53 protein-coding genes (2 of these 53 cut by a window edge) are annotated in these 57,101 nt (G+C 59.5%); 31 read left to right on the plus strand and 22 right to left on the minus strand.

Going from position 1 to position 57,101, the window contains the following annotated elements:
• Positions 1-72: the start of a 3-keto-5-aminohexanoate cleavage protein gene (locus AAEO81_RS02560; protein WP_166595694.1), read on the minus strand. 816 nt of this gene lie to the left of the window's left edge; only the first 72 of its 888 coding nucleotides appear in the window; the start codon lies at positions 70-72; its stop codon lies off the left edge, out of view.
• 220 nt (positions 73-292) lie between these two features.
• On the opposite strand from AAEO81_RS02560, the gene AAEO81_RS02565 reads away from it, so the two are divergent.
• Together AAEO81_RS02565 and AAEO81_RS02570 are read left to right on the plus strand one after the other, a co-directional pair.
• The gene (locus tag AAEO81_RS02565) at positions 293-1,252 is read left to right on the plus strand and encodes a GlxA family transcriptional regulator (protein WP_166595693.1); all 960 of its coding nucleotides are present in this window, start codon (positions 293-295) and stop codon (positions 1,250-1,252) included.
• A 67-nt stretch (positions 1,253-1,319) separates the two neighbouring features.
• Positions 1,320-2,489 carry a hypothetical protein gene (locus tag AAEO81_RS02570; protein ID WP_341961435.1) on the plus strand — a complete coding sequence of 390 codons (1,170 nt, stop codon included), beginning with the start codon at positions 1,320-1,322 and terminating at the stop codon, positions 2,487-2,489.
• A gap of 128 nt (positions 2,490-2,617) precedes the next feature.
• Here AAEO81_RS02570 and AAEO81_RS02575 read toward each other — a convergent pair whose 3' ends face one another.
• Positions 2,618-3,040 (minus strand): DUF3010 family protein, encoded by a 423-nt coding sequence (locus tag AAEO81_RS02575; protein WP_341961437.1) that lies wholly within the window; start codon positions 3,038-3,040, stop codon positions 2,618-2,620.
• A 48-nt stretch (positions 3,041-3,088) separates the two neighbouring features.
• Complete coding sequence (locus AAEO81_RS02580; RefSeq protein ID WP_341961439.1) at positions 3,089-3,493, minus strand: lysozyme inhibitor LprI family protein; 405 nt, start codon at positions 3,491-3,493, stop codon at positions 3,089-3,091.
• A 228-nt stretch (positions 3,494-3,721) separates the two neighbouring features.
• Between AAEO81_RS02580 and AAEO81_RS02585 the strand changes: the two genes are divergently transcribed.
• The 6 genes from AAEO81_RS02585 to AAEO81_RS02610 all read left to right on the plus strand — a co-directional run bounded on the left by AAEO81_RS02585 (position 3,722) and on the right by AAEO81_RS02610 (position 11,590).
• Entirely contained in the window at positions 3,722-4,699 is a 978-nt protein-coding gene (locus AAEO81_RS02585; protein WP_166595690.1) for a dipeptidase, read from the plus strand.
• Positions 4,700-4,774: 75 nt separating this feature from the next.
• Positions 4,775-5,305, plus strand: a complete 531-nt coding sequence (locus AAEO81_RS02590; RefSeq protein WP_341961441.1) for a DUF5943 domain-containing protein — start codon at positions 4,775-4,777, stop codon at positions 5,303-5,305.
• Positions 5,306-5,457: 152 nt separating this feature from the next.
• Entirely contained in the window at positions 5,458-7,518 is a 2,061-nt protein-coding gene (gene dgcA / locus AAEO81_RS02595) for a dimethylglycine demethylation protein DgcA (protein WP_166595688.1), read from the plus strand.
• A gap of 112 nt (positions 7,519-7,630) precedes the next feature.
• The gene (gene dgcB, locus AAEO81_RS02600) at positions 7,631-9,577 is read left to right on the plus strand and encodes a dimethylglycine demethylation protein DgcB (protein WP_341961442.1); all 1,947 of its coding nucleotides are present in this window, start codon (positions 7,631-7,633) and stop codon (positions 9,575-9,577) included.
• Positions 9,577-10,797 carry an electron transfer flavoprotein subunit alpha/FixB family protein gene (locus AAEO81_RS02605; protein WP_341961444.1) on the plus strand — a complete coding sequence of 407 codons (1,221 nt, stop codon included), beginning with the start codon at positions 9,577-9,579 and terminating at the stop codon, positions 10,795-10,797. The genes dgcB and AAEO81_RS02605 overlap by 1 nt, the downstream gene beginning before the upstream one ends.
• Positions 10,787-11,590, plus strand: a complete 804-nt coding sequence (locus AAEO81_RS02610) for an electron transfer flavoprotein subunit beta (protein ID WP_341961445.1) — start codon at positions 10,787-10,789, stop codon at positions 11,588-11,590. The genes AAEO81_RS02605 and AAEO81_RS02610 overlap by 11 nt, the downstream gene beginning before the upstream one ends.
• A 48-nt stretch (positions 11,591-11,638) precedes the next feature.
• Here the strand turns inward: AAEO81_RS02610 and AAEO81_RS02615 are convergent, their stop codons facing one another.
• The 3 genes from AAEO81_RS02615 to gbcA form a co-directional block, all read right to left on the minus strand.
• Positions 11,639-12,157 (minus strand): hypothetical protein, encoded by a 519-nt coding sequence (locus tag AAEO81_RS02615; RefSeq protein WP_341961447.1) that lies wholly within the window; start codon positions 12,155-12,157, stop codon positions 11,639-11,641.
• Positions 12,154-12,348 carry a hypothetical protein gene (locus tag AAEO81_RS02620; protein WP_341961448.1) on the minus strand — a complete coding sequence of 65 codons (195 nt, stop codon included), beginning with the start codon at positions 12,346-12,348 and terminating at the stop codon, positions 12,154-12,156. The genes AAEO81_RS02615 and AAEO81_RS02620 overlap by 4 nt, the downstream gene beginning before the upstream one ends.
• Positions 12,349-13,239: 891 nt before the next feature.
• Entirely contained in the window at positions 13,240-14,538 is a 1,299-nt protein-coding gene (gbcA, locus tag AAEO81_RS02625) for a glycine-betaine demethylase subunit GbcA (protein ID WP_166595684.1), read from the minus strand.
• Positions 14,539-14,868: 330 nt separating this feature from the next.
• Here gbcA and gbcB point away from each other — a divergent pair, with 330 nt between their 5' ends.
• Complete coding sequence (gene gbcB, locus AAEO81_RS02630; protein WP_166595683.1) at positions 14,869-15,969, plus strand: glycine-betaine demethylase subunit GbcB; 1,101 nt, start codon at positions 14,869-14,871, stop codon at positions 15,967-15,969.
• 70 nt (positions 15,970-16,039) lie between these two features.
• Here gbcB and AAEO81_RS02635 read toward each other — a convergent pair whose 3' ends face one another.
• The 3 genes from AAEO81_RS02635 to AAEO81_RS02645 all read right to left on the minus strand — a co-directional run bounded on the left by AAEO81_RS02635 (position 16,040) and on the right by AAEO81_RS02645 (position 20,716).
• Complete coding sequence (locus AAEO81_RS02635; protein ID WP_341961449.1) at positions 16,040-17,038, minus strand: Abi family protein; 999 nt, start codon at positions 17,036-17,038, stop codon at positions 16,040-16,042.
• Between the two features lie 210 nt (positions 17,039-17,248).
• On the minus strand, positions 17,249-18,874 hold the full coding sequence (locus AAEO81_RS02640; protein WP_341961450.1) for a methyl-accepting chemotaxis protein: 1,626 nt from the start codon (positions 18,872-18,874) through the stop codon (positions 17,249-17,251).
• Between the two features lie 216 nt (positions 18,875-19,090).
• A complete protein-coding gene (locus AAEO81_RS02645) occupies positions 19,091-20,716 on the minus strand; it encodes a methyl-accepting chemotaxis protein (RefSeq protein ID WP_341961451.1) in 1,626 nt (541 codons plus the stop codon).
• Positions 20,717-21,037: 321 nt separating this feature from the next.
• Here AAEO81_RS02645 and AAEO81_RS02650 point away from each other — a divergent pair, with 321 nt between their 5' ends.
• Positions 21,038-21,271 carry a hypothetical protein gene (locus AAEO81_RS02650; RefSeq protein ID WP_341961452.1) on the plus strand — a complete coding sequence of 78 codons (234 nt, stop codon included), beginning with the start codon at positions 21,038-21,040 and terminating at the stop codon, positions 21,269-21,271.
• The gene (locus AAEO81_RS02655) at positions 21,268-21,570 is read left to right on the plus strand and encodes a cell division protein ZapA (RefSeq protein WP_341961453.1); all 303 of its coding nucleotides are present in this window, start codon (positions 21,268-21,270) and stop codon (positions 21,568-21,570) included. Before AAEO81_RS02650 ends, AAEO81_RS02655 begins: the two co-directional genes overlap by 4 nt.
• 162 nt (positions 21,571-21,732) lie before the next feature.
• On the opposite strand, the gene AAEO81_RS02660 is transcribed toward AAEO81_RS02655, so the two are convergent.
• Positions 21,733-22,773 carry a low specificity L-threonine aldolase gene (locus tag AAEO81_RS02660; RefSeq protein ID WP_341961455.1) on the minus strand — a complete coding sequence of 347 codons (1,041 nt, stop codon included), beginning with the start codon at positions 22,771-22,773 and terminating at the stop codon, positions 21,733-21,735.
• Positions 22,774-22,872: 99 nt separating this feature from the next.
• Here AAEO81_RS02660 and AAEO81_RS02665 point away from each other — a divergent pair, with 99 nt between their 5' ends.
• From AAEO81_RS02665 to AAEO81_RS02725, 13 genes are all read left to right on the plus strand, one after another.
• Entirely contained in the window at positions 22,873-23,616 is a 744-nt protein-coding gene (locus AAEO81_RS02665) for a TraX family protein (RefSeq protein WP_341961456.1), read from the plus strand.
• Between the two features lie 266 nt (positions 23,617-23,882).
• Positions 23,883-25,100 (plus strand): alanine transaminase, encoded by a 1,218-nt coding sequence (gene alaC / locus AAEO81_RS02670; protein ID WP_341961458.1) that lies wholly within the window; start codon positions 23,883-23,885, stop codon positions 25,098-25,100.
• Positions 25,101-25,501: 401 nt separating this feature from the next.
• Positions 25,502-26,755, plus strand: coding sequence for a serine hydroxymethyltransferase (locus AAEO81_RS02675; RefSeq protein WP_166595675.1), 1,254 nt, complete (start codon positions 25,502-25,504; stop codon positions 26,753-26,755).
• Positions 26,756-26,770: 15 nt separating this feature from the next.
• Positions 26,771-28,021: a sarcosine oxidase subunit beta family protein gene (locus AAEO81_RS02680; protein WP_062385335.1), complete on the plus strand. Its 1,251-nt coding sequence runs from the start codon at positions 26,771-26,773 to the stop codon at positions 28,019-28,021.
• A 14-nt stretch (positions 28,022-28,035) separates the two neighbouring features.
• Complete coding sequence (locus tag AAEO81_RS02685; RefSeq protein ID WP_166595674.1) at positions 28,036-28,350, plus strand: sarcosine oxidase subunit delta; 315 nt, start codon at positions 28,036-28,038, stop codon at positions 28,348-28,350.
• Complete coding sequence (locus AAEO81_RS02690) at positions 28,347-31,367, plus strand: sarcosine oxidase subunit alpha (RefSeq protein ID WP_341961460.1); 3,021 nt, start codon at positions 28,347-28,349, stop codon at positions 31,365-31,367. The genes AAEO81_RS02685 and AAEO81_RS02690 overlap by 4 nt, the downstream gene beginning before the upstream one ends.
• A gap of 156 nt (positions 31,368-31,523) precedes the next feature.
• On the plus strand, positions 31,524-32,156 hold the full coding sequence (gene soxG / locus AAEO81_RS02695) for a sarcosine oxidase subunit gamma family protein (protein WP_341961461.1): 633 nt from the start codon (positions 31,524-31,526) through the stop codon (positions 32,154-32,156).
• Positions 32,157-32,341: 185 nt separating this feature from the next.
• A complete protein-coding gene (gene purU / locus AAEO81_RS02700; RefSeq protein WP_166595671.1) occupies positions 32,342-33,199 on the plus strand; it encodes a formyltetrahydrofolate deformylase in 858 nt (285 codons plus the stop codon).
• 232 nt (positions 33,200-33,431) lie between these two features.
• Entirely contained in the window at positions 33,432-34,631 is a 1,200-nt protein-coding gene (gene fdhA / locus AAEO81_RS02705; protein ID WP_166595670.1) for a formaldehyde dehydrogenase, glutathione-independent, read from the plus strand.
• 148 nt (positions 34,632-34,779) lie between these two features.
• Positions 34,780-35,205 (plus strand): DUF350 domain-containing protein, encoded by a 426-nt coding sequence (locus AAEO81_RS02710; protein ID WP_178115728.1) that lies wholly within the window; start codon positions 34,780-34,782, stop codon positions 35,203-35,205.
• Positions 35,206-35,214: 9 nt separating this feature from the next.
• Entirely contained in the window at positions 35,215-35,883 is a 669-nt protein-coding gene (locus tag AAEO81_RS02715) for a DUF1190 domain-containing protein (RefSeq protein ID WP_341961462.1), read from the plus strand.
• 11 nt (positions 35,884-35,894) lie between these two features.
• Positions 35,895-37,049, plus strand: coding sequence for a glutathionylspermidine synthase family protein (locus AAEO81_RS02720; RefSeq protein WP_341961464.1), 1,155 nt, complete (start codon positions 35,895-35,897; stop codon positions 37,047-37,049).
• 186 nt (positions 37,050-37,235) lie between these two features.
• Positions 37,236-37,892 carry a DUF1190 domain-containing protein gene (locus AAEO81_RS02725; RefSeq protein WP_341961465.1) on the plus strand — a complete coding sequence of 219 codons (657 nt, stop codon included), beginning with the start codon at positions 37,236-37,238 and terminating at the stop codon, positions 37,890-37,892.
• A gap of 7 nt (positions 37,893-37,899) precedes the next feature.
• Here the strand turns inward: AAEO81_RS02725 and AAEO81_RS02730 are convergent, their stop codons facing one another.
• Both AAEO81_RS02730 and AAEO81_RS02735 read right to left on the minus strand, forming a co-directional pair.
• Positions 37,900-38,574: an anti-sigma factor gene (locus tag AAEO81_RS02730; protein ID WP_341961467.1), complete on the minus strand. Its 675-nt coding sequence runs from the start codon at positions 38,572-38,574 to the stop codon at positions 37,900-37,902.
• Entirely contained in the window at positions 38,571-39,209 is a 639-nt protein-coding gene (locus tag AAEO81_RS02735; protein WP_341961468.1) for a sigma-70 family RNA polymerase sigma factor, read from the minus strand. The genes AAEO81_RS02730 and AAEO81_RS02735 overlap by 4 nt, the downstream gene beginning before the upstream one ends.
• A gap of 243 nt (positions 39,210-39,452) precedes the next feature.
• On the opposite strand from AAEO81_RS02735, the gene AAEO81_RS02740 reads away from it, so the two are divergent.
• Entirely contained in the window at positions 39,453-40,001 is a 549-nt protein-coding gene (locus AAEO81_RS02740) for a DUF2780 domain-containing protein (RefSeq protein WP_341964448.1), read from the plus strand.
• Positions 40,002-40,224: 223 nt separating this feature from the next.
• Here the strand turns inward: AAEO81_RS02740 and AAEO81_RS02745 are convergent, their stop codons facing one another.
• Positions 40,225-41,118 carry an acyltransferase gene (locus AAEO81_RS02745; RefSeq protein ID WP_341961469.1) on the minus strand — a complete coding sequence of 298 codons (894 nt, stop codon included), beginning with the start codon at positions 41,116-41,118 and terminating at the stop codon, positions 40,225-40,227.
• 194 nt (positions 41,119-41,312) lie between these two features.
• On the opposite strand from AAEO81_RS02745, the gene AAEO81_RS02750 reads away from it, so the two are divergent.
• The 4 genes from AAEO81_RS02750 to creD all read left to right on the plus strand — a co-directional run bounded on the left by AAEO81_RS02750 (position 41,313) and on the right by creD (position 45,449).
• Positions 41,313-41,813 carry an ATP-dependent zinc protease gene (locus AAEO81_RS02750; protein ID WP_166595662.1) on the plus strand — a complete coding sequence of 167 codons (501 nt, stop codon included), beginning with the start codon at positions 41,313-41,315 and terminating at the stop codon, positions 41,811-41,813.
• Between the two features lie 76 nt (positions 41,814-41,889).
• The gene (gene creB, locus AAEO81_RS02755) at positions 41,890-42,573 is read left to right on the plus strand and encodes a two-component system response regulator CreB (RefSeq protein WP_341961472.1); all 684 of its coding nucleotides are present in this window, start codon (positions 41,890-41,892) and stop codon (positions 42,571-42,573) included.
• Positions 42,573-43,988 carry a two-component system sensor histidine kinase CreC gene (gene creC / locus AAEO81_RS02760; RefSeq protein ID WP_341961473.1) on the plus strand — a complete coding sequence of 472 codons (1,416 nt, stop codon included), beginning with the start codon at positions 42,573-42,575 and terminating at the stop codon, positions 43,986-43,988. The genes creB and creC overlap by 1 nt, the downstream gene beginning before the upstream one ends.
• A gap of 87 nt (positions 43,989-44,075) precedes the next feature.
• Positions 44,076-45,449, plus strand: a complete 1,374-nt coding sequence (gene creD, locus AAEO81_RS02765) for a cell envelope integrity protein CreD (RefSeq protein ID WP_341961475.1) — start codon at positions 44,076-44,078, stop codon at positions 45,447-45,449.
• 196 nt (positions 45,450-45,645) lie between these two features.
• Here creD and AAEO81_RS02770 read toward each other — a convergent pair whose 3' ends face one another.
• The 8 genes from AAEO81_RS02770 to AAEO81_RS02805 all read right to left on the minus strand — a co-directional run bounded on the left by AAEO81_RS02770 (position 45,646) and on the right by AAEO81_RS02805 (position 54,940).
• The gene (locus AAEO81_RS02770; RefSeq protein WP_341964449.1) at positions 45,646-46,260 is read right to left on the minus strand and encodes a glutathione S-transferase family protein; all 615 of its coding nucleotides are present in this window, start codon (positions 46,258-46,260) and stop codon (positions 45,646-45,648) included.
• 98 nt (positions 46,261-46,358) lie between these two features.
• A complete protein-coding gene (locus tag AAEO81_RS02775) occupies positions 46,359-46,550 on the minus strand; it encodes a hypothetical protein (protein WP_341961477.1) in 192 nt (63 codons plus the stop codon).
• The gene (locus tag AAEO81_RS02780; protein ID WP_341961479.1) at positions 46,547-47,680 is read right to left on the minus strand and encodes a PepSY-associated TM helix domain-containing protein; all 1,134 of its coding nucleotides are present in this window, start codon (positions 47,678-47,680) and stop codon (positions 46,547-46,549) included. Before AAEO81_RS02780 ends, AAEO81_RS02775 begins: the two co-directional genes overlap by 4 nt.
• An 83-nt stretch (positions 47,681-47,763) precedes the next feature.
• The gene (locus tag AAEO81_RS02785) at positions 47,764-50,199 is read right to left on the minus strand and encodes a TonB-dependent siderophore receptor (protein WP_341961480.1); all 2,436 of its coding nucleotides are present in this window, start codon (positions 50,197-50,199) and stop codon (positions 47,764-47,766) included.
• A 153-nt stretch (positions 50,200-50,352) separates the two neighbouring features.
• Complete coding sequence (locus AAEO81_RS02790; protein ID WP_341964450.1) at positions 50,353-51,336, minus strand: FecR family protein; 984 nt, start codon at positions 51,334-51,336, stop codon at positions 50,353-50,355.
• Positions 51,337-51,338: 2 nt separating this feature from the next.
• Positions 51,339-51,857, minus strand: a complete 519-nt coding sequence (locus AAEO81_RS02795) for an RNA polymerase sigma factor (protein WP_341961481.1) — start codon at positions 51,855-51,857, stop codon at positions 51,339-51,341.
• Positions 51,858-52,275: 418 nt separating this feature from the next.
• A complete protein-coding gene (locus AAEO81_RS02800) occupies positions 52,276-52,995 on the minus strand; it encodes a 3'-5' exonuclease (RefSeq protein WP_341961483.1) in 720 nt (239 codons plus the stop codon).
• Positions 52,996-53,005: 10 nt separating this feature from the next.
• On the minus strand, positions 53,006-54,940 hold the full coding sequence (locus tag AAEO81_RS02805) for a putative nucleotidyltransferase substrate binding domain-containing protein (protein WP_341961485.1): 1,935 nt from the start codon (positions 54,938-54,940) through the stop codon (positions 53,006-53,008).
• Between the two features lie 225 nt (positions 54,941-55,165).
• On the opposite strand from AAEO81_RS02805, the gene AAEO81_RS02810 reads away from it, so the two are divergent.
• Entirely contained in the window at positions 55,166-55,612 is a 447-nt protein-coding gene (locus tag AAEO81_RS02810) for a response regulator (protein WP_166595652.1), read from the plus strand.
• A gap of 343 nt (positions 55,613-55,955) precedes the next feature.
• Entirely contained in the window at positions 55,956-56,927 is a 972-nt protein-coding gene (locus AAEO81_RS02815; protein WP_341958838.1) for an IS110 family transposase, read from the plus strand.
• Between the two features lie 105 nt (positions 56,928-57,032).
• On the opposite strand, the gene AAEO81_RS02820 is transcribed toward AAEO81_RS02815, so the two are convergent.
• Positions 57,033-57,101, minus strand: the 3' end of a protein-coding gene (locus AAEO81_RS02820; RefSeq protein WP_341961486.1) for a malate synthase G. The gene runs 2,109 nt beyond the window's last position; the window shows 69 of its 2,178 coding nt (coding positions 2,110-2,178); its start codon lies beyond the right edge, outside the window; the stop codon is at positions 57,033-57,035.

Consider the following 57,101-nt stretch of genomic DNA (forward strand, 5'->3'; position numbering starts at 1 on the left):
GACCAGATGGCTTTTCCCGGTCGTGTCGCCAGCACCGGTAAGTGCGCAGGTGATGATGACGTCGTGATTCATGAGTGAGGTTCCTTGCAGGCCAGGGTCGTGTGAGGCGCAGGCTTTTTAGCACCTGCTTTTGAGGTGCAAAGCTACGCAGCCCAAGGCCCCTCAAAACGCACAGCGGCGACAAGCTCTTGCACGGGAGCGACCTGTGTTATTGCCTCGGTGTCTGAACAGGCGTATCTCATACCGGCTATAGAGGCTTTGCCCGACAAAATCCCCAAGGAACGCGCCAACGATGTCCCAGGATTTCTATTTTCTGCTCATGCCCGGTTTCTCCATGATGGGCTTCGTCTCGGCACTGGAGCCTCTGCGCGTGGCCAACCGGTTTGGGGGCGAGTTGTATCGGTGGCATGTGCTGAGCGCCGACGGTGGGCCGGTGATTGCCAGCAACGGCATGTCGGTGAACGCCGACGCTGCGCTGGAGCCGCTGAAAAAGGGCGCGACGTTGTGCGTCATGGCCAGCGTAGACCCGCTGAAGTGTTACACCTCGACGTTGGAGCATTGGCTGCGACGCCTTGATCTGGAAGGCGTGACGTTGGGAGCCATCGACACCGGCAGTTTCGTACTGGCCGAAGCGGACCTGTTGGACGGCTACCGTTTGACCCTGCACTGGGAAGCGCTCGACGCCTTCAAGGAAACCTATCCGAAGGTGCAAGCGACCCAGGAACTCTTCGAAATCGACCGCCGCCGCATCAGCTCGGCAGGCGGTACGGCCTCCATCGACCTGATGCTCGACCTTATCGGCCAGGCCCACGGTCCGGATCTGGCGATCAAGGTGTCAGAACAGTTCGTGCTGGGCCGCATCCGCCAGCGCAAAGACCACCAACGCATGCAGATCGCCACGCGTTACGGCATCAACAATAAGAAGCTGGTGCAGGTGATTGGCGTGATGGAACAGCACACCGAGCCGCCATTGAGCACGCTGGAATTGGCCGAAGGCATTCAGGTGACACGCCGCCAACTGGAGCGGCTGTTTCGTCTGCATCTGAATGACACGCCAAGCAACTTTTACCTCGGCCTGCGCCTTGAGAAGGCCCGACAGTTGCTGCGGCAGAGCGACATGAGCGTGCTGGAGGTCAGCATTGCCTGCGGGTTTGAATCGCCGTCGTACTTCACCCGCAGTTACAAGGCGCGGTACGTGGTATGTCCAAGGGAGGATCGTGGGCGGGTGGCGCGGGAGCCCAAGGTCGTTTGACTCTGAATTATGGTCAATTATACTGACGACCATAAATTATGGTTGTAGCAATAATTGGGTATAAATTATGACAAAGCGCACCGGCTTTGTATTCAGACGCGACATCCTTGCCCTCTCCATTGCGCAGGGCCTGATCGGCGAAGGCTTGCACGATTATTCCTCAGGGCTGTTTTTGGCGGCTCCCCGTCGCACGGGTAAAAGCACATTTCTGCGCGAAGATCTGGTGCCTCAATGCCTGAAGCAGGATTGGGAGCCGGTCTACGTGGATCTGTGGGCGGATCGGGAGAAGGACCCTGCGGATCTCATCAGTGCAGCCATCGCCGCAGCGTTGGTCCCCTACGAGAAAGGCATACGTAAGCTCGCCAAATCAGCTGGCATCGAAAAGCTCAATTTCCTGCGCACGCTGTCTTGGGACTTCACCAAGCCGCAGTTGCCTGTTGGCGCAACGCTCACGCAGGCATTGGAGCTACTGCACAGTGCTGCACAGAAAATGATCGTGCTGATCATCGACGAGGCACAGCACGCGTTGACCAGCGAGGCAGGCGTCAATGCCATGTTTGCATTGAAAGCTGCACGCGATGAACTCAACCAAGGGGTCGAGCGCGGTATTGGCGGATTGCGGCTGGTCCTCACGGGTTCCAATCGGGACAAGCTGGCGCATCTGGTGTTGAACAAGAATCAGCCGTTCTATGGGTCGAGCGTCACGCCGTTTCCTCTGTTGGGCAAAGACTTCACCAAGGCCTACACCGCCCACCTGAACAGCCATCTCGCGCAAACCAACCAATTCTCGGCAGTTGATATCGACGCAGCGTTCGATTTGGTAGGACGTCGGCCTGAAATGCTGCGCACGATCATCGGTAATGTTGCGCTGGAGCTTGGAGAAGCGGAAAACCTTGGCGAACTGCTGCGCAACAGCGCCGAATCGCTGCGCGCTGGCGTCTGGGAAGAGTTTGAGAGCGCCTATAACGCGCTGACGCCTCCGCAACGCGGTGTGTTGGAAGTCATGGCTGATCGCACGCATGACAACCAACCGTTTGCGCCGTTTGCCGATGCGACGGTATTGGCAGTTGGTAAAGCGTTGGAGAGTCTCGGCAGTGACGTCGTGCCTGGAACGCAAACCATTCAGGCCGCCATCGAGTCCTTGCGTGAAAAGGAGCTGGTCTGGAAATCGAGCCGGGGCGCCTATGCGTTGGAAGACAAGGCGTTTGGCGAGTGGTTAAGACAGCGCAGAGCGTAGCTGGATTCATCAGGACCTGAGGGACCGATTCATTCGCGATGGCCGGTACCGCCGGTAGAGAGGTGGCGGCTGATCAATTGATTCGCGAATGAATTCGCTCCCACAGGGTAGAACGTTGACTCCAACTGTTACTTCAAGCCTTTCATCAACGCCGAACACGCCGCCTTGTACGCCTCATGCTGATACTTGTTCAGCGTCGCAGGCAGTTCGAAGTTGTGCTTTTTCATCTGGGCGTTGATGGTCTGGGGCGACAACAGCACGACGTCGCAGTCATCCAGCAGCTGAAAAATCGTTTCGATCTTGAACGTGGTCGGGCCACCTGCGAATTCGCCTTTTTTGCTGCGCTTTTTGATGGCGATGTGGGTGATGGCGTTTTCGTGAACGAAGGTCGAGATTTGGCGCCCGAACGCTTTGACGTTGGCGGCTTCGTCATCGTCTTCCAGGGCGATCTTTTTGGTTGCCAGTGGCAGATGTTCAGGCGCGCCGGAGGCGCGAGTGGCGACAGCGAAAATGGCTTCGCTGCCTTTGATTTCTACGCCGCAGATATTCATGTGCTGACCTTGAGCCTGTAAAAGGCGTCAGGGTAGCGCATTCGAACGTCATTCAGACTGGGCGATGCTTTCCAGATACTCAGACCGCTCGTCGCTCGTGCGCGCCAGGCAGTCGTTCTGGCCGATGTTGAATTCCTTGCTGCCGGGTTTGGCAGGGAAGACTTCCACGGCGCAGTCGGCGTCGCGCAGTTTTTTCCAGGCATCCTGGGCGGTTTTCAGCTTGGCGATGAATTCGTTGGCCTGTGCTTTGTTCGCACCGAACTGGGTGTTCACGCGCTCTTGCAGGTTGTCGAAGTTCTCGTCCAGCAGCTTCACCGCGGTGTCGCGGCTGTACACGGAACATTCCAGGGTCTGTTTGTCCTCGTCCACGCCGTCGCAAGGGGTGGCGTCCGGATTTGCCGCTGCATGTGCGCCTGTCGCGAATAGAGCCAGAGCCAGAAAAATCGTCTTCATTGGGGTTTCCCGATTCAGTGATGTCGGGAATTCTCGCCCAACCGGGCGGCAAAGAACAGTTATCAAACGCAGGCGGCAGACGCATGCGGTCGCCCTTTGTCGTTTCTTGACGCTTTCGGCAATTCCCCTGTCGTTTTTGCACCCGGCTCGTCCGACCCTCAGGCATATGCTGGCCCCAAAGCGCCGGCAGACGTTTCGGCGCGTGATTAACCTAGAGGGGACAGCCTGATGAGCCCAGCCGAATTGCACGCAGACAGCATCGTTATTGACGGTCTGATCATTGCCAAATGGAACCGTGAGCTGTTTGAAGACATGCGCAAAGGCGGCCTGACCATGGCCAACTGCACAGTGTCGGTGTGGGAAGGCTTCAAGCAGACTGTCGACAGCATCGCTGCCAGCCAGAAGCTGATCCGCGAGAACAGCGACCTGGTGATCCAGGTGCGCAACACTGCTGATATCCGCAAGGCCAAAGAGCTGGGCAAGACCGGCATCCTGTTCGGCTTCCAGAACGCCCACGCGTTCGAAGACCAGATCGGCTACGTCGAGATCTTCAAGCAACTGGGCGTGGGCATCGTGCAGATGTGCTACAACACCCAGAACCTCGTCGGCACCGGCTGCTACGAGCGCGACGGCGGCCTGTCGGGCTTCGGGCGTGAAATCGTCGCGGAAATGAACCGCGTCGGCATCATGTGCGACCTGTCCCACGTCGGCTCCAAGACCTCCGAAGAAGTCATCCTCGAATCGAAGAAGCCAGTGACCTATTCCCACTGCCTGCCTTCGGGTCTGAAAGAACACCCTCGCAACAAATCCGACGCTGAACTGAAGTTCATCGCTGACCACGGCGGTTTTGTCGGCGTGACCATGTTCGCGCCGTTCCTGGCCAAGGGCATCGATTCGACCATCGACGACTACGCCGAAGCCATCGAATACGTGATGAACATCGTTGGCGAAGACGCCATCGGTATCGGCACCGACTTCACCCAGGGTCACGGCCAGGAATTCTTCGAATACCTGACCCACGACAAGGGCTACGCCCGCCGCCTGACCAACTTCGGCAAGATCATCAACCCGCTGGGTATCCGTACCGTCGGCGAGTTCCCGAACCTGACCGAAACCCTGCTCAAACGCGGCCATTCGGAGCGCGTTGTACGCAAGATCATGGGCGAGAACTGGGTTCGCATCTTGGGCGATGTCTGGGGCGAGTAACCCTTTCTACTGAATTTCTCCCCCTCCCGTCCGCGGAGGGGGCATCCAAACAAAATTTTCTGGAGTTAAGTTTCCATGGCCAAGATCGCCCCGCAATTGCCAATCGAAGTCGACAGCGAGACCGGTGTCTGGACCTCCGACGCCCTGCCAATGCTGTACGTGCCGCGTCACTTCTTCGTGAACAACCACATGGGCATCGAGGAAGTGCTGGGCGCTGAAGCCTACGCCGAGATTCTTTACAAGGCCGGTTACAAGTCCGCCTGGCACTGGTGCGAAAAAGAAGCCGAATGCCATGGCATCGAAGGCGTCGCGGTATTTGACCACTACATGAACCGCCTGTCGCAGCGTGGCTGGGGCCTGTTCAAGATTCAGGAAATCGATCTGGATAAAGGTACGTGCAGCGTCAAGCTGGAGCACTCGGCGTTCGTGTACGTGTACGGCAAGGTTGGTCGCAAGGTCGATTACATGTTCACAGGCTGGTTCGCCGGCGCCATGGACCAGATTCTCGCTGCCAAAGGCAGTTCCGTTCGCACTGTAGCCGAGCAGGTTTACGGCGGATCGGAAGAGGGCCACGAAGATGGCCTGTTCGTCGTAAACCCAATTTAAACCGAGCCGTTTTAAAGCGTCGCGAGCGAAGGCCAGGCAAGGCGAACTCAAGCGAGAAAGCGGAGTTGACTTTAGTCAATGAGCATTTCGAGTTTGAGTTCAACGCAGCATCGCCGAGCGCAGCAGCTTTCTTTCGTCTTGAGGAGTTAGAAATGGCTTTCGAAGCAATGTTTCAGCCTATCCAAATCGGCAAACTGACAATCCGCAACCGCGTCCTCAGTACCGCGCACGCCGAGGTTTATGCCACTGATGGCGGCATGACCACCGACCGTTACGTGAAGTATTACGAGGAGAAAGCCAAAGGCGGCATCGGCCTGGCCATTTGTGGCGGCTCTTCCAGCGTGGCGATCGACAGCCCGCAAAGCTGGTGGAAGTCGGTCAACCTGGCCACCGACAAGATCATTCCGCACTTCCAGAACCTCGCGGACGCCATGCACAAGCACGGCGCCAAGATCATGATCCAGATTACCCACATGGGCCGTCGCTCCCGTTGGGACGGCGACCATTGGCCGACGCTGATGTCGCCATCGGGTATCCGCGAGCCTGTTCACCGCGCGACCTGCAAAACCATCGAGCCGGAAGAAATCTGGCGCGTGATCGGCAACTACGCCAGCGCGGCAGCTCGTGCCAAGGCCGGTGGCCTGGACGGCGTTGAACTGTCGGCCGTGCACCAGCACATGATCGACCAGTTCTGGAGCCCGCGCGTCAACAAGCGTACGGACGAATGGGGCGGCAGCTTCGAAAACCGCATGCGTTTCGGTCTGGAAGTGATCAAGGCTGTGCGTAAGGAAGTCGGTCCTGACTTCTGTGTGGGCCTGCGTATCTGCGGTGACGAGTTCCACCCGGACGGTCTCAGCCATGAAGACATGAAAGAGATCGCCAAGTATTACGACCAGACCGGCATGATCGACTTCATCGGTGTGGTGGGCTCGGGTTGCGACACGCACAACACCCTGGCCAACGTTATCCCCAACATGAGTTATCCACCGGAGCCGTTCCTGCACCTGGCGGCCGGTATCAAGGAAGTGGTGAAGGCCCCGGTTCTGCACGCGCAGAACATCAAGGACCCGAACCAGGCCACGCGTATTCTGGAAGGCGGTTACGTCGACATGGTCGGCATGACCCGCGCGCACATCGCCGACCCGCACCTGATCACCAAGATCAAGATGGGCCAGGTCGACCAGATTCGTCAGTGCGTCGGTGCCAACTACTGCATCGACCGCCAGTACCAGGGTCTGGACGTGCTGTGCATCCAGAACGCCGCGACCTCCCGTGAATACATGGGCGTCCCGCACATCATCGAGAAAACCACCGGCGTGAAACGCAAAGTGGTGATCGTCGGTGCCGGTCCTGCCGGGATGGAAGCAGCGCGTGTGTCAGCCGAGCGTGGCCACGACGTGACCCTGTTCGAGAAGAAGGACGCCATTGGCGGCCAGATCACCACGGCGTCGAAAGCGCCGCAGCGTGACCAGATCGCCGGTATCACCCGCTGGTATCAGCTGGAGCTGGCGCGTCTGAAGGTCGATCTGCGTCTGGGCACCGCGGCCGATGTCGCCACCATTCGCGACCTGCGTCCGGATGTGGTGGTGCTGGCAGTGGGCGGTCACCCGTTCATCGAACAGAACGAGCACTGGGGCGCTGCTGAAGGCCTGGTGGTCAGCAGCTGGGACGTGCTGGACGGCAAAGTTGCACCGGCCAAGAACGTGCTGGTCTACGACACCATCTGTGAATTCACCGGGATGTCGGTGGCCGACTTCATGGCCGACAAAGGCAGTCAGGTCGAGATCGTTACCGACGACATCAAGCCGGGCGTGGCCATGGGCGGTACGTCGTTCCCGACGTACTACCGCAGCATGTACCCGAAAGAAATCATCATGACCGGCGACATGATGCTGGAGAAGGTCTACCGCGAAGGCGACAAGCTGGTGGCGGTGCTGGAGAACGAATACACCGGCGCCAAAGAGGAGCGGGTCATCGACCAGGTGGTGATCGAGAACGGCGTGCGTCCTGACGAAGAGCTGTACTACGGCCTCAAGGAAGATTCGCGCAACAAGGGCCAGATCGACATCGACGCACTGTTCGCGATCCAGCCTCAGCCGTTGTTGAGCCAGGCCGGTGATGGCTACCTGCTTTACCGCATCGGTGACTGCGTGGCGCAGCGTAATACCCATGCCGCCATCTATGACGCGCTCCGGCTTTGTAAGGATTTTTGACGGCATAGCTGCGAGCTTTGAGCTGCAAACTTCAAGTTAAAAGCGCTGCGTTCACCGTTGCTCTTTCTTGCAGCTTGCAGCTTGTGGCTTGCACCTCGCAGAGGTGAGTCTGATGTTGAGTACCCTTCTTCCAATCCTGCTGTTCGCCGCTTTGGGCCTTGGTGTCCTCGGCGCCTTACGGCGGGTTGCCATGTGGCGTAACGGGCGTGCGTCCAAGGTCGATCTGCTGGGCGGCCTGCTGGCCATGCCCAAGCGCTACATGGTCGATCTGCACCACGTGGTCGCGCGGGACAAATACATCGCCAACACCCACGTCGCCACGGCTGGCGGCGCGGTTGCGTCGATCATTCTGGCGATTCTGGTCCACGGTTTCGGCCTGCATAACCGCATTCTCGGTTACGCGCTGCTGCTGATGACGGCGGTGATGTTCGTCGGCGCGATCTTCGTTTATATGCGTCGCCGTAACCCACCAAGCCGCCTGTCGAAAGGCCCGTGGATGCGCCTGCCGAAAAGCCTGCTGGCGTTCTCTGGCTCGTTCTTTCTGGTGACCTTGCCGGTCGCGGGCATCCTCCCGGAAAACTTCGGTGGCTGGCTGCTGGCAATCATCCTGGGGATAGGTGTGCTGTGGGGCGTTTCCGAATTGTTCTTCGGCATGACCTGGGGCGGCCCGATGAAGCATGCCTTCGCCGGTGCGCTGCACCTGGCGTGGCACCGTCGCGCCGAGCGCTTTGGCGGTGGTCGTTCGACCGGCCTGAAACCGCTGGACCTGGCCGACCCGACCGCGCCGCTGGGCGTGGAAAAACCCAAGGATTTCACCTGGAACCAACTGCTGGGCTTCGACGCCTGCGTGCAGTGCGGCAAGTGCGAAGCAGCGTGCCCTGCGTTCGCCGCTGGCCAGCCGCTGAACCCGAAAAAGCTGATTCAGGACATGGTCGTCGGTCTGGCGGGCGGCACTGACGCAAACTTCGCAGGCAGCCCTTATCCAGGCAAAGCAATCGGCGAACACAAAGGCAACCCACATCAACCGATCGTCAACGGTCTGGTCGATGCCGAAACCCTGTGGTCATGCACCACCTGCCGCGCCTGCGTGGAAGAGTGCCCGATGATGATCGAGCACGTGGACGCCATCGTCGACATGCGTCGTCACCTGACGCTGGAAAAAGGCGCGACCCCGAACAAGGGTGCCGAAGTGCTGGAAAACCTCATCGCCACCGACAACCCGGGCGGTTTTGCACCCGGCGGCCGGATGAACTGGGCGGCTGACCTGAACCTCAGCCTGATGAGCGACAAAAAGACCACTGACGTGCTGTTCTGGGTCGGTGATGGCGCGTTCGACATGCGCAACCAGCGTACGCTGCGCGCCTTCGTCAAAGTGCTGAAAGCGGCGAAAGTCGACTTCGCGGTACTGGGCCTGGAAGAGCGCGACAGCGGTGACGTGGCTCGTCGTCTGGGCGATGAAGCGACCTTCCAGATGCTCGCCAAACGCAACATTCAGACGCTGGCCAAATACAGCTTCAAACGCATCGTCACCTGTGATCCGCACAGTTTTCACGTGCTGAAAAACGAGTACGGCGCCTTTGACGGCAACTACCTCGTGCAGCACCACAGCACCTACATGGCCGAGCTGATCGGCGGTGGCGCGCTGAATCTGGGCCAGCACAAAGGCTCCAGCGTGACCTATCACGACCCGTGCTACCTGGGACGATACAACGGCGAGTACGAAGCGCCGCGCGACGTGCTCAAGGCGCTGGGTATTGAGGTCAAGGAAATGCAGCGCTCCGGTTTCCGCTCCCGTTGCTGCGGCGGCGGTGGCGGCGCGCCGATCACCGACATTCCGGGCAAACAGCGGATACCCGACATGCGCATGGAAGACATCCGCGAAACCGGCGCCGAACTGGTGGCCGTGGGTTGCCCACAGTGCACCGCGATGCTGGAAGGTGTGGTCGAACCACGCCCGATGATCAAGGACATCGCCGAACTGGTGGCCGACGCGCTGCTCGAAGACGCTGCACCGGTCAAACCGGCACCGACCAAACGTGAACCTGCGGAGGCGCATTGATGAGCGACATTATCCGCCGCGACCCTCGTGCCGAGTGGATCGCTCGCAACCGCTTGCACCCGCTGCACGCCGCCATGCAACCGGCGCAGTCCAGCTGGATGGGACCGAACGGTATCATCCGCAAAAGCCTGCATGGCATTGGTTTCATTGGCCCCAACGGCATCAAGCGCATCGACCGCAGTGGCGCACAGCAGGGCGGGACCACGAAGCGTTCGGCTTCCGTTGAAGTGCAATTGCCGCTGCATCAAGTGGCCGATCCGGCGTTCTTCATTGCGGTCGTTCCCGACATGGTCGGTGGTCGCCTGAGCAGCCACGACCGCGACTTGCTTGGCCTGGCCCACAGCCTTGCAGGCAAGGACGGCGCAGTATTGGCCGTGGTCTTCGGTGAGCACAAAGAAAGCGCGTTCGACACCGCAGGCGTTGATCGTCTGCTGGTATTGGAAGGCAGCGAATTTGCCGGTTATTCACCTGAGCAGCGTGTGCAGGGTCTGCGAGCTGTGGATAACCAGTTCGACCCGCATCACTGGTTGTTGCCCGACAGCCGCACCGGTGGCGGTGAGCTGGGCCGTCGCTTCGCCGCCAGTTTGGGTGAACGCCCGGCCACGCGCGTATGGCAGATCAAGGATCAACAGGCCACCGGCCGCGCAGGTGCGGGTCGTGAAGATATTTCGCGTACAGTTTCTCGCCTCATCCTGGCCGCCGCCGAGTGCGCCGAACCGGTCAGCGAAACCCGCCACGAAGCCCTGCCGGTCGAGTTGTCCACAACCATCGCCCGCAGCCTGCCACGCATCGAAGACCTCGGCGCGGTGGCGGTCGACCCTGCACTTATCCCCATGGCCGAAGCGGAGTTCATTTTCTCCGGCGGCAATGGCGTGAAAGATTGGGGCCTGTTCCACCGTACCGCTGCCGCGCTGGGCGCCACTGAAGGCGCCTCCCGCGTGGCGGTGGACGATGGTTTCATGACCCGCGATCGCCAGGTCGGCGCATCGGGCACCTGGGTCACGGCCCGGGTTTACGTGGCTGTGGGTATCTCCGGCGCGATTCAGCACTTACAAGGCATCGGCGCGTGCGACAAAGTCGTGGCGATCAACCTTGATCCAACGTGCGACATGATCAAACGTGCTGATTTGTCAGTCATTGGCGAAAGCGCTGAAATCCTCAACGCGCTCATCGAAGCCGTCGAGGCCTACCGGAACGAGGCGAAACGCGATGCAGCCTGAAAAAAAACTGCCTGTGGATAAAGCCGCCTTGCACGTCATCAGCCTCGTTTCCATCGGCGCGCACCCGACTTCCGGTCGTCCGCGCCGCGCCGAGCAGGATGCGCGCGCTGTCGAGCTAGGCTTGCAACTGGCTGGGGATAACTTACACGTGCTGCATGCCGGTAGCGCTGAGGAGCCCGCACTGCGTGCTTACCTCGGAATGGGCCTGAAAGAGTTGCACGTTCTCGACCAACCCCAAGGCGCCGACGCGCTGCCGGGGCTGGCTGATTACATCCGCGAATCCGGCGTACAGCTGGTGCTTGCTGGCACCCAAGCCGAAACGGGCGAAGGATCGGGCATGCTGCCCTACCTGCTCGCCGAGAAACTCGGCTGGCCGCTGGTGGTCGGCATGGCGGAAGTAGAATCCATCAGCAATGGCAGCGCCCAAGTGCTCCAGGCGTTGCCACGCGGTCAACGCCGCCGCCTGAAGGTGCGTCTGCCATTCCTCGCCACTGTGGATAACGCCGCGCCGAAACCGCGCCAAAGCGCCTACGGCCCGGCGCAGCGCGGCACGCTGGACGTGGAAGACATTGAAGTCACGATCGACGAGTTATTCACAGGCGCCGAACTGACTCCGGCCAAACCTCGGCCGAAACGGCTGAAAGTGATCAAGGCGAAGAGCGGCGCGGACCGGATGAAGGCGGCGACGGCAAAAGCCAGCGGCGGCGGCGGGCAAGTGCTTAAAGGTGTTAGCCCCCAGGAAGGCGCTGCGGCGATTTTGAAGTTGTTGGTGGAGGAAGGGGTGGTGCGTTAAGGCGCACCTCTTCAAACGCAAAAGGCGCCTGTTTGGCGCTTTTTGTGTTTAAGACTGCGGATCATCAAGCGCTACAGTCGTGTTGATGGAGGCCGAGTCGACGATCATTACGTCGAACACTTGCTCTATGACCTGGCGTGGGCCTTGTTTCAGACTCCAGGTAAAGAAGACGAGACAGCCTAACAGCATGATGAAGCATGCAGAGCCAATGACGCTTTGTGATACGCCAGTCCAGAAGCCCGGTCGGGCGGATCGTATCTCATGACTGGCTTTGGCCGCATATATCTCTTCCATCTCCCTTGTTTCATCCGCGAGAGATGCTTTCAAAAAATCCACGGCAAGCTGCGCTGCCTGACTTCGGTAGCTCTCAAGGGCTGACACGTTATTGCTCATGTCGTGGAACGCCGCAAGGTCAGCGTCGTTCGGGAGTTCTCCGTGCTTTTCCTTGAACGCCAGGATGTATTCGATTTTCTGACGTTTGTATTGCGAGTAGGCGAGTTTGCCAACGATGTCGTTATTGTCTGCGACCAATGCGTTATAGATGTGGTTGTAGTTTGCTTTTGTCATGCAAACTCAGTCTCACGCAGCTTTGCATACGCAGAGGCAAAGGCGCTGTTGATCTCTTCTATTGTTCTAGGCCGGAAGGTGACGACACCTAGCAGCTCTCGTGGCAGCTTTGCAGGGCGGCCTCCCTGTTCGATCAGATGGGCATTGGCTCTCAAGACGACGTCTCGCGAGAAGGGGGTTCTGATTTTCATGATGGAATCCTTCCGGTCGTGTTGCACAGGCGGCAAGTTTACAGTTCTTGCACTTATCGCTCTGTCAGACGTTTCCGAACATTCAGCAAGATGAATGTTCTTCGACCTCTCTTGAAAGCCAGCCTCGACACACGTGTACGCATGACGATTTCAGACTCTTCTCATAAGGGCTAAGCCAACCTATCCACATATCCACAGTCGCTGTTGATCCATTTGTGGATAAACTGTTCGGCCATTGCGCTAGGCGTTACGCTCCGTGGCTTACAAGCATCTGATCAAAAATCACCCAGCCTATCCCTCGGTTTTTTAACGCTTTTCTCCACAGTTGACCGGCCAACATGCACACATTTGCCCACAATCTCTGTTGGCGGCTATGTGGATAAGATGTTCGCTATCCTCTGTAAGCCCCATAAATACACGTTTTCAGGCGATTGGTTAAGTTTTGATCAATCCGACATTTCTTTGGCGATGTTATGTCTCGCCATGCTGGATATTGACGCAAATGTCAGTTTTCCACATGTCAAACTTTAATAGCACAACTTGCGCACAATCTCTGTGAGTGGTCCTGTGGATAAGGTGTTCGCGTTCCTCTGTGAGCCATGTATCGCGCGGCCTTCAGAGTTTTGATCAGAATATGATCAGCTATTTCTCCTTCACCTCAGTTTGAATAAGTCACGGTTTTTTCTGGCTTTTCGCACGGACGCGGATTGAGTTCCCCACCATGCACCGGATTGTGCTGTGGATAAGAGAAATGAAGAATCGCATAACTGTCAGAAATGACAGTGCAGGAAGACTCGGAGGGGGAATGCTGCGGGGTGTCAGGCGAAAAAACGCATCGTCCGGGACTAGCCCGGACGATGGTGTGGTTTCAAGCGTCGTAGCCGTAAAGCCTTACTCGTGATTAACCGCCACACCCTTCAAATAAGGCGCAGGCTCTGCGCCCATGTTTTCCAGCAACTTGGCGCTGTACCAGTCGATGAAGTTGACCACGCCGAACTCGTAGGTTTGCGAGTACGGGCCTGGCTGGTAGGCGACGGAGTTGATGCCGCGCTGGTTTTCTTCGGCCAGGCGACGGTCCTGGTCGTTGGTGGCGTCCCAGACTTCACGCAGGCGCGCGACGTCGTAGTCCACGCCTTCGACGGCGTCTTTGTGCACCAGCCATTTGGTGGTGACCATGGTTTCCTGTGCGCTCAGTGGCCATACGGTGAACACGATGACGTGATCGCCCATGCAATGGTTCCACGAGTGCGGCAAATGCAGGATGCGCATCGAGCCCAAGTCCGGGTTCTTGATGCGGCCCATGAGCTTCTTACTGCCTTGCTGGCCGTCCATGGTCATGGATACGGTGCCTTTGAGCAGCGGCATACGCACGATACGGTTACGCAGGCCGAAGCTCTTGTGCAGGTAAGGGATCTTCTCGGCTTCCCACGCAGCAGCGGATTCAGCGACGTGATCCTTGAATTTCTGGTCGGCGCGCGGATCGTTGGTGTCATCCCACTCCAGCAGGGTGTTCAACAGCTCTGGGTGCGAACCACTGCAGTGGTAGCACTCGCGGTTGTTTTCCAGCACGAGTTTCCAGTTGGCCTTCTCGATCAAGGTGGTTTGCACCGCCACCTTGGTGTTTTCCATGTCGTACGGTTCCATGTAGTGATTCAGCGTCTGCAGGAACTCGTCGATGGCCGGCGGGTTTTGCGCCAGGCTGATGAAGATGTAGCCGCCGGACACTTTGCAGTGCACAGGCTTGAGGCTGAACTTCTGCATGTCGAAGTCGGCGCCCATTTCGGTGCCCGCATACAGCAGGCGGCCGTCGAGCTCGTAGGTCCACTGGTGGTACGGGCACACCAGTTTGGCGACCTTGCCTTTCTCTTTGGTGCACAGACGCGAACCGCGGTGGCGGCAGACGTTGTGGAACGCGGCGACGGTGCCGTCAGGCTTGCGCACGACCAGGATCGGGTTCTTGCCGATTTCCAGCGTCAGGAAGTTACCTTTGGCCGGAATCTCGCTGGTCATGCCCGCGATCAGCCATTCCTTTTGAAAGATTTCCTGCATGTCGATTTCAAACAGCCGCTCATCGCTGTAGAAAGGCTGCGGCAGCGAGTACGTGCGCTCGCGGGTTTGCAGCATTTCGGCGGTTGCCTTGCGTGCGGGTTCCAGCGGATCGCCCAGGCTCAGAGTTGCGGTGACGTCCATCTTTCAAGTCCTCAGGTCGCGGTTTCAGCGGCCTACGAATGTGGCTAATACGGTTGTGTTGTGTGTCTGGCACGCGAGGCGACGGTGTTGGAAGTCGCTCATGTTTATTAGGTAAAAATCTGTATTCGATTGACGGCGAGTGTGTAGCCGGTCGCGACACGAACCTTATCCATGGGCGACATGGCCGAATCCGTTTCCGACTACGCAGCCCCTATAGATCGGGGCTGGTCGCCATAAGTATGTGAATGTCGCTGATAGGTAAATAGGCGGCTCGTGCGTTACGCAGAATCGCCACCATAAGAGGCCGACAGTCGGCCGTGGAGAGTGAGTATGTCCCAGAGTTTCCTCAGCCCGGTTACCACGCAGACCTGGGCCAATGGCCGCCACCTTGTGCGCGTCGTCAAAGTGATCCAGGAAACCTGGGACGTTCGCACTTTTTGCTTCATGGCCGACCAGCCGATCCTGTTCTTTTTCAAGCCGGGCCAGTTCGTCACCCTGGAGCTGGAAATCGACGGCGTGCCGACCATGCGCTCCTACACCATTTCCAGCTCGCCCTCGGTGCCGTACAGCTTCTCGATCACCATCAAGCGCGTGCCGGGCGGTAAGGTCTCGAACTGGCTCCACGACACCCTGCATGAAGGCCAAGAGCTGGCGGTTCACGGGCCGGTCGGGCTGTTCAACGCCATCGACTTCCCGAACCCGAAGATTTTGTACCTCAGCGGCGGCGTCGGCATCACGCCGGTCATGTCCATGGCGCGCTGGTATTACGACACCAACGCCAATGTCGACATGGTGTTCGTTCACAGCTCCCGTTCGCCAAAAGACATCATCTACCACCGCGAACTTGAGCAGATGGCGTCGCGTATCAATAACTTCTCGCTGCACATCGTCTGTGAGAAGCACGGTCTGGGCGAACCATGGGCCGGTTATCGCGGCTACCTGAACCAAAAGATGCTGGAGCTGATGGCGCCGGACTTCATGGAACGTGAAGTCTTCTGCTGCGGCCCGACCCCTTACATGAACGCGGTCAAGCGCCTCCTGGAAGCCAACGGCTTCAACATGGCCCAGTACCACGAGGAATCCTTCGGTGCGACGCCACCCGAAGCCCGCGCCGATGCCGTGGAACACGCCGAACAGGCCGCCGACGCGCCGGAAATCGACATTGCCGAACTGCACCAGGTCGAATTCACCGACACCGGCAAGAGCATCCGCGTGGCGCCAGGCGAAACCGTTCACGCCGCCGCTGCCAAGCTGGGCCTGATGATCCCGAAAGCCTGCGGCATGGGCATCTGCGGGACCTGCAAGGTGATGAAGCTGAGCGGCGAAGTCGAGATGGAACACAACGGCGGCATTACCGACGACGACGTGGAAGAAGGCTACATCCTGTCGTGCTGCAGCATTCCGAAGGGCGACGTGCGAATCGAGTATTGATGAAATAGGTAGCAGCACGGCTTGTCGGCGGTGGCGATTTCGAATGCGCGACCGTCGGCAAGCCGAGCTGTTATCCGAGATGGATCTCGGCCCAGTGCTCCTGCGCTGCCCAGCCATTCGGGAATCCCATAGGCTTCAGCCTTGAGGCGTCCTGATCTCCCAGCAACTTCAACGCTCGAGCTTTCCACTGAGCGTCCGGGCTGATCAGATCAGTCAGATAAGCGAGCATGGTCAACACCACGTATAGCCGCTGCGATGGCTGAGGCTGGTTCTGACAAGCCTTGGCGATCGTCCAGCTTTTCGGCAGCGCGGGACGAACAGGCAGCTCTCTGTTCCACAGGCGTGAGTGGTGCGCGCAACAGTTGCGAATGAACGTCAACGTGTGCAGCCAAGACTCAAGCACTTCAAACGGCAACTTGAACCGGGATGCGATGGCTTTTTTGTCGCGGCTTCGAGCAATGGCCCTGAACAGCGTTGACACTGTCCCCAGACTCATTTCCTCAAGCATCGCCCACGCGGGCGGTAGCTCAGGATCGTTATAGGTCGCACCATAAAAACGGAAGTAGTTATCGCGAGCGCGGTTGTCCATGTGTTGGCGTATCGCGTGCTCGGAACGCCCGCTGCGTTGGTTTCGTGTCAGTTCACGCTTGAGCTTTCTAGCCTCGTCAGCGAGCTTCAGCCTTAGGGGGCGCAACAGTTCGCCGTGTGCATAGGAAGAATGAAACGATTTGGGGTCGGTTATCCAGCTTGAGCCGAGCCTGGGACTCAGGTGATTGTTGATGGCTGCGCGTACGGCCACTTCGACTCTCTCTATTGCCTCCATGACCAGGCTGCGTAATGAAGAGTCGAAGCGATAGACCTCTACGATGTCTTTCAATGCGGAACCGGGCTTGAAGGCATGGTCCGGTCGTGTCTCCTGAAACGGCCGCATGTATGGGCTGAGCCGAAACAGCGTGACCACCTCCAGCAGACACATTGCCTTGTGTTCATTCGCGATGCGCAGGCCACGTTTTTTCAGCAGTTCCAATTGCTGATCGACGCTGAGGGCGGGTTTATCGAATGGCCTCATGCCACTTTTCTCCAGGCAAAAAAAACCCGCGCGATTTGAGCGTGCTGACCAGGTCAACCTAGGCTTGGCGGGTGTGTTGCGCTGGATTATAGGGACCTCAGGAACGCGGTCAACGTTGAGGTTTCAGCAAATTGTAACGGTGGTTTCTCCAGTTTCAGAGGGCAGGAATGTCGCGATGAACAGCATTCCCCTCCTGGATCTGGAACCCATTTACACCCTGAACCGCGCCACCATCCCGTTCAAATCCACCGCCAGTCGCGACAGTTCGTTGCTGGCTGCGCTGGTCTGGCTGGCGCCGGTGGTGGATTGCGCAGAGAGGTCGCGGATGTTGACTAGATTGCGGTCCACCTCGCGAGCGACTTGTGCCTGTTCCTCGGCGGCGCTGGCGATCACGAGGTTGCGTTCGTTGATTTCAACCACTGCGCCGTTAATGGTGTCCAGCCCAACGCCTGCGCCTTTGGCGATGTTCAGGGTCGATTCAGCGCGTTCGGTGCTGCTGCGCATCGAGTTGACGGCCTTTTCGGTGCCACCCTGAATACTGCCGATCATGCGTTCGATTTCGCTGGTCGATTGCTGGGTACGGTGGGCGAGGGCGCGCACTTCGTCGGCCACGACGGCAAAACCGCGACCGGCTTCACCGGCACGTGCGGCTTCGATGGCCGCGTTGAGGGCGAGGAGGTTGGTCTGGTCGGCCAGGCCACGAATGACGTCCAGCACCTTGCCGATGTCGCGGGATTCATCTGCGAGGTTGCCGATCAGGGTGGCGGTGCTTTGCACGTCTCCGCTCATGCGTTCGATGGCGCTGACGGTTTCCTGCACCAGATCACGGCCGTCGCTGGCCGAAGACGTAGCGTTCTTCGAAGCTTCCGAAGTGCTGACTGCGTTGCGGGCCACTTCTTCGACGGCGCTGGTCATCTCGTTGACAGCGGTCGCGGCCTGTTCGATTTCGTTGTTCTGTTGCGACAGGCCTCGGGCACTCTCGTCGGTCACGGCATTGAGTTCTTCAGCGGCAGACGCCAGTTGAGTGGCTGAGCCGGAAATGCGTTGCAGCGTGTCGCGCAGTTTTGATTGCATCTTCAGCATGGCCGTCAACAAGCGACCCGCTTCGTCCGAACCGTCCGCGACAATCGTTGACGTCAGGTCGCCCTCGGCGATTTCTTCGGCGGCCTTGAGCGCAGCGCCGATCGGGCGAGTGATGCTGTTGGTCAGCAGCCAGGCGAACAGCAACGTCAGGACCGTCGCAAGGATCAGCAACCCGACCACCATATTGAACGCCATGTTGTATTGCTCGCCCGCAGCAGCGTTGGCGGCGTCAGACTCTTTGCTGTTGATCTCCACCAGCTTCGACAGAACTGCATTCATCTTGTCGGAGTTTTCCTGCAAGTCGACGTTCAACAGCCGGGCGAGCTCTTCCGTTTTTCCGTCTTGGCTGAGGGCGCGCATGCGGTCTTCGAGCTGACGGTACTGGATCAGCAGCTGCTTGAATTCGGCATAGTTGGTTTTTTCGTCCGCGGTCGTCGGCAGCTTTTCATAAACAGCCTGGGCGATACCCATTTGCTGGAAGCGGGATGTCATGGCATCGAGGGTCTTCTGTTGAACGGCCGGGTCACGGTTGACCAGCAGCCGGAAAGACAGGACGCGTAAGCGCACGCTGGTGTCGATCATCTTGTCCAGGCTGCGAATGCTCGGCACGGTGTTCTTTGCGATTTCGTTGCCTTCAGAGCGAATCTTGCTCATCTGCGTCAACGAGAAGATGCCGAGAAACAACATCAGGGCGCCTATCAGGGCAAAACTGAAAAACGCGCGTGGAGCGATGTTCATGTTGCGCAGTGACATAACCGATCATCCGAGAAATGGGCGCAGACCTGCGCCCTGGCCGTTTTTAAACGAGTCTGGTTACTGCCTATCGGTCGTAAATCCGGGGCCTTGAGCGGATTTGCATTATTTTGAAATAAATAGCTTGCTGTCGATCCGAAGGTTTGCGAACCATCAGGGACGAAAAAAGGGGAATACGCATTGGCGCATTCCCCTTTTTTCATTGCTGTCAGCGGGTTACAGGCGGAAGCGGGCGACCATGCCGTTCAGGTCCACGGCCAGACGCGACAGCTCGTTGCTCGCGGCGCTGGTCTGGTTGGCGCCGGTGGCTGATTGAGTCGACAGATCGCGGATGTTGACCAGGTTGCGGTCCACCTCGCGAGCAACTTGAGCCTGTTCCTCGGCGGCGCTGGCGATCACGAGGTTGCGTTCGTTGATTTCAACCACTGCGCCGTTAATGGTGTCCAGCGCAACGCCTGCGCCTTTGGCAATGTTCAACGTCGATTCGGCGCGTTCGGTGCTGCTGCGCATCGAGTTGACGGCCTCCTCGGTCCCGCCCTGAATACTGCCGATCATGCGTTCGATTTCGCTGGTCGATTGCTGGGTGCGGTGGGCGAGGGCGCGCACTTCGTCGGCCACGACGGCAAAGCCACGGCCGGCTTCGCCCGCACGTGCAGCTTCAATGGCGGCGTTGAGGGCCAGCAGGTTGGTCTGGTCGGCGAGACCCCGAATCACGTCCAGGACCTTGCCGATGTCGCGGGATTGCTCGGCGAGGTTGCCGATCAGGGTGGCGGTGCTTTGCACATCTCCGCTCATGCGTTCGATGGCGCTGACGGTTTCCTGCACCAGATCGCGGCCGTCGCTGGCCGAGGTGGTGGCGTTTTTCGATGCTTCGGAGGTGCTGACCGCGTTGCGGGCCACTTCTTCGACGGCGCTGGTCATCTCGTTGACAGCGGTCGCGGCCTGTTCGATCTCGTTGTTTTGCTGGGAAAGGCCACGGGCGCTTTCGTCGGTGACGGCGTTCAGCTCTTCAGCGGCAGACGCCAGTTGAGTCGCGGAACCAGAAATGCGTTGCAGTGTGTCGCGCAGCTTCGATTGCATTTTCAGCATGGCCGCCAGCAGACGACCGGCTTCGTCATTCCCGTCTACCTGAATGGTGCGGGTCAGATCACCCTCGGCGATTTCCTCCGCCGCTTTCAGCGCAGAGGAGATTGGGCGAGTGATGCTGTTCGTCAGCAGCCAGGCGAACAGTAGCGTCAGCAGAGTGGCAATGATCAACAGCGTGACCACCATCGTGAAGGCCGTCGAATACTGGTTCGAGGCGTCTTTGTTGGTGTCGTTGAGCTGCTGGGTGTTGATTTCCACCAGCTTGCTCAAGACCACGTTCATCTGGTCCGAGTTGGTTTGCAGGTCGTTGTTAAGCAAAGCCGTCAGCTCGTCCAGCTTGTTAGCGCTGCTCAACGATTTCATGCGGTCTTCGAGCTGGCGATAGTCGCCCAGCAGTTTCACGTATTGATCGTACGTCACCTGCTCTTCAGGGGCGGAGATCAATTTCACATAAACGGCGCGTGCTTCTTCGATCTGCCGGTTACGGGTCGCCAGCAGGTCGAGCGTCTTTTGCTGGGTGTCGGCTTCGCGGTTGAGCATCAGACGATAGGACAGGACGCGTAGGCGAACGCTGGCCTCGGTCAGCTTATCCAGCGCCTTGATGCTGGGCATGCTGTTGGTGGCCATGACTTCGGTGGCATCGTTGATCTCGCTCATCTGCGCGAGCGCGAAGATGCCAAGCACCAGCATCAGCAAGCCGATGATGGAGAAGCCGAGAAAAGCACGGGGCGCGATGTTCATATTGCGAAGGGACATGACTGTTCCTGAATTGGGGCGCGATCCATGCGAAACAAAAGGGAGGTACGAAAAGGAATACTTGCTTATCGGTCAGGCATGCCAGGACTTGAACTGGTTGGTCCATAGTGCGCGCATCTGTCGCAGGCAGGTCGATCTGACGAACAGCAGGAACAAGAGGGGGAAAACGCAGTCAATCAGGTCCGTTATGCGTTTGCGGAATTGAAGCGGTATCTGTGCTTTTTGTGTCGGTGTTGTGGCGTGAATGCCCTGATTTCACTGGTAGCTGAAGTGACTTTTCTTTATCGTACGCGCCCTTTGAAATTTGCCTGAGAAATCAAAATGTTGGAAGCATCTCTAAGCCAGTTGGAAAAACTCGTCGGTGACCTCGTTCAGCAGAATCAGACGCTGCAGAACACGAACGTTCAGCTCGCCGAAGAATTGAAACAAGCCAAGGATGACAACGACAGTTTGCAGTTGAGCCTGCTGGAGCAGGAAGAAAAGCAGGGCGCCACGGCCGCCCGTATTCAGGCGTTGGTTGATCGCGCCACCAGCGCAAGTGCGGTCGGCGCATGATTCTCGACCGCGACACCACCAAGGTCATTTCCATTCTTGGCAACGATTACACGATCAAGGCGCCTGAAGGTCAGGAACAGACCTTGATGGATGCCGTGGTCATGCTGAAATCGGCGTTGTCTGAAACCAAACGTAGTTATCCGACTTTGATCGGTGATCGTCTGTTGGTGCTGGCGGCGCTGAACCTGTGTTCGAAGCAGATCGAACTCAAAGAGCAGCACGCCGAAGCGCTGAGCCGCTATGAAGACAAGGTCAGTGCGACGGTCGAGGTGATTGAGAAGGTGATTGCGCAGGGGTGAATGCTTCTGCAGGGATTGATCGGTCTGATTGCAGTGATTCCTTGTGGGAGCGAATTCATTCGCGATTGGTAGGTACATCCGACACATTGATGTCGGCTGTACCCTTTATCGCGAATGAATTCGCTCCCACAGTTATACGGCTATACGGCGCCGTTTCTCGGATCAGGCCCCCATCACCAGACGGATATCCGCCGCCAGCTCCCGCACGCGGGCTTCTTCGGTGTCCCACGAGCACATGAAGCGCGCGCCGCCGCTGCCGATGAAGGTGTAGAACCGCCAGCCCTTGGCGGTCAGTGCGGCGATGGCTGCCTCCGACAGTTGCAAGAATACGCCGTTGGCCTGCACCGGGAACATCAGCTCAACGCCCGGAATGTCCTTGACCAGGTCGGCCAGCAATTGCGCGCAGGCGTTGGCGTGGCGAGCGTGTTTGAGCCACGCATCGTTTTCCAGCAGGCCCACCCAGGGGGCCGACAGAAAACGCATTTTCGACGCCAGTTGCCCTGCCTGCTTGCAGCGATAGTCGAAGTCTTCGGCCAGCTGGTGGTTGAAGAACAGAATCGCCTCACCCACTGCCATGCCGTTCTTGGTGCCGCCGAAGCACAGCACGTCGATGCCTGCTTTCCAGGTCAGCTCAGCGGGTGAGCAGCCCAGAAATGCGCAGGCGTTGGCGAAACGGGCGCCGTCCATGTGCAGGTTCAGGCCGAGTTCCTTGCAGGTGTCGCTGATGGCTTTCAGCTCTTCGGGCAGGTAGACGCTGCCGACTTCGGTTGCCTGAGTCAGCGTCACGACACGCGGTTTCGGATAGTGGATGTCGGCGCGCTTGAGCGCGACTTCACGAATCGACGTGGGCGTCAGCTTGCCGTTCTCGCTGCGGGCGGTGAGCAGCTTCGAGCCGTTGGAAAAGAACTCCGGCGCGCCACACTCGTCGGTTTCGACGTGGGCGGTCTCGGAGCAGATGACGCTGTGATAGCTCTGGCACAACGACGACAGCGCCAATGAGTTGGCTGCCGTGCCGTTGAAGGCGAAGAACACTTCGCAGTCGGTTTCGAACAGCTGGCGGAATTGATCGGCCGCGCGTGCTGTCCACTGATCGTCGCCGTAGGCACGCTGGTGGCCATAGTTGGCTTGCTCCATGGCCGCCCACGCTTCCGGGCAGATTCCCGAATAGTTGTCGCTGGCAAACTGCTGGCTTTGGTCTGACATGGCCGGTTCCCTGTAATCGAAGGTTGCGACTGTAACCAGATTTCAATGCAGAGGTCATGCATTCTTGCGTCAGAAAATTCAGCAAACATGTGAGGTCCGATGATCGAGACGATTTCAGCGGTGCGCCCCGAGCGCGACCGGGCCTTGGACCTGCTCAAGTGGCTGGCGATGCTGAGCATGGTGCTCGATCACTTGCGTTATGTCGGCTGGCATGTCGATGGGCTGTACGTGCCGGGACGATTGGCGTTTGCGTGGTTCTGTCTGGCGATTGCGGCGAATGTCGGACGCAGCCTTTTGCGCGGGGTGACGCCTCGTCCGGACTGGAAATATCTGACGTGGCTGGTGGTGTTTTCCGTGGTCGCCGAGCTTCCCTATCGGCTGTACATGGCGGATGAGGTCACTACGCTGAACGTCCTGCCGACCTTGGTGCTGGGGCTGCTGGTGGCGCAGGGCGCGGTTGCTCGCTCATGGATGCCACGCATTGTGGGTGTTGTCGCACTCGGTCTGGGTGTCGCGTTTGGCCAGCAACTCATGTTCGGTGCTTACGGAGTGTTGCTGCCGACGGCCTTTCTATTGGTGTTGCGCGGGCCACTTTGGCTGGCGGTGGTTCCGGGGACAGTGTGCCTTTTAAGCAATGAATGGCCGAAGATCATCGACGGAATGATGTGGGGTGATCCGATTTCGATTGGGGCGTTGATCGCGTGTCTGCTGGGGCCGTTTCTGGGGCTGGCGCTGTTGCGGTGGCGGCCGAGGTTTGGCGTCTGGCCGATGCGCAGGTGGGCGTATCTGATTTATCCCCTGCATTTTCTGGTGCTGCTCGGTCTGCGCGATCTGCTCCTTTGACGTATTCAAAACGTCACGACGATTCTGTGTCTGGTGGCGAACCTGTGGGAGCGAATTTATTCGCGAAAGAGGCGTTACTTTCGATGGAGATGCGTCGCCTGAAAAACCCCATTCGTGAATGAATCCGCTCCCACAGTCGGAAATGTAGTCAGGCTGAAATCCCTGTAGACAAACCGCCATCACGCCCCTTATCTTCCGCACCAGGCCACCGCAGTGGCCAGCGTCGCTCGGACGGTTCCGGGCGCTTACGTCTTCTTGAGGTTTCCATGGCTGACCAAGGTTCGCCGCGCCGCTTTGCGCGCATCGATCGACTCCCCCCTTACGTGTTCAACATCACTGCCGAGCTGAAAATGGCTGCTCGTCGTCGTGGTGAGGACATCATCGACCTGAGCATGGGCAACCCCGATGGGGCAACGCCGCCGCATATCGTCGAAAAACTGGTCACCGTCGCCCAACGTGAAGACACTCACGGCTACTCGACTTCGCGTGGCATCCCGCGTCTGCGTCGGGCGATTTCCAGTTGGTACAAAACCCGGTACGAGGTCGACATCGACCCCGAAACCGAAGCCATCGTCACCATTGGCTCGAAAGAGGGCCTGGCACACCTGATGCTCGCCACCCTTGACCAAGGCGACACGGTGCTGGTGCCGAACCCCAGCTACCCGATCCACATCTATGGCGCCGTGATCGCAGGCGCTCAGGTGCGTTCGGTGCCGCTGGTGCCGGGCGTGGACTTCTTCGCCGAGCTGGAAAAGGCCATTCGTGGCTCGATCCCCAAGCCGAAGATGATGATTCTGGGCTTCCCGTCCAACCCGACCGCGCAGTGCGTCGAATTGGACTTCTTCGAACGTGTCGTCGCGCTGGCGAAGCAATACGACGTGCTGGTGGTGCACGACCTGGCCTACGCCGACATCGTCTACGACGGCTGGAAAGCCCCGTCAATCATGCAAGTGCCCGGCGCCAAGGACATCGCGGTGGAGTTTTTCACCCTGTCCAAGAGCTACAACATGGCGGGCTGGCGCATTGGCTTCATGGTCGGTAACCCCGAACTGGTGAATGCGCTGGCCCGAATCAAGAGCTACCACGACTACGGCACCTTCACGCCGCTGCAAGTGGCGGCGATTGCGGCACTGGAAGGCGACCAACAGTGCGTGCTCGACATCGCCGAGCAATACCGCCAACGCCGCAACGTGCTGGTCAAAGGTCTGCATGAACTGGGCTGGATGGTGGAGAACCCGAAGGCGTCGATGTACGTCTGGGCCAAGATTCCCGAAGCCTATGCACATTTGGGCTCGCTGGAATTCGCCAAGAAGCTGCTGCTCGAAGCCAAGGTCTGCGTCTCGCCGGGTGTCGGTTTTGGTGAATACGGCGACGATCACGTGCGTTTCGCCCTGATCGAAAACCAGGACCGGATTCGTCAGGCCGTGCGCGGTATTCGCGGGATGTTCCGGACCGACGGACTGCTCCCTGCAAAATCGGTCTGATTGCGACATTCGTTATTCCGCTTTTCACCTACAAGATCCCCGGCCCAGGCTGGGGATTCTTATTTGTGTGCTGCAATACGCCCTCTCTGTAGGAGCGTGGCTTGTCCCGCGACCTGCCGGGAACCGGCAGTAAAATCTGCTGACGCGACCTGTCTGGCACAGCGCATTCTGCGGATTTGCGACCGCTTCGCGCTCGATCGCGGGACAAGCCACGCTCCTACACGACAGGCGTCGCATCCAGACATTTCACACTCCCCGCAAAACCATGTCGTAAACGCGCCTTTGTGTGGCGTGCGTAGGCATCTGGCCTGTCTGCGTCGGCCCTACCATCGCTGCCAAGGGGTGATCCAAAAGCCCCAACACGACAATTCAGGCGCCGCGCCGCCGCTGGGAGAACCGCGATGTTCAGCAAGCAAGACCAAATCCAGGGTTATGACGATGCACTGTTGGCAGCGATGAATGCCGAAGATCAACGTCAGGAAGATCACATCGAGCTGATCGCCTCGGAGAACTACACCAGCAAGCGCGTGATGCAGGCTCAGGGCAGCGGCCTGACCAACAAATATGCCGAAGGCTATCCGGGCAAGCGTTACTACGGTGGCTGCGAGCACGTCGACAAGGTCGAGCAACTGGCCATCGACCGCGCCAAGCAACTGTTCGGTGCTGATTACGCCAACGTCCAGCCGCACTCCGGTTCGTCCGCCAACAGCGCGGTTTACCTGGCCCTGCTGCAAGCTGGCGACACCATTCTGGGCATGAGCCTGGCCCACGGCGGTCACTTGACCCACGGCGCCAAAGTGTCGTCCTCGGGCAAGCTCTACAACGCTGTTCAATACGGCATCGACACCACCACTGGCCTGATCGATTACGACGAAGTCGAGCGTCTGGCCGTTGAGCACAAGCCGAAAATGATCGTTGCCGGTTTCTCGGCTTACTCCAAGACCCTGGACTTCCCCCGCTTCCGCGCCATCGCTGACAAAGTCGGTGCCCTGCTGTTCGTCGACATGGCCCACGTGGCCGGTCTGGTCGCTGCCGGTCTGTACCCGAACCCGATTCCGTTCGCTGACGTGGTCACCACCACCACCCACAAAACCCTGCGCGGTCCACGTGGCGGTCTGATCCTGGCCAAAGCCAACGAAGAAATTGAAAAGAAACTGAACGCCGCTGTATTCCCGGGCGCTCAGGGCGGCCCGCTGATGCACGTCATCGCTGGCAAGGCCGTGTGCTTCAAGGAAGCCATGGAGCCAGGCTTCAAGGCTTATCAACAGCAAGTGATCGACAACGCCCAGGCCATGGCGCAGGTGTTCATCGATCGCGGTTATGACGTTGTGTCCGGCGGCACCGACAACCACCTGTTCCTCGTGAGCCTGATCCGTCAGGGCCTGACCGGTAAAGAAGCTGACGCCGCTCTCGGTCGTTCGCACATCACCGTGAACAAGAACGCCGTGCCGAACGATCCACAATCGCCGTTCGTGACTTCGGGCCTGCGTATCGGCACCCCGGCCGTCACCACCCGTGGTTTCAAAGTTACCCAATGCGTCACGCTGGCCGGCTGGATCTGCGACATTCTCGACAACCTCGGCGATGCCGATGTCGAGGCCAATGTTGCCAGCCAAGTCGCCGCGCTGTGCGCCGATTTCCCGGTTTACCGCTGAGTCAGGAGTCGCACCATGCAGCATTACTCGGGCTTCGGCCTCTTCAAACACTCCCTCAGCCACCACGAAAACTGGCAGCGCATGTGGCGCACGCCGACCCCTAAAAAGGTCTACGACGTGGTCATCGTGGGCGGTGGCGGTCACGGTCTGGCGACCGCGTACTACCTGGCCAAAGAGCACGGCATCACCAACGTGGCCGTGGTCGAAAAAGGCTGGCTGGGCGGCGGCAACACTGCCCGGAACACCACCATCGTGCGCTCCAACTACCTGTGGGACGAATCCGCTCACCTGTACGAACACGCGATGAAACTGTGGGAAGGCCTGTCCCAGGACCTGAACTACAACGTGATGTTCTCCCAGCGCGGCGTCTACAACCTGTGCCACACCCTGCAGGACATGCGTGATTCCGAGCGTCGTGTCAGCGCTAACCGCCTGAACGGCGTTGATGGCGAACTGCTCAACGGCAAACAGGTGGCGGAAGAAATCCCGTACCTGGACTGCTCGAAAAACACCCGTTACCCGATCATCGGCGCGACCGTTCAACGTCGCGGCGGTGTCGCCCGTCACGACGCCGTGGCCTGGGGCTTCGCCCGTGCCGCTGACGCTTTAGGCGTGGACCTGATTCAGCAAACCGAAGTTACCGGTTTCCGTAAGGAGAACGGCGTGTGCATCGGCGTTGAAACCAACAAAGGCTTCATCGGCGCCAAGCGCGTCGGCGTGGTGACCGCTGGTAACTCCGGTCACATGGCCAAGCTCGCAGGCTTCCGTCTGCCGGTCGAATCTCACCCGCTGCAAGCGCTGGTGTCCGAGCCGATCAAACCGATTATCGACAGCGTGATCATGTCCAACGCCGTCCACGGCTACATCAGCCAGTCCGACAAGGGCGACCTGGTGATCGGCGCCGGTATCGACGGGTGGGTTGGCTATGGTCAACGCGGTTCGTACCCGGTGATCGAGCACACCATTCAGGCCATCGTCGAGATGTTCCCGGTGCTGTCGCGCGTGCGCATGAACCGTCAGTGGGGCGGCATCGTCGACACCACGCCGGACGCCTGCCCGATCATCTCCAAGACGCCTGTGCCGAACATGTTCTTCAACTGCGGTTGGGGCACCGGCGGCTTCAAGGCCACTCCGGGTTCGGGCAACGTTTTCGCTGCCAGTCTGGCGAAAGGCGAAATGCATCCGTTAGCCAAACCGTTTTCCATCGACCGTTTCCACAACGGCGCACTCATCGACGAACACGGCGCTGCTGCCGTCGCCCACTAACAGGAGAAATCCCGATGCTTCATATCTTCTGTCCACACTGTGGCGAGCTGCGCTCCGAAGAGGAATTCCACGGTTCGGGTCAGGCTCACATTCCGCGTCCTCTGGACCCGGCTGCCTGCACCGACGAGCAGTGGGGCGACTACATGTTCTTCCGCGATAACCCGCGTGGCCTGCACCACGAGCTGTGGATTCACGCCGCCGGTTGCCGCCAGTACTTCAACGCCACGCGTGACACCGTGACTTACGAAATTCTCGAAACCTATCTGATTGGCACCAAGCCACAGTTCGTGAACCCTGTGCCTGCGGTCGGAAAGGGAGACAAAGCATGAGCCAGTCCAATCGTCTGCCCAATGGTGGCCGCATCGACCGCAGCAAGGTCCTGAACTTCAACTTCAACGGCCAGACCTATCAAGGCTTTGAAGGCGACACCCTGGCCGCAGCCCTGCTGGCCAACGGCGTTGATGTCATCGGCCGCAGCTTCAAATATTCGCGTCCTCGCGGCATCTTCGCGGCAGGTTCCGAAGAGCCGAACGCAGTGCTGCAGATCGGCGCGACCGAAGCTACCCAGATCCCGAACGTGCGCGCCACGCAACAAGCGCTGTACTCGGGCCTGGTCGCCACCAGCACCAACGGCTGGCCAAGCGTGAACACCGACATGATGGGGATTCTCGGCAAGGTCGGCGGCAAGCTGATGCCACCGGGCTTCTACTACAAAACCTTCATGTACCCGCAATCGTTCTGGATGACCTACGAGAAGTACATTCGTAAGGCCGCCGGTCTTGGCCGTTCCCCGACCGAAAACGATCCGGACACCTACGACAACATGAACCACCACGCCGACGTGCTGGTGGTTGGCGCAGGCCCTGCTGGCCTGGCGGCGGCACTGGCGGCTGCACGCAGCGGCGCCCGTGTGATCGTGGCTGACGAACAGGAAGAATTCGGTGGCAGCCTGCTGGATTCCCGCGAAAGCCTCGACGGCAAGCCCGCCGCTGAGTGGGTCGCGACCGTCGTTGCCGAGCTGAAAGGCCTGGCCAACGTGGTCCTGCTGCCGCGCGCTACCGTGAACGGCTACCACGACCACAACTTCCTGACCATTCACGAGCGTTTGACCGATCACCTCGGCGACCGTGCACCGATTGGCCAAGTACGTCAGCGTCTGCACCGCGTTCGCGCCAAGCGCGTCGTGCTGGCGACCGGTACTCACGAACGTCCGCTGGTCTACGGCAACAACGATGTGCCGGGCAACATGCTGGCCGGTGCCGTTTCGACGTATGTCCGCCGTTATGGTGTGGCACCGGGCAAGAAATTGGTCCTGTCCACCAACAACGACTACGCCTACCGTGTGGCGCTGGACTGGCTCGACGCCGGTCTGCAAGTGATTGCCGTCGCCGATGTGCGTCACAACCCACGTGGCGCGCTGGTCGAAGAAGCCCGTGCCAAAGGCATCCGCATCCTGACCGGCAGCGCCGTGATCGAAGCTCGCGGCAGCAAGCGCGTCAGCGGTGCCCGCGTGGCCGCGATTGACGTGAAAGCGCACAAAGTTACCAGCCCAGGCGAATGGCTTGATTGCGACCTGATCGCCAGCTCCGGTGGTTACAGCCCGATCGTTCACCTGGCCTCCCACTTGGGCGGCAAGCCGGTCTGGCGTGAAGACATCCTCGGTTTCGTGCCGGGTGAAGCCCCTCAGAAACGCGTCTGCGTGGGCGGGATCAACGGCGTTTACGCGCTCGGCGACGCGCTGGCTGACGGTTTCGAAGGCGGCGTGCGAGCAGCCACTGAAGCCGGTTTCCAACCTGTAGAGGGTGTTATCCCGAAAGCGTTGAGCCGCGTGGAAGAGCCTACCTTGGCGATCTTCCAGGTGCCGCACGAGAAAGGCACGTCCCGCGCGCCGAAGCAATTCGTCGACCTGCAAAACGACGTCACCGCCGCCGCCATCGAACTGGCGACCCGCGAAGGCTTCGAGTCGGTCGAGCACGTAAAACGCTACACCGCGCTGGGCTTCGGCACCGATCAGGGCAAACTGGGCAACGTCAACGGTCTGGCCATCGCGGCCCGTTCGCTGAACGTCACCATCCCTGAGATGGGCACCACCATGTTCCGCCCGAACTACACGCCGATCACCTTCGGTGCGATTGTCGGTCGTCACTGCGGCCACATCTTCGAGCCTGTGCGCTTCACCGCGCTGCACGCCTGGCACGTCAAGAACGGCGCCGAATTCGAAGACGTCGGTCAGTGGAAACGTCCGTGGTACTTCCCGAAAGCCGGTGAAGACATCCATGCTGCCGTGCGCCGCGAATGCAAAGCCGTGCGCGATAGCGTCGGCCTGCTGGACGCCTCGACCCTCGGCAAGATCGACATTCAAGGCCCGGATGCGCGTGAGTTCCTGAACCGCATCTACACCAACGCCTGGACTAAGCTCGATGTGGGCAAGGCGCGTTACGGCCTGATGTGTAAAGAAGACGGCATGGTCTTCGACGACGGTGTCACCGCTTGCGTCGCTGACAACCACTTCATCATGACCACCACCACGGGCGGCGCTGCGCGCGTCCTGCAATGGCTGGAAATCTATCAGCAGACCGAATGGCCGGACCTGAAGGTGTACTTCACCTCAGTGACCGACCACTACGCGACCCTGACCCTGTCGGGCCCGAACAGCCGCAAGCTGCTCGACGAAGTGACCGACATCGACCTGGGCCGTGAAGCCTTCCCGTTCATGACCTGGAAGGAAGGTCTGGTCGGTGGTGTCCCGGCACGTGTGTTCCGGATTTCCTTCACCGGTGAGCTTTCCTACGAAGTGAACATCCAGGCTGACTACGCCATGGGCGTTCTGGAAAAAATCGCTGAAGCGGGCAAGAAGTACAACCTGACCCCGTACGGCACTGAAACCATGCACGTACTGCGTGCGGAGAAGGGCTTCATCATCGTCGGCCAGGACACCGACGGCTCGATGACTCCGGACGACCTGAACATGGGCTGGTGTGTCGGTCGCACCAAACCGTTCTCGTGGATCGGTCAGCGCGGCATGAACCGTGAAGACTGCGTGCGTGATCAGCGCAAGCAACTGGTTGGCCTCAAGCCAATCGACCCGAACAAATGGCTGCCGGAAGGCGCGCAACTGGTGTTCGACCCTAAACAGTCGATCCCGATGACGATGGTCGGTCACGTGACGTCGAGCTACGCGGCGAACTCGCTGGGTTACTCGTTCGCCATGGGCGTGGTCAAGGGCGGTCTGAAGCGCATGGGCGAACGCGTGTTCTCGCCACAGGCGGATGGCAGCGTGATCGAGGCGGAAATCGTTTCCTCGGTGTTCTTCGATCCGAAGGGCGACCGGCAGAACGTGGAGTAAGCCTGCGGGCTTGTTGAAATCCCTGTAGGAGTGAGCTTGCTCGCGATTACGTCAGATCAGACCCAGATGCGGTGACTGACACAATGCATTCGCGAGCAAGCTCACTCCTACAGGGGCCGTGTTCACCGCTATAACAGAATTCAAGACAGGTGCTCTATGACCACAGCCAACGTTTACCAACAGCGGCCAACGACCGACGCTAAAGTCGAGTCGCCTCTGTTTCACGCCGACCTGAAAAGCCTGGTCGGCAAGGGCCGCACCAACCCAGGTGTGGTGCTGCGCGAGAAAAAACTGCTGGGCCACCTGACCATTCGTGGCGATGCCCATGATCCGGCCTTCGCTGCCGGTGTTCACAAAGCGCTGGGCATGGAATTGCCTGCCGCGTTGACGCTGGTTTCCAGCGGCGACAGTTCGATCCAGTGGATGGGTCCGGATGAGTGGCTGCTGATCGTGCCAACCGGCGAAGAGTTCGCTGTCGAGCAGAAACTGCGTGAAGCGCTTGCAGGCTTGCACATTCAGGTGGTCAACGTGTCCGGCGGCCAATCCATTCTGGAGCTGACCGGCCCGAACGTGCGCGACGTGCTGATGAAATCCACCAGCTACGATGTACACCCAAGCAACTTCCCGGTCGGAAAGGCCGTCGGCACGGTGTTCGCCAAGTCGCAATTGGTGATCCGTCGTACGGGCGAAGAGACGTGGGAGCTGCTGATCCGCCGCAGCTTCTCCGATTACTGGTGGCTGTGGCTGCAGGATGCGAGCGCCGAGTACGGTCTCGGCATCGCTGTTTGATTCTGTAGAAGCGCTCGCCCGCGATATGGCAGGTTTCACGAAAATCATTGGCTGGACCTATTGCTATCGCGAGCAGGCTCACTCCTACGGGGCATGTGATCACCTGTAGGAGTGAGCTTGCTCGCGAAGGCGTCATATCAAGCGCTATAGCTTCAACTGATTGACACAAACAGGAGCAACACCCCATGAGCCGCGCCCCCGATACCTGGATTCTGACCGCCGACTGCCCCAGCGTGCTGGGCACGGTGGATGCGGTGACGCGCTTTCTGTTCGAGCAGGGCTGCTACGTCACCGAGCACCATTCGTTCGATGACCGGCTGTCCAGCCGCTTTTTCATTCGCGTTGAATTCCGTCAGCCCGACGGCTTCGACGAGGCATCTTTTCGCGCGGGCCTGACCGAACGTGCCGCAGCCTTTGGCATGAACTTCGAGCTGACGGCGCCGAATTACCGCCCAAAAGTGGTGATTATGGTCTCCAAGGCCGATCACTGCCTGAACGACCTACTCTACCGTCAGCGCATCAATCAACTGTCGATGGACGTGGTCGCCGTGGTCTCCAACCACCCCGATCTCGAACCACTGGCGCGCTGGCACGACATTCCCTACTACCATTTCCCACTCGACCCCAACGACAAGCCTGCGCAGGAAGCGAAGGTCTGGCAGGTAATCGAGGAATCCGGCGCGGAGCTGGTGGTGCTTGCCCGTTACATGCAAGTGCTGTCGCCGGAGCTGTGCCGCAAGCTCGATGGCAAGGCGATCAACATTCACCACTCGCTGCTGCCGGGCTTCAAGGGCGCCAAGCCGTATCACCAGGCCTACAACAAAGGCGTGAAACTGGTCGGCGCAACGGCGCATTACATCAACAACGATCTGGACGAAGGTCCGATCATCGCCCAGGGCGTCGAGGTGGTAGACCACAGTCACTACCCCGAAGACCTGATCGCCAAGGGCCGCGACATCGAAGGCCTGACCCTGGCGCGAGCGGTGGGTTATCACATTGAACGGCGTGTGTTCCTCAACGCCAACAGGACAGTCGTCCTCTAACCTGTAGGAGCGAATTCATTCGCGATGCGGGAGTACAACCGATAGAGATGCAGGGGATGTACGGGCCTCTCGCGAATGAATTCGCTCCTACAGGGACAAGCGTTCCTTCAGATGGACGCGAATATTTTCAAACGAATCACCCAGAGCAACCATTGCGTTGCAGCAACACCCAAGCAACGCAGTTATCCGCTACACAGCTGTATCCATAACAACAATTCAGCGAGGTGAAAGCATGTCTGGTAATCGTGGTGTGGTGTATCTCGGCGCAGGCAAAGTCGAAGTACAGAAGATCGACTATCCCAAAATGCAGGACCCGCGTGGGAAGAAGATCGAGCACGGTGTCATCCTGCGCGTGGTGTCCACCAACATCTGTGGCTCCGACCAACACATGGTTCGCGGCCGTACAACTGCCCAGGTTGGTCTGGTGCTGGGCCATGAGATCACCGGTGAAGTGGTCGAAAAGGGCACTGGCGTCGAAAACCTGAAGATCGGTGATCTGGTTTCCGTTCCTTTCAACGTGGCGTGCGGCCTGTGCCGTTCCTGCAAAGAGCAACACACCGGCGTGTGCCTGACCGTCAACCCGGGCCGTCCGGGTGGTGCTTACGGCTATGTCGACATGGGCGACTGGACCGGCGGCCAAGCTGAATACGTCCTCGTTCCATACGCTGACTTCAACCTGCTCAAGCTTCCTGATCGCGACAAGGCCATGGAAAAAATCCGTGACCTGACCTGCCTTTCCGACATTCTGCCGACTGGCTATCACGGTGCTGTCACTGCCGGTGTAGGCCCAGGCAGCTCGGTGTACATCGCCGGTGCCGGTCCTGTCGGTCTGGCGGCGGCCGCTTCGGCTCGTCTGTTGGGCGCGGCGGTCGTCATCGTCGGTGACGTTAACCCTGTTCGTCTGGCGCACGCCAAGGCTCAGGGCTTCGAAATCGCTGACCTGTCCACCGACACCCCACTGCACGAACAGATCGCCGCATTGCTGGGCGAGCCTGAAGTGGACTGCGCCGTCGATGCCGTGGGCTTTGAAGCCCGTGGTCATGGTCACGCGGGCGTCAAGGAAGAAGCACCCGCCACCGTGCTCAACTCCCTGATGGGCGTCGTGCGCGTCGCGGGCAAGATCGGTATCCCTGGCCTGTACGTCACTGATGATCCGGGCGCTGTCGATGCGGCCGCGAAAATGGGCAGCCTGAGCATTCGCTTTGGTCTGGGCTGGGCGAAATCCCACAGCTTCCACACCGGTCAGACCCCGGTCATGAAGTACAACCGTCAACTGATGCAAGCCATCATGTGGGATCGCATCAACATCGCTGAAGTGGTAGGCGTGCAAGTCATCAGCCTCGACGATGCGCCACGCGGTTACGGCGAGTTCGACGCAGGCGTTCCGAAGAAATTCGTGATCGACCCGCACAAACTGTTCAGCGCGGCGTAAGCCAGCTCGCGGTAACTGAAAAGGCGACCTTCGGGTCGCCTTTTTTGTGCGCGATGAATGGCGCAAAGCCTCGCGGCGACGCTGTATTCGGCAGATGTTTCATGGTATTAACACGCACCTATTCAACAAGGATGTGAGTGGTTTCATGGTGATCGACGCGCTGAAGATGTCCCTGCAGGGTTACGCTGTTCTCGGCTTCGTGTTGTACCTGATTGGCGCGGTGGCGATCTTCTCGCTCTTCGCCGTCGCCTATACCCGCCTGACCCCCCATGCCGAATTTGCGCTGATCCGCGAGGGCAACACGGCAGCCTCCATCGCGTTGTCAGGCGCGCTGATCGGTTTTGCGATTCCGGTCGCCAGCGTCATCTCCCATTCGATTTCCCTCCTCGACTTTCTCGTCTGGGCGCTGATCGCGTCCGTTGTGCAATTGCTGGTGTTCGGCGGCGTGAGCTTCGTGCTCAAAGGCCTTTCGCGCCGTATCGAAAGCGGTGAGATCGCCGCTGCGGTGTTCGTCGCCGCCATCTCCATCAGCATCGGGCTGCTCAACGCGGCCTGCATGACGCCGTCTGCCTGAGGAGTCGCCATGAAACGCAGCAAAAGCATTCGGCTGGCCGCGCTGGGCAGCCTTTCGCTGGCGTTGACCGCGTGCGACAGCGGCAAGCGCCCGATGAAAACCGTCAGCGAAACCAGGCAATACGAAAACCTCGAAGCCTGCACCAAAGCAGGTGTGGCGACAGACGTTTGTATCGACGCGTACACCGCTGCGTATGAGCTGCATCGCAACCGGGCGCCGTCCTACGACAGCTACGCCGATTGTGAAGCGGACTACGACGTCGGTATGTGCACCGAGCGCTCGAACAACGGGCGGATCATGCCGGTCTCCAGCGGTTTTGCCGTGACGACGCAACGCGAAGTGCCCGCCGATGAGCCAGCGACCTCGTCCGGTGGCGGCAGTGGGGGCGGAGGCGGTGGGCATGGCTCCGGCGGCTTCTGGCGCTGGCTCAGTTACGGCGATGACGGCCCGCGTTATTACAGCGAGCCGCTGTACCGTGAGCGTGTCGGGATCGATCAATCGCGGCTGGTTTCGTTGAATCAGCAGCTCAGCGAAGGCAAGACGTTCCCCAAAGCCAAAAACGGGCGCTTCAAGGTCTCCAGTCCTGAGTCGTTCTCCACCAGCGTGAAGCTGTCCGGCGCTGAGCCCATTCGCGTGAGCCGGGGCGGTTTTGGCGCCCGTGGCGGCTCTGGCGGCTGAGGACGCGTTCGATGAAAAGAATCCGAATCGCGCCGCGCCCGGACTGGCGAGAGACCGCTGAGCAGTTTGGCTTCGGTTTCCACACGTTCGACGGCGAGCCTTACTGGGACGAGTCTGCGTATTACCAGTTCTCGCTGGCGCAGATCGAGAACGACCTGGAGGACCCCACGCGGGAAATCCATGAGATGTGCCTGGACCTCGTCGCGCGGGTGGTGGACAGCGAGGAGTTGCTTGAAAGGCTGGCGATCCCTACGCAATACCGCGACTTCGTTCGGCGTTCGTGGAAGGAACGGCAGCCTCATTTATATGGCCGGATGGACCTCAGCTACGACGGCCACGGCCCGGCCAAGCTGTTGGAGACCAACTACGACACGCCGACGTCGTTGTACGAGGCGAGCTTCTTTCAGTACTTGTGGCTCGACCAGCAGATTCAGCGCGGCCAACTGCCCTCTGAGTCGGATCAGTTCAACAGTCTGGAAGAAAAGCTGACTGATCTGTTTCGCGGCTTGCCCATCGAAACCCCGTTTTATTTCTCGTCCGTGAAAGGCTCGGTCGAGGATCGTGGCACGGTGGAATACTTGCGAGACATCGCCCGTGAAGCCGGGCTACAGACCCACCTGATCGACATCGAAGACATCGGCCTGGACACGCGTGGCAGATTCGTCGATGAGTCGAACGCGCCGATCAGCAGGCTGTTCAAACTGTACCCATGGGAGCACATGTTTCAGGAGCAATTCGGTGCTGCCATCGAGAAGAGTGGCACGCTGTTCATCGAGCCTGCGTGGAAGTCGATCCTCTCGAACAAAGGCGCGCTGGCGCTGCTGTGGGAATTGCACGAAGGGCATCCGAACCTGCTGCCGACCTTCTTCGACGCCGATCCGACTCAGCCACTGGCCAACGGCTGGGTGCGCAAACCGTTCTTCTCCCGCGAAGGCGCCAACATCGACATCCGCACGGACAATGGCCGCAGGGTTTATCAGAACGGCCCTTATGGCTCAGGCCCGAGCGTGCTGCAGAAATTTCACCCGCTGCCTTGTTTCGATGGCCATTACACCGTCATCGGCAGCTGGATGATTGGCGATCAGCCTGCCGGGATCGGCATTCGCGAGGATGATTCGTTGATTACCAAGGACACCAGCCGCTTTCTGCCGCACATCATTCGATGATTGTGGATGACTGAACAGGGCGACCTTCGGGTCGCCTTTTTTACGTCTGGCGTAGGGCGAAGCCTTGGGCGATGTAAGGCGTTTCTGTGATTGCCTCGGGAATTTTTGATTTCTATTCCCGCTTGTTTCTAGAGGTGTGATCGCGTGCTATTTGTCTGCCCGGTTTTTTCTGGGTGCGGATACAGCATGTCGATGGGGGCGTTGAAAGCAGGGTTTCTCGTGGGGATTGGCCTCGGGTTGATTGCCGTGCCCGCCGTGTTGGCCAAGGCGGATTCGGACGCGCAAGCGCCGCGCTGGATTTCCTCAGTGGTCTTCTTCGAAAACGCCAACGCCTGCCAGTGGGCGGGTGTGCCTGCGCAGATTTGCCAATCCGGTTATCGCTCTGCCTACCGCCAGCACGTTCGAATCGCACCGGCTTATCAGGACGAAGCCAGCTGTGAAGCCGATTTCGTTCCGGGGGAATGTTTTGTCGGTGGCGTGTCACGTCTGTGGACGCCGTGGCTGTCGGGATTTGCCTTGATCACTCACGCGCAATTGCCGCCTGGCAAAGCGCATGAAGCGTTTGCCAGCGTCAGTCAGTCGTGGTCACAGCGATTGCTGGGTGTGAGTGAAGCGCCGGAGCCTGCGACACAGGTGCGCTATTTCAGCGAGCCGCTGTACTGGGAGCGTGATCATCAGGGCGGCGCTCGCCTGACGACCCTGCGAGAAAAACTGCGCAATGGGGAGCGCTTCGCCAACGCCTTCAGCAAACGCCCGCCAGTCCAGTCGGGTTCGGTGTTATGGACCCGTCAGTTGGCGCGGTTTTTCGAGCCGCAACGCCTGATTGACGTTGCGATTCCCTGAGCCGCGCTTACAGCGACGCCAACTGGCCTTTGTACAGAATCGGTCCGGTCGGCTTGCCTGACGGCGAGCCCCCTTTCGGTTCCAGCGTGATCGCCATCGTCGTTTGCCCGCTCAGCAATTTGCGCTGAGCATCGCTCAAGTCCACGCGTCCTTTGCCGTCGTCGGGAATCACGCCCAGCGAGACAGGCACGCCATCCAGCGGAATCGCCCACAGCTCTAGACTGCGGCCCGGATCGACCGAGGCTACGGCCACTGGCTCCACTTTCAGATAGCGCTCGAACGCCTGAACGGTCAGGGCTGGCTGTTGGTCGTTGGCCACCAGTGTGGCGTTGAAGTCCGGTTTGTCGCGGGTGTAGATCACGCCCACGATGATCGCGACCAACAGCGAGCAGGCGACAGCGGCCACGCGCATCCAACTCCAGAACGAGCGTTTTTCCGGCACGTGCAGACGCTGCGGTTCAATGCGCGCGACGATCTGTTGCCACACGCGCTCAGGCACCGGTTCTGGCCGCAACTCCGTCGTCAGCCCGACCAGGCTTTCCTGCCACTGAGCGACTTCAGCGCGCAGGTTTGGATCGTCCAGCAGCAGGCTTTCGAAGCGCCTGCGGGCGGTCGAGGGCATCAGGCCGATGGCGTAGTCGGCGGCGAGGGCACGGCGCAATTCAGGCTGAAGGTAATTCATGATTCAAGGCACCTGCGCAGACGCTCCATGCCTCGGCGAATCCACGATTTGACCGTGCCCAGCGGCGCGGCCAGCTGCGTGACCAGATCGCCATGCGACGCGCCGTGAAAATACGCGGTGATAATCGATTGGCGCTGCATGCCGTCCAAGGTGTCGAGGCAGCGACGCAGCGCCGTGGCATCGCGCAGGCTTTCCATCTGCTCATGAGCCGATGGCGCCTCATCGAACAGGGCTTGCACTTGCTCGTCGGTCAGCGGGTCTTCACGGTGTTTGCGCAGTTGGTCGATGGCCTTGTTGCGCGTGATGCTGACCATCCAGGTCATCGGCGCCGAGAGGCTCGGCTCGTATTGCGACGCGCTGTTCCAGATACGCACGAAGGCTTCCTGCAACACATCCTCGGCCTGATCGCGATGGCCCATGCAACGCAACGCCACTGCGAACAATTGGCCGGACACCTTGCGGTAGAGGGTTTCGAACGCCCGGCGATTGCCCAGCGAACATTGCGCCAGCAGTTGCCGGAGTTCATCGGCGTCGACAGAAGAGATAAGCGTGCTCCCGGCATGGGTTCGGCGACGGCCACGCAGGTGGCCAGAATGCTGGCAGATTAGTCCAGGTTGAGCCGCAGTTCCATTCACCGTTTTTACTCGCGAAAAGGAATCGGGAGCGCCACCGCCCATCGGGCAGGACAGTGCGCGCGTTTTCGTCCATGCAGGGGATACGTCGCGGCGGATCAACTGGATGCACGGCAAACGCAGATATTTCGCAGGCTCTGCGGATTCTGGCGGGTTTGAACTTCCATCGGGGCAGCGGTCCAACGCGGAGTTACGCCGGCCCCGGCCGGTTCTTTTGCATGTGAGGTTGGCTCAATGAACGTTTCACTGAAAAACGCACGCGGCGCTGTTCTGGCGACCCTGATGGCACTGGCGGCAACCCCGGTTTTCGCTTTCAACTTGAACGATGCAGCCAATGCTGTTTCCGGCGCCACCGGCGGCCAACAAAAAGCCACCGCAGCCCCTGAGGCCGCCGGACTGCTCAACACCCTCGGCACCCAACTGAACGTCACCCCGCAGCAAGCCGTCGGCGGCACCGGCGCACTGCTGGGTCTGGCCAAGAACAAGCTCTCTGGCAATGACTACTCGCAACTGAGCCAGTCCGTCCCCGGCCTTGATCAACTCGCCGGCACCTCTGCACTCGGCAGCCTCGGCGGGTTGGGCGGCATGCTCGGCAACTCCGGCAGCCAATCAGCCGTCAACAACGCACTGGGCAACGTGCAAAGCATGGGCGACGTGACCAAAGCCTTCGGCGCACTGGGCATGGACGGCAACATGGTCGGTCAGTTCGTCCCGGTGATCCTGCAATACCTGGGTCAGCAAGGCGCAAGCGGCTCGGCGTTGTCAGCGTTGGGTGGGGTGTGGGGGGCGAAGTAGTTGTCTCTATGCCACCGCGCCTCTACGGCCGGATCTATGGGGCGCACGTAGTCGGGATCATCGGTACAGGCGGCACGCCTTTGTCGCCTGACCGTTCTTTCGCGAATGAATTCGCTCCCACAGTTAAGCCAGCGGCAGGCCTTCATTCCTCCGTTGCACAGACTTCTGTAGGCGCGAATTCAACCGCGATCGGGTGGTGGGTTCGGTAAATGTCTATCGACCTTCAACTCTGTGATCGATCCCCACGCAACTCAGCAATCCTCGCGTTTTTCTCGGTCCACAGCCGGTTCACCCAGTCCTGCACGTATTCGCGAAACACCGGGTCGTTTTCGTAATCGCCTCGCCACAGGGCGGGGTCGAGTTCGCGGGTTTTGATGTCGATGATGACCCTTGGCACTTGCCCTGAGATCAAGTCCCAAAAACCGGGAATGCGGTCGCCGGGGTACACGACGGTGACGTCCAGCACGGCGTCCAGCTGTTCACCCATCGCGGCCAGCACGAAGGCTACGCCACCGGCCTTGGGGCGGAGCAGGTAGGAGTGGGGCGATGCCTGTTCCGCGTGTTTGGCGGGTGTGAAACGCGTGCCTTCCAGGTAATTCACGATGGTGACGGGCTGGCGCTTGTACAGCTCGCAGGCCTCCTTGGTGATTTCCAGGTCTTTGCCTTTCAGCTCGGGATTCTTCGCCAGGAACGCCTTGGTGTAGCGCTTCATGAACGGGTAGTCGAGCGCCCACCACGCGAGACCGAGAAACGGCACCCAGACCAGCTCTTTCTTGAGAAAGAATTTGAAGAACGGCGTCCGGCGATTCAACGCCTGCACCAGCGCTGGAATGTCGACCCACGATTGATGATTGCTGATCACCAGATACGACGTGTCGTCGCGCAGGCCCTGGTCGCCGTTGATCTCCCAGCGCGTCGGAATGCACAGCTTGAAGATCAGCTTATTGACCTCGGCCCACGTCTCGGCAATCCACATCACCGCCCACGAACAGCGGTCTCGCATCTCGCTCTGGAACACCAGTTTCAGTAGCGCGAAGACCATCAATGGCCCGAACAGCACCAGGGTGTTGAGCAGAAGCAGGAGCGTGACAGCAATTCCGGTGAGCAGGTGACGCATAAATCACTCAGGGTCGAGGGCAGGGGTGGGCATGATAAGCAGCTTGGTTCAGGTAGCCAAATCCGGCCAGCGCTGACAAATGTTTCACTCGGTTATCGATAGCCTGACTTCTTTCTTTGTAAGCGAACGAACCCCAAAGTTGCGGTCTAAAATCGGGCTCGTGCAACGCCCACCCATTGCGAGGAACCTGTTACGTGAAATCCCTTCTGGCGCTTCTGTCTCTGCTGGCGTTGCCTGTCATGGCCGCCGAACCGACGTTGTACGGTCGCTACGAGTACATTCAGGTTTCGGAATTCGGCGAAACCTTCAAGGCCAAGATGGACACCGGCGCGCTCACTGCCTCGTTGTCGGCCAAGGATATCGAGCTGTTCAAGCGTGATGGCGATGACTGGGTGCGCTTCCGTCTGGCCACCAAAGACGCTGATAACAAGGTCTACGAACACAAGGTGTCGCGCATCAGCCGCATCAAAGGCCGGTCCGATGGCGATGATGACGATGAGCCGGTCGATCCGACCAAACGCCCGGTGGTGGACCTGGAGCTTTGCCTCGGCAACGTCAAGCGCACCGTCGAGGTGAACCTGGTGGACCGAAGCCATTTCAACTACCCGTTGCTGATCGGCGCCAAGGCCTTGCGTGAATTCGGCGCGGCCGTGAACCCGGCCCGTCGTTACACCGCTGACAAGCCCGAGTGCTGATGAAGCCGTAGCGCCGATTGACGTACGGACCTGATATCCGGCACCGTTCCGGCTTTACGCCAAGTGCTCGGATGCCATGCCCCACATTCTGATTGTCGAAGATGAAGCCGCCATCGCCGATACCCTCGTCTATGCCTTGCAGGGCGAGGGTTTCACCACCACGTGGCTGGCGCTGGGGCTGGCGGCCGTCGAGTATCAGCGTGCGACACCTGCCGATCTGGTCATCCTCGACATCGGTTTGCCCGACATCAGCGGCTTCGAAACCTGCAAGCAACTGCGCCGTTTCACCGAAGTGCCGGTGATGTTTCTGAGTGCTCGCGATGGTGAAATCGACCGGGTGGTGGGGCTTGAAATCGGCGCGGACGATTACGTCGTCAAGCCTTTCAGCCCCCGGGAAGTCACCGCGCGGGTTCGGGCGATTCTCAAGCGTATGTCACCACGCATCGATCCCTCGGCCTCCAGCAATGGTCATTTTTTGATCGACGCGGATCGCGTGCTCATCACCTATCGCGGGCAACCGCTTGGCCTCACGCGTCACGAATTTCGGCTGTTGCAGTGCTTGCTGGAACAACCCCAGCGGGTATTCAGTCGCGAGCAATTGCTCGACGCGTTGGGCGTGCCCAGCGATGCGGGCTATGAGCGCAGCATCGACAGCCACATCAAGAGCGTGCGCGCCAAACTGCGCATGATTGCGCCCGATGCGGAGCCGATCCAGACCCATCGTGGCTTGGGGTACAGCTACAGCCCGGAGCGCAGCTGATGCGCCTGAGCATCCGGATTTTTCTGGTCTATGCGCTGTTCATCGGCCTGACCGGCTATTTCGTGCTCAGTACCGTGATGAAGGAAGTCCGTCCCGGCGTTCGTCAGTCCACAGAGGAAACCTTGGTCGACACGGCCAACCTGCTGGCCGAAGTGCTGCGTGAAGACGTCAAGAACGGCACTTTGAGCCAGAGCCATTTCCCCGAGGTGTTGAAGGCCTATGGTCTGCGTCAGCCCGGCGCGACGATCTGGGGCTTGCCGAAGAATCAGGTCAACAACCGGGTCTACGTGACCGACGCCAAAGGCATCGTGCTGCTCGACTCCAGCGGCGAAGCGGTGGGGCAGGATTACTCGCGCTGGAACGACGTCTACCTGACCTTGCGAGGCGAGTACGGCGCGCGTTCGACGCGCCTCGATCCACACAATCCGGACTCGTCCGTGATGCACGTCGGCGCGCCGATTCGTGACGGCGGCCAGATCATCGGCGTCGTGACCGTCGCCAAACCCAACAGCTCGCTCCAACCCTATGTGGACCGGACCGAGCGACGCTTGCTCTGGTACGGCGCGGGGCTGGTGGTGTTGGGGCTGTTATTCGCCGCGCTGCTGTCGGGTTGGCTGAGCCACTCCTTACGTCGGCTGACGAGCTACGCGCAGTCTGTGAGTGAAGGGCGACGCGCCGAGCTGCCGCATTACCGGGGCGGCGAGTTGGCGCAACTCTCACACGCGGTGGAGCACATGCGCACACAGCTTGAGGGCAAGGCCTACGTCGAACGGTATGTGCATACGCTGACTCACGAGCTGAAAAGCCCGTTGGCCGCCATTCGTGGGGCAGCGGAATTGCTCCACGAAGACATGCCGTCCGAGCAACGTCGGCGTTTCATCTGCAATATCGACAACGAGAGCGCACGGATGCAGCAGTTGATCGAGCGGCTCCTGCACCTGGCGATGGTCGAGCAACGCCAGGCGCTGGAAGAGTCTGTCAGCGTACCTGTTGCGGAATTGATCGATGACGTTCTCGCGGCCCAAAGTGGGCGCATCGAGCGCAAACGGCTGAAGATCGAGCAGTCGATTGGGCCGGACGTCAGCGTCACGGGCGAACGTTTTCTGTTACGTCAGGCGTTCGCCAATCTGGCGGAGAACGCGCTGGACTTCACTCCGGGCGAGGGCACATTGCGCTTTTCTGCCGAGCGAGCAGGTGGGCGGCTGCGTGTCAGTCTGTTCAACAGCGCCGAAGCCATTCCCGACTACGCACTGCCTCGCCTGAGTGAGCGCTTTTATTCACTGCCAAGGCCTGACAGCGGCCGTAAAAGCACGGGGCTTGGACTCAATTTCGTTGAGGAAGTGGTGCAGCTGCACGGCGGTGAACTGCACATTGGAAATGTTGAAGGCGGCGTTCTGGTGAGCGTTCTTCTGTAGCCGATCTCCACACAAACTCCACATTCACCCCATCATTCCTCCACACGGGCTTCTCACACTCTTCCTATCAAAAACCGGGAGAGTCACATGAACAAAGGCGTGTCGTTGTACAAACTGGGGATGATCGGGCTGCTGATGCTGCTCTTGTTGATCCCGCTGATGATGATCAACGGGATCATTCAGGACCGGCAGAGTCGGCGCAATGTTGTGATCCACGACATCGCTCGCAGTTCCAGTTATAGCCAGCAACTGACCGGCCCTGTGCTGATCGTGCCGTATCGCAGGACCGTTCAGGCGTCTCGCCGCAGCGAGGTCACTCAACAACGTTACGAGGAGCCTGTCGAAGAGCGAGGGCGGCTGTATTTTCTCCCCGATGAATTCACCCTCAACGGCAAGGTGCAGACCGAGGTGCGCGCTCGGGGTATTTACGAGGCGCGGCTCTACCATGCGACCAACACGATCGCGGGCAATTTCGTTTTGCCTGAACGTTTCGGGTTAGGCGACGAATACAAGAATTACCATTTCGACGAGCCGTTCCTGGCGGTGGGTATCAGCGATGTTCGTGGCATCGAAAATGATCTGAAGCTCAACCTTGACGGCAAGACATTCGATTTCGTGCCCGGCACCGATGTCCCGCTGCTCGGCGAGGGCGTCAGGGTCATGCTGCCGACGGAAAATGGCGCTGAGAAAACGACACTGAGTTTCGCCTTCGACCTGCGCCTGCAAGGCACCGGGCAGCTTCAGGTCACGCCCGTTGGCAAATCCAGCCGAGTGGAGCTTTCTGCGGATTGGCCGCACCCCAGCTTCATCGGCAATTTCCTGCCCAGCGCTCGCAACGTGTCCGACACGAATTTCAATGCCACTTGGGAAACCTCATTCTTCTCAACCAACTTGCAAGACATTCTTAATCGCTGCCCGGCGTCGAAAATCTGCACTGAGCTCACGTCACGCAGCTTCGGCGTCAGCTTCATCTCGCCGGTCGATCAATACCTCAAGGCAGATCGCTCGATCAAATACGCGCTGCTGTTCATCGCGCTGACGTTTGCCGGTTTCCTGCTGTTCGAAGTGCTCAAGGGGTTGGCCGTGCACCCGGTTCAATACGCCCTGGTCGGTGCGGCGCTGGCGCTGTTTTACCTGCTGCTGTTGTCGCTGTCGGAGCACATCGGCTTTGGAGTCGCCTATCTGATCTCAGCAACGGTCTGCGTCGCGCTCATCAGCTTTTATGTCTCCCACGTGCTGGGTAGCGTGGCGCATGGGACGGGGTTCGGCATTGGGCTGGGCACGTTGTACGCGCTGCTTTATGGGTTGCTCAGCGCCGAGGATTACGCACTGCTGATGGGCTCGTTGCTGTTGTTCGGTTTGCTGGTGGTGTTCATGGTGTTGACTCGCAAACTTGATTGGTACGCGATCGCTCAGCGACCGGCTAAACCTGTCGAACCCGTGCTGGAGGTGGCCAAATGAGTCGCTGGTTGGGGTTGCGGGAGGATCAGCGAGTGGGCCGTGGGCTGTCCCTGGAAATCGGGCGTTGGTTGACGCTGGATACCTGTGGGGGTGAATTTCAACGCGAGAGGCCGGTACAACCGACGGGTTTACGGGCCACGAGCCTTTTTTCGCGATTGAACTCGCTGCCGCAGGGGCCGATTGATCTGCAAAGAGACTAAACGGGTGTCTGGGTCTCCAGCATCGATGGACGCTGGCTGATCTCGTAATACCAGCTGGCCAGGCGGGGATAGGTGCTGCGCCAGCCCAGGTCGGGTTGGCGGAAGTCCAGATAGCCCAACCCGCTGGCGAGGCTGATCGACGCGATGTCGAAACGCGCACTCAGCTCAGTTACCGCTTCGGTTTCGAAATAGGAAAGCGATCGGGCGATTTTTTCGCTCTGGTTTTCGAGCCAGTCATTCCACTGTTTCTCCTCGGGGCGAAGAAAGGTCTCGTAGCGGATCAATACAGCTGCGTCGAGAATAGCGTCGGCCAGTGACGCCAGTGTCAACCGTCGCCAGCGCGACGGGCCTTCGCGGGGGATCAGCGGGTTACCGACGTGTTGATGGTCCAGATAATCGAGGATCACCCGGCTGTCGTGGATGACGTTGTCGTCGGCGAGGACCAGCGCGGGGATTTTGCCGGAAGGGTTGTCGTGACACACCTCGGGATTGGGATTGACGGGCGTGACATTGACCGGCTTGAGGTGGACTCTCCCTGTCTGTCCCGTTTCGTGGAGCAGAATCAGCACCTTGCGCGAGAACGGCGAGGCCGGGTTGAAATACAGCGTCATGCTGGGGGACATGGACATTCCTCTGAGCGAACTGGCCCTAAGACTAGTCAGGGCCAGTGCCCCGCGCAATGTTCGACCGGGTTTCGCTGGATCGGCAGTCAAGCCCGTCGCCGCACCATCAATCCCTTGAGGCTCAACCAGGCCGGAATGCCCATGCCGACCCATGACAGCACGTCCCACGCGCCATCACCCAGCAGCGCGGCGAACAGGCCGGCGGCGGTGAGTGCGGCGATCCATGTCGGTTTGGCGAAGGTCTTCCAGAAGGCCGAGTGCTTCTTGTGCCGGGTCATGCTGCCTCCACTGCCTGATGAACATTGGCCGTTGTCGCCGCTTTACGCCGCACCCACCACAGGTACACGCCACTGCCCAGCACGATGATGGTCAGCACATCCAGCACGCCCCACAGGATTTTCATCGGCATGCCGCCGTAATCGCCGAAGTGGAGCGGTTGCGACAGCAGTAGCGCGTCCATGTACCACGGGCTGCTGACGATGGCTGTGACGGTCAGGTCTTTCGCGTCGATCAGCACGGGTGTCAGCAAGTGCGAGGTCAGGTGCGTGTCGCCCTTCATGAACACTGAGTAGTGGTGCTCGCTGGAAAAGCGCGAGCCGGGAAACGCGATAAACGAAGGCTCAGCGCCCGGCACCGTGGTCTTGGCGATGTCCAGTAAGCGCGTGGCGGGCGCGCGGTCGGTCAGCGGCGGGGCGTCCTTGTAGGGCGCGACCATCGCGGCGAGTGAGTCGTTGCGCCATTGCGCGATCACCAGGTCTGCGCAGGCGTTGAGCACGCCGGTGATGCCGACCACGGAGGCCCACGTCAGGGTCACCACACCAATGAGGTTGTGCAGATCGAGCCAGCGCACGCGGGTCGATTTGTTCGGGCGCACGGTGGCGAAATCCAGTCGGCGCATGAACGGCGCATACAGCACTACGCCTGAAATAATCGCTAATACAAAAAGCAGCCCCATGAAGGCGAGTAGCAGCTTTCCGGGCAGCCCGGCGTACATGTCCACATGCAAACGCAGCATCACCATCATGAAACCGCCGTTGGCTGACGGTGTTTCAACCGCTTCGCCAGTGCGGGCGTCGAGCATGAAGGTATGGGTATCGTTAGGGTCGCCACCCGCCGTCTTGCCCATGTACGCATAGATGCCGTTGGGCTCGTCTTCGTCCCAGCCGAAGTATTGGACGACCTCGCCAGGGCGATGGGCTTCGGCGGCTTTTACCAGTTGCTGGAGGTCCATGCGCGGCGTATCGGCGGGCATTTCCTTGATTTCAGGGGCATCGCCGAGCAGGTGATCGATCTCATGATGAAACACCAGCGGCAGGCCGGTGATCGACAGCATCAGCAGAAACAGCGTGCAAATCAGGCTGCTCCACGTGTGGATGAACGACCAGCGGCGGATGGTTTGGCTCTTCATGGTGCGGGTACCGGGTTTAAGCGAAAGCAAAAGGGCCGCTGTTGCGAGCGGCCCTTGTTGTACAGTTTCGAGAGTTTAAACGATTACCATTTGTAGTCCACGCTTGCGAGCACGCTGCGGCGATCGCCGAAGTAGCAGTAGAAGCCGTCGCACGTGGAAATGTATTCCTTGTCGAACACGTTGTTCGCGTTCACCGAGACGCTCACGCCTTTGAGGGAGTTGTTCATGCGACCGAGGTCGTAATGAACGGCCGCGTCATAAACGGTGTAAGCATTGCTGTGACCGTAATTCGAGTCAGCAACGAAGCCGTAGCTACCAATGGCAATGTTGTCGGTTTCGCCGATGTAGCGTGCGCCGAAGCCCAGACCGAAGCCGTCGAGCAGCCCGGTATGCCAGGTGTAGTCGCCCCAGATGGAAGCAGCGTTTTCAGGCGTCAGCGGCAGTGGACGGTTCTTGTCCAGCGGGTCGGTGACTTTGGTCATCTTGCTGTTGGCGTAGGTGTACGACGCGGTGACTTTCAGGTTGTCGGTGACGTTACCGACGGCTTCCAGTTCGAAACCACGCACCTTCGCTTCGCCCAGAGGACGCTGCACGCCCAGTGTGTCGCTCAGCACGATGTCGCGACGGGTCAGGTCGTAAGCGGCGGCTGTGAACAGCAGGTCGGTACCTGGAGGCTGGTACTTGATCCCTGCTTCGTACTGCTTGCCAGTGCCCGGTTTGAAGGCGTTGCCATTGGCGCCACCTTGTTCCGCCTGGAACGATTCGGCGTAGGAAACGTAAGGGGTAAAGCCCGAATCAAAGACATAGCTCAGTGCCGCGTTGCCGGTGAAGGCGCTGTCGGTGCGGTCATCAGACTGATTGGTGTTGTAGAACTTGGACTCGGTCTTGAGCAGGTCTTGACGACCGCCCAGGGTCAGGCGCCAGTTGTCCAGGGCCATCTGGTCCTGAAAGTAGGCACCGACGTCGTCCGTTTTCTGGTTGTAGTTCTGGAACGCCGTGTAAGCGACTTTGCTGAAGTCCTGACCATAGATCGGCGTAATGATGTTGCTGTTTGGCGCGCTGCCGAACAACCACTTGTAGTTGTGGTTGATGCGCTGGTAATCCAGCCCCAGCAGTAAGGTGTGCTTGAGCGCGCCAGTGTCGAAGTCAGCCTGGAAGTTGTTGTCCAGCGCAAACTGGCTCATGTCTTCGTTCACGACGTTGGCGCCGCGGGAAAGTGTGCCGTCGTCCGCCACCGAGCCGAAGAAGCCGCCTGCGGTAATGGTGTGGAATTCCAGATCACTTTTCGTGTAGCGCAGGTTTTGCTTGAACTGCCAGACGTCGTTCAGGCGCGTTTCGAAGGCATAACCCAGTGCGTAATAGGTTTTGTCGTAGTTTTCCCAGTGCGGATCGCCCAGGTTCTCGTGGTATTTCACATGACCGGCGGCCGACGGGTATTTGGTGCCCTGGATCGGCAAGAACTGGCTGGTGCTGCCGGTATCGTCGCGGTTGAACTGGCTGAGGAACGTCAGCTTGGTGTCCGGGTTGATGTTCCACGTCAGGCTCGGCGCAATGTTGTAGCGTTTGTCGTCAATGTGATCGACGGTCGTGCCGCTGTCGCGGACCACACCGCTGACGCGGTATTCAAACGTGTCCGCGTCGTCGATTTTGCCGGTGCTGTCGAAGCTGATCTGCTTGCGGTTGTAACTGCCGACCTGAGCCTGAATCTCATGGCTGGCTTCAGCTTGCGGGCGACGACTGACCATATCGATCATGCCGCCCGGAGGCGTTTGGCCGTAAACCGAAGAGGCCGGGCCGCGCAGCACGGCAACGCGCTCCAGGTCCCAGGTTTCCATTTTTGGCATGACGTAGGCGCCTTTCGGCAGCGGCAGGCCATCGAGGAACTGAGTCGGCTCGAAGCCACGGATTTTCAGCCACTCGGCGCGGCTGTCGCTGCCGTAGCTGCTGGCGACCACCCCCGGCATGTAACGCACGGCGTCGTCGAGGTTTTGAACGGCGCGGTCCTGCATTTGCTGGCGCGTGGCAACGGAGATAGAACGCGGTGCTTCGGCCAGCGCGGTATCCGTTTTGGTGCCCGCAGCGGTGCGAGTGGCGGCATAACCCTCAGCCGGACCCCATGCGCTTTCAAATCCGTCCTGGCGGCCTTGAATGCTGGTTTCCGGAAGCGCCATCACGCCTTCTGGCGCGGCGATCACGCTGTACGTGCCCGCTGACGTCTGGCTGAGTTGCAGACCCGTGCCACGCAACGCCTGGGCCATGGCGCCCGGCGCATCGAACTGACCCTGAACCGGTGCCGACGTGCGACCTGCTGCCAGCGACGGGTCCAGCGACAGCGCGACGCCCGCCTGGCTGGCAATCTGGGTCAGAGTCGTGGACAGCGATGCCGCAGGCAGGTTGTACGGACGAACGCTGGACGCCTGCGAGGCGGCCATGACGTGCGTGCTTGCCAACGGAACGGTCAGAGCAACGGCGACAGCCAACAAGCTCGGTCGCAGAAGGGTTTGAAGCGTGCGGGACATGGGCGGCTCCTGAGTGGAATTGTTCTCAATGCCTATGTGCCGCACGAGATTTCAAAAGTGATAGGGCCGAATCGAAAATAATTTAGATTTACAATTTCGCAGGTTCACCAGGTGTACAAAGGCTCAGCCCTGTGAAAGCGAATTGCCTTTGACCTACAGCTTGCGGGTCTGCCTCGCATCGTTGGCCACCACCGTCACCCACCAGTGCGTGCGCGCTTCGATGGCCACGGGCAGGGTGGGCATCAGGGCCTTCAGGGCGAGGTCGGTGTCGTTCAGCGGGAAGCTGCCGGTGATTCTCAGATCAGCTACTTCCGGCGCCACGCTCAAAAAACCTGCCCTGTATCGGCCAATCTCCGCGATGACGTCCTTGAGCGCGGCGTTGTCCACCACGAGCATGCCGCGCATCCACGCGTCTGCACCGGGCGCAATCGCGACCATCGGCCCCAGGCTGTGACGCTGGATCAGCATTTGCTGACCTTCACGCAAAATCATCTCGTTGTCGGACGCCTGGGGATGAGCCGCCACGGCGGATTGCAGCACGCTCACCAAGGTGCCGTCGTCCCGGCGCTTGACCAGAAATTTCGTACCCAGCGCCCGCATCTGGCCTTCGTCGGTTTCGACGATAAAAGGCCGTGGGTCTTCGTGGCTGCCGGTTTCGACGAAGATTTCGCCTTCCTGAAGAATGACCCGACGTTGTTTGGCGTCGAACTTCACATCAAGAGCGCTGTGGGTATTGAGACGAATGAGGGTGTTGTCCGACAGTCGAATGGTGCGTTGCTCACCGGTTGCCGTGCGTTGATCCGCCAGCCAGTAATTCATCGGCAAAAAGCGGTCGCCCAGAAACAGGGTCAACCCCAGGGCCACGGCAAAACCTGCCACTCCGCGCCCGACTTTACGCATCTGTCGGCCAACGCCTTCGCGGGAGCGCAGCAGCGCCGAACGGGCAGGGCCGGTAGTGCGTACGAATCGTTGATCCAGCATGCCCAGTTGCGACCATGCCCGGGCGTGTTCCTCACTGGCGGCGTACCACTTGGCGAACTCTTCACGCTCGGCCTCGCTGCCTTGTCCGCAGTCCAGGCAAAGCTGCCAGGCGATCGCGGCGTCCAACACGTGCGATGAAACCGGGCGCGTCGGAATGCTCATGTGGGCTCGCCATACAGTGCGACATAGCACTGACGCATGCCTTGGGCGAGGTATTGCCGGACGCGAGGGATGGAGACCCCCACTTTCTCAGCAATTTCTGCGTGGCTCAGGCCATCCAGACGGTTATAGAGGAACGCTGCCCGCGCCTTGCTCGACAGCTTGCCGAGCATGCGGTCGATGGCTTTGAGGTCTTCGAGGATCAGTTGCTGCTCTTCGAGCGAAGGGTGTTCGGCTTCGGGAATCAGCATCAACTCACTGAGGTAGGCCTGTTCCAGCGCTGCACGTCGGAAGTAATCGAACAGCAGCCCCTTGGCGACCTGCACAAGAAACGCCCGGGGTTCACGCGGTGCTTCCAGGTGCTCACGTCCCAGCAGCCGAATAAAGGTGTCCTGGCTCAAGTCCTCGGCACGGTGCGGGCAGGCGACGTTGCGCTTCAGCCAGGCCAGCAACCAGCTGCGATGGTCGCGATAGAGCGTTCCGACAAGCTGATGTTGAGAGCTTTGGAGTGACGACACGTACGCACCGAAGAGAACAAAGTAACTAACGAGAATTATTCGCGATTGTGTCAGAGCGCGTCGGTGCTGGCAATTGGCGCCGATCGGATTGGGCTGAGCGGTTGCTGTAGGAAATGGCGAGAGAGGATGTGCGAAACGAACTGTAGGAGCGAATTCATTCGCGAGGCGGTGGTACATCCAGACCTTCTCTATCGTCTGAAGTATCTTTCGCGAATGAATTCGCTCCCACATAGGAGCAACGATGCGGCGGTGGTAGCTGTAGGAAATGGCGAGAGAGGATCTGCGAAACGAACTGTAGGAGCGAATTCATTCGCGAGGCGGTGGTACATCCAGACCTTCTCTATCGTCTGAAACACCTTTCGCGAATAAATTCGCTCCCACAGGAAGGCATCTGTTCAGCCAGGCGACGTGTTCTCACTCAAAAAGAATGCGACTGCTGCCGACGCCGCCATTTCGCCAGACCTTGCTCAAGCAGCAATGGACTGTCCATTTCCTGCCGTCGCGCATGGCTCATCAGGATCAGCGCCAGTTCGGCCGTGACGAGCGCGTCGGCACTGGCGTGATGGCGCTCCTCGGCATGCAGTCCGAAAAAGCCGGTCCAGTCGTCCAGCCCCGCTTGCCGCAAACAGGCTTGGGGACAAAGCAGGGGTGCGATGTCCGCCACGTCTAAAAACGGGTGCTGCAGTTTGTAGCCGAGGCTTTCTTTTAATGCACGCCCGAGCATGTGCTGGTCGAAGGGCGCATGAAACGCCAGCATCGGGCTGTCTCCAACGAAGTCCATGAAATCCAGCAGTGCCTCGACCGGCTCGCTGCCCGCCGCAATCGCACTCGGCCCCAAACCGTGGATCAACACGCTGGGACTGAGTTTGTGATCAGGGCGCAGCAGGGTGCGCTCGAATTGCTGACCCAGGTCGATGGCGCCGTCTTCGATCACCACGGCACCGATCGACAGCACCTCGTCGCGGCTCATGTTCAGGCCGCTGGTCTCAAGGTCCATCACTACCCAGCGTTGTTTGCGCAGCGAATCAGCACCCAGCGCAGCAGCTCGGGGCAGGTTGTTCAACCGCTCTTTCTGTCCGGCGGTGAGGTCAGGCGCCTTTAGGCGTTTGGGTGGCTTGAGCCACTGGAACAGGTTCATGGCAAGTCGCTTAGAGTTGGTAGCGCAGGGTCAGACTGGATTGCAGGCGCTGTGCCTGGCGGAACGACTCGCGCAGGATGCGACGATCCAGATGATTGAGCACATCCGGGTCGATCCGGTTTGAATACGGCAGGTTTTGTCGGCTCTGCTGTTGGTGCTGCTGCATGCGGGTTTGCTGAATGAAGTGATAGGCCTCTTCATACGCCGCGCCGTCCAGGGGGTCGATCACTTCCTTCGTGACCAGTTGGCGCAGCCGTTCGAGGGTGTTGTTGGCGGCGATGCCGTTCGCCAATGCCAGCAGCCGTGCGCCGTCGACGAAGGGTGTCAGGCCTTGGGTCTTGAGGTCCAGCGTGTCCTTTTCGCTGCCTTTGCGCGCCACGACGAAATCCTTGAAGCGCCCGACTGGAGGCCGCTGGCGCAACGCGTTGTCGGCCAGCATGCGCTGGAAGAGTTTGTTGTCGGCCACTTGAGCCAGAATGCTCTGGCGCAATTGCTCGCCCCCGCTTTCGTCGCCCCAGACCACCCGCAGGTCGAAATAAATGCTGGAAGACAGCAGGTTTTCCGGCGTTGCCTCGCGGATGAACGCGCCAAACCGCCGCGCCCATTCGACCCGCGACAGGCAAAGCTCGGGGTTGCTGGCCATGATCCTACCCTTACACAACGCGAAGCCGCACAGCGCGAGACTCTGGTTGATGCGTTCGGCAATCGGCAGCAGGCGCCCGCGTATTTCAGCAGCTTCGGCGGCGTCCTTGGCTTCGAACAGAATGCCGTTGTCCTGATCGGTGTACAGCGTCTGTTCGCGGCGGCCTTCGCTGCCGAAACACAGCCAACTGAACGGCACGCCGGGGTCGCCTTTTTCTTCCAGCGTCAGCTCGATGACCCGGCAGACCATGTGGTCGTTGAGCAGCGTGATGATCTGGGTGATCTGTGTCGACGAGGCGCCGTGGGCCAGCATGCGATCGACGAGTTGCACAATGTCGCCGCGCATGTTGCTCAGCGAATCGATACGCGGGGCACTGCGAATGGTCCGCGCCAAATGCACCAGGTCCACCCGTTGCAGGGAGAACAGATCGCGCTCGGAGACTACGCCGCACAGGCGCTGATCCTTGACCAGACACACATGGGCAATGTGCCGCTCGGTCATGGCAATGGCGGCGTCGAAGGCGCTGGCGTCGGGACTTAAATAGAAGGGCGCCTGGATCATGCTGTGCCGGATCGGCCCGCCGAAGTCAGCGTTCACGTCGGCGACCACTTGGCGCAAGTCGCGCAGCGTGAAAATCCCCAAGGGCGCTTTGTCTTCATCGACGATCACGATGCTGCCGACCTGTTGTTCGTCCATCTGCTTTACGGCTTCGCGCAGCGGGGTGTCCGGCGAGCAGGTTACGGGGTGACGCATCGCCAATTCGCCCAGGCGGGTGTTCAACGAGTATTGCGTGCCGAGTGTTTCCACGGCCTTCTGCTTTACTTGCTGATTCACCTGTTCAAGCAAGCTGCTGACGCCCCGCAACGCAAAATCTCGAAAGACGCTGGAGAGCGCGAAGAGTTTGATGAAAGCCTGTTTGTTCAGTTGCAGGCAGAACGTGTCTTCGGCCGCCAGATGCTCGGTGCGCGTGGCCCGTTCGCCCAGCAGGGCGGCGAGGGGGAAACATTCGCCGGTGGTGATTTCAAAGGTGGTTTCGGTGCCGCCCTTCGCGGAATGCGGGCGTTCCCCGACGACGCGACCCTGTTTGACGATATAGAAGTGCTCTACTGGCCCATCGCCAGGCTTGATGATGCTCTCATCCGTAGCGTAGAAACGCAGCTGGCACTGTTCCACCAGATAGGCAAGGTGGGCGCTTTCCATCTGATTGAATGGCGGGAATTTTTGCAGGAACTGCATCGTGCCGTGAATGTTCTGCAGCACGGCTGTCTTGCCTGCTTGGGTGAAAGCGTCCGCTTTGCTCATGACCGATACCGCTTGTTTTTATGGCTCCATGGTCGACCGCTTATCGGGCAGTGCCCATTGGACGTAAGTCTTAGGTCGCATAAAAGGCGTTGGAGTGCGAGGGAGCGTGGTGTAAAACCGCATCACGCAGGGGCCGAAATGGCCAGGCATGAAGCCGACAAAGTGCGCAGCGTATTCAGTCTGTTTGCGCTGTCAGAATGAAGTCGACGGGAAAATGAGACGGGTATGTTCGATCACGACATTTTGAGTGATGAAGAGCGCGAAGCCCTCAATGAGGTCATGATGGCGCCGCCATCACAATCGCCACAACGGGTATTGATCGTCGATGACGACAAGGATGCTCGGGAAATTCTTGCCGAGATCCTCAGCCTCAACGACATCAGCTGCATTACCGCCGCAGGCGGGACCAGTGCCATGCACCTGCTGCAAACCCGACCGTCCATTGCGCTGCTGATCACCGATCTGCGGATGGCGCCGTGCGACGGGCTGGATCTGATTCGACAGGTCAGGGATTCCGACCGCGCCGCGCTGCCGATCATCATCGTCTCGGGCGATGCCCATGTGCGCGATGCCATCGATGCCATGCATTTGAGCGTGGTGGATTTCCTGCTCAAGCCGATCAATACCAAACAGCTGTTAAGGCTGGTGAAGCGGGAATTGGGGATGTCGTGAAGGCACCGCAGCCTGGACATTGTAGGAGCCGGCTTGCTGGCGAAGGCGGCGGGTTAGTTGAATGAATGATGAGGGACACTCTGCTTTCGCCAGCAAGCCAGCTCCTTGTATCTCGACTCTGGCGTTTCATCGCGCCATAGTTCTCGACTGATCATCGAGGGAGAGCCGGGAAGCTGTTCAGCTCCTAAGGCCTCAGAGCTTACAAAGTAGATAGAGCTCCGGTTCTCCAACCTCACTCGAAAAGTCCGAACGGTATCCAGTGCGCGCCTTCGGCGTGAGCACGCATGTACAAGGCAGGACCGGGTGACGCGATGATCGTGTGCAATCGACTCTGGAGAGCGCCATGTCTGCTTTTGTTGGCATCGATATCGCCAAAAACTCATTTGATATCGCCACCCCGCTGGATAACGGGAAGTTCAGGACCAAAGCCAGGCTGGCCAATAATCCCAAGGGTTATCAGGTGCTGCTCGACTGGCTTACCACCCACTCCGAGCCCCATGCCTGGGTCGTGATGGAAGCCACCAGCGTCTACCACCAGGGCGTTGCTGATTGCCTTCACGCTCACGGATACCGGGTGTGCATCGTCAACCCTGCGATCCTCCACCAGTACGGCAAGGATGAGCTGCGCCGGGTCAAAACCGACAAGGCCGATGCAAAGCTGATCGCCCGCTATGCGCAAGACAAGCACACCAGACTGCGCGAGTGGGTGCCGGAGCCCGCGCCACGTCGGCGCTTGCGCGCGTTGGTGCGTCGACTGGAAGATTTGCAGGAAATTCAGCAGATGGAAAGCAATCGTCTGGATGTCGCCGAAGACAAGGTCAAAGCGTCGATCGAGTCGGTGATCAGCCACGTCAAGCAACAGATCGACGAGACCAGGAAAGCGATCAAAGACAATATTGACGACGATCCTGACCTGCGCCAGAAGCGCGATCTGATCGTGACCATCGACGGGCTGGGGGATACGACCGCAGCGCTGATCCTGGCCGAACTCGGCGACCCATTGGATTACAAGGGCCCCAAATCTATCGTTGCCTTTGCGGGCCTGGACCCACGTTGTGCTAGCTCGGGAGAGTCGGTAGGCCCGACCCATATATCCAAAACCGGCTCGAAAAGGCTGCGCGCCGGGCTTTACATGCCAGGCATGGCTGGCCTAAAGCACAACGCGGTGTTGCGAGAGCTAAAGACCCGGATGCGCGCCAATGGGAAAGCCCCAAAAGAGATCATCTGTGCAGCAATGCGAAAGCTGCTGCATCTGGTCTATGGCGTGCTGAAATCGGGCAAGCCGTTCGACGCAGAAATTGCGCTTGCCCGGTGATGGGCAAGACGGTATCTACAGGTGGGTATGTGCGTGCCGCAGAGACCGCTAAATTAAAAAGGCGGTGTGTCCTGCGACACACCGCCTTTTTGGTTTGGCCCTCTTTTACAGCCCGTTCTTCGCCTTGAACTCCCGACGGCGGCGGTGCAGCACCGGCTCGGTGTAGCCGTTCGG

The sequence above is a fragment of the Pseudomonas sp. RC10 genome (genome assembly GCF_038397775.1).
Lineage (GTDB): Bacteria > Pseudomonadota > Gammaproteobacteria > Pseudomonadales > Pseudomonadaceae > Aquipseudomonas > Aquipseudomonas bambusae.

Excerpts from the sequence above, each read along its gene's own strand:
- AAEO81_RS02565 (WP_166595693.1), top strand. The coding sequence starts at position 293 with ATGTCCCAGGATTTCTATTTTCTGCTCATGCCCGGTTTCTCCATGATG.
- AAEO81_RS02570 (WP_341961435.1), top strand. The coding sequence starts at position 1,320 with ATGACAAAGCGCACCGGCTTTGTATTCAGACGCGACATCCTTGCCCTC.
- AAEO81_RS02575 (WP_341961437.1), bottom strand. The coding sequence starts at position 3,040 with ATGAATATCTGCGGCGTAGAAATCAAAGGCAGCGAAGCCATTTTCGCT.
- AAEO81_RS02580 (WP_341961439.1), bottom strand. The coding sequence starts at position 3,493 with ATGAAGACGATTTTTCTGGCTCTGGCTCTATTCGCGACAGGCGCACAT.
- AAEO81_RS02585 (WP_166595690.1), top strand. The coding sequence starts at position 3,722 with ATGAGCCCAGCCGAATTGCACGCAGACAGCATCGTTATTGACGGTCTG.
- AAEO81_RS02590 (WP_341961441.1), top strand. The coding sequence starts at position 4,775 with ATGGCCAAGATCGCCCCGCAATTGCCAATCGAAGTCGACAGCGAGACC.
- dgcA (WP_166595688.1), top strand. The coding sequence starts at position 5,458 with ATGGCTTTCGAAGCAATGTTTCAGCCTATCCAAATCGGCAAACTGACA.
- dgcB (WP_341961442.1), top strand. The coding sequence starts at position 7,631 with ATGTTGAGTACCCTTCTTCCAATCCTGCTGTTCGCCGCTTTGGGCCTT.
- AAEO81_RS02605 (WP_341961444.1), top strand. The coding sequence starts at position 9,577 with ATGAGCGACATTATCCGCCGCGACCCTCGTGCCGAGTGGATCGCTCGC.
- AAEO81_RS02610 (WP_341961445.1), top strand. The coding sequence starts at position 10,787 with ATGCAGCCTGAAAAAAAACTGCCTGTGGATAAAGCCGCCTTGCACGTC.
- AAEO81_RS02615 (WP_341961447.1), bottom strand. The coding sequence starts at position 12,157 with ATGACAAAAGCAAACTACAACCACATCTATAACGCATTGGTCGCAGAC.
- AAEO81_RS02620 (WP_341961448.1), bottom strand. The coding sequence starts at position 12,348 with ATGAAAATCAGAACCCCCTTCTCGCGAGACGTCGTCTTGAGAGCCAAT.
- gbcA (WP_166595684.1), bottom strand. The coding sequence starts at position 14,538 with ATGGACGTCACCGCAACTCTGAGCCTGGGCGATCCGCTGGAACCCGCA.
- gbcB (WP_166595683.1), top strand. The coding sequence starts at position 14,869 with ATGTCCCAGAGTTTCCTCAGCCCGGTTACCACGCAGACCTGGGCCAAT.
- AAEO81_RS02635 (WP_341961449.1), bottom strand. The coding sequence starts at position 17,038 with ATGAGGCCATTCGATAAACCCGCCCTCAGCGTCGATCAGCAATTGGAA.
- AAEO81_RS02640 (WP_341961450.1), bottom strand. The coding sequence starts at position 18,874 with ATGTCACTGCGCAACATGAACATCGCTCCACGCGCGTTTTTCAGTTTT.
- AAEO81_RS02645 (WP_341961451.1), bottom strand. The coding sequence starts at position 20,716 with ATGTCCCTTCGCAATATGAACATCGCGCCCCGTGCTTTTCTCGGCTTC.
- AAEO81_RS02650 (WP_341961452.1), top strand. The coding sequence starts at position 21,038 with ATGTTGGAAGCATCTCTAAGCCAGTTGGAAAAACTCGTCGGTGACCTC.
- AAEO81_RS02655 (WP_341961453.1), top strand. The coding sequence starts at position 21,268 with ATGATTCTCGACCGCGACACCACCAAGGTCATTTCCATTCTTGGCAAC.
- AAEO81_RS02660 (WP_341961455.1), bottom strand. The coding sequence starts at position 22,773 with ATGTCAGACCAAAGCCAGCAGTTTGCCAGCGACAACTATTCGGGAATC.
- AAEO81_RS02665 (WP_341961456.1), top strand. The coding sequence starts at position 22,873 with ATGATCGAGACGATTTCAGCGGTGCGCCCCGAGCGCGACCGGGCCTTG.
- alaC (WP_341961458.1), top strand. The coding sequence starts at position 23,883 with ATGGCTGACCAAGGTTCGCCGCGCCGCTTTGCGCGCATCGATCGACTC.
- AAEO81_RS02675 (WP_166595675.1), top strand. The coding sequence starts at position 25,502 with ATGTTCAGCAAGCAAGACCAAATCCAGGGTTATGACGATGCACTGTTG.
- AAEO81_RS02680 (WP_062385335.1), top strand. The coding sequence starts at position 26,771 with ATGCAGCATTACTCGGGCTTCGGCCTCTTCAAACACTCCCTCAGCCAC.
- AAEO81_RS02685 (WP_166595674.1), top strand. The coding sequence starts at position 28,036 with ATGCTTCATATCTTCTGTCCACACTGTGGCGAGCTGCGCTCCGAAGAG.
- AAEO81_RS02690 (WP_341961460.1), top strand. The coding sequence starts at position 28,347 with ATGAGCCAGTCCAATCGTCTGCCCAATGGTGGCCGCATCGACCGCAGC.
- soxG (WP_341961461.1), top strand. The coding sequence starts at position 31,524 with ATGACCACAGCCAACGTTTACCAACAGCGGCCAACGACCGACGCTAAA.
- purU (WP_166595671.1), top strand. The coding sequence starts at position 32,342 with ATGAGCCGCGCCCCCGATACCTGGATTCTGACCGCCGACTGCCCCAGC.
- fdhA (WP_166595670.1), top strand. The coding sequence starts at position 33,432 with ATGTCTGGTAATCGTGGTGTGGTGTATCTCGGCGCAGGCAAAGTCGAA.
- AAEO81_RS02715 (WP_341961462.1), top strand. The coding sequence starts at position 35,215 with ATGAAACGCAGCAAAAGCATTCGGCTGGCCGCGCTGGGCAGCCTTTCG.
- AAEO81_RS02720 (WP_341961464.1), top strand. The coding sequence starts at position 35,895 with ATGAAAAGAATCCGAATCGCGCCGCGCCCGGACTGGCGAGAGACCGCT.
- AAEO81_RS02725 (WP_341961465.1), top strand. The coding sequence starts at position 37,236 with ATGTCGATGGGGGCGTTGAAAGCAGGGTTTCTCGTGGGGATTGGCCTC.
- AAEO81_RS02730 (WP_341961467.1), bottom strand. The coding sequence starts at position 38,574 with ATGAATTACCTTCAGCCTGAATTGCGCCGTGCCCTCGCCGCCGACTAC.
- AAEO81_RS02745 (WP_341961469.1), bottom strand. The coding sequence starts at position 41,118 with ATGCGTCACCTGCTCACCGGAATTGCTGTCACGCTCCTGCTTCTGCTC.
- creB (WP_341961472.1), top strand. The coding sequence starts at position 41,890 with ATGCCCCACATTCTGATTGTCGAAGATGAAGCCGCCATCGCCGATACC.
- creC (WP_341961473.1), top strand. The coding sequence starts at position 42,573 with ATGCGCCTGAGCATCCGGATTTTTCTGGTCTATGCGCTGTTCATCGGC.
- creD (WP_341961475.1), top strand. The coding sequence starts at position 44,076 with ATGAACAAAGGCGTGTCGTTGTACAAACTGGGGATGATCGGGCTGCTG.
- AAEO81_RS02770 (WP_341964449.1), bottom strand. The coding sequence starts at position 46,260 with ATGACGCTGTATTTCAACCCGGCCTCGCCGTTCTCGCGCAAGGTGCTG.
- AAEO81_RS02775 (WP_341961477.1), bottom strand. The coding sequence starts at position 46,550 with ATGACCCGGCACAAGAAGCACTCGGCCTTCTGGAAGACCTTCGCCAAA.
- AAEO81_RS02780 (WP_341961479.1), bottom strand. The coding sequence starts at position 47,680 with ATGAAGAGCCAAACCATCCGCCGCTGGTCGTTCATCCACACGTGGAGC.
- AAEO81_RS02785 (WP_341961480.1), bottom strand. The coding sequence starts at position 50,199 with ATGTCCCGCACGCTTCAAACCCTTCTGCGACCGAGCTTGTTGGCTGTC.
- AAEO81_RS02800 (WP_341961483.1), bottom strand. The coding sequence starts at position 52,995 with ATGAACCTGTTCCAGTGGCTCAAGCCACCCAAACGCCTAAAGGCGCCT.
- AAEO81_RS02805 (WP_341961485.1), bottom strand. The coding sequence starts at position 54,940 with ATGAGCAAAGCGGACGCTTTCACCCAAGCAGGCAAGACAGCCGTGCTG.
- AAEO81_RS02810 (WP_166595652.1), top strand. The coding sequence starts at position 55,166 with ATGTTCGATCACGACATTTTGAGTGATGAAGAGCGCGAAGCCCTCAAT.
- AAEO81_RS02815 (WP_341958838.1), top strand. The coding sequence starts at position 55,956 with ATGTCTGCTTTTGTTGGCATCGATATCGCCAAAAACTCATTTGATATC.